This is a genomic window from Acidimicrobiia bacterium (assembly GCA_012959995.1).
Lineage (GTDB): Bacteria > Actinomycetota > Acidimicrobiia > Acidimicrobiales > MedAcidi-G1 > MedAcidi-G2B.
The window spans coordinates 7,981-65,651 of record DUCC01000020.1 but is presented as its reverse complement, the minus strand read 5'-3'; the positions used below and the strand labels follow the sequence as shown (position 1 = coordinate 65,651).

The 57,671-nt window shown below is 55.7% G+C and carries 52 protein-coding genes, 1 tRNA gene, 1 other RNA gene and 1 pseudogene (1 of these 55 running past the window's edge); 30 read left to right on the top strand and 25 right to left on the bottom strand.

Annotated features, from left to right (window positions below):
* Positions 1-1,348, bottom strand: partial view of a DNA primase gene (locus EYQ49_06095; protein HIG25446.1) — the 5' portion only. 413 nt of this gene lie to the left of the window's left edge; only the first 1,348 of its 1,761 coding nucleotides appear in the window; it begins with the start codon at positions 1,346-1,348; its stop codon lies off the left edge, out of view.
* A 147-nt stretch (positions 1,349-1,495) separates the two neighbouring features.
* Here EYQ49_06095 and EYQ49_06090 point away from each other — a divergent pair, with 147 nt between their 5' ends.
* Positions 1,496-3,769, top strand: coding sequence for an aconitate hydratase (locus EYQ49_06090; protein ID HIG25445.1), 2,274 nt, complete (start codon positions 1,496-1,498; stop codon positions 3,767-3,769).
* Here EYQ49_06090 and EYQ49_06085 read toward each other — a convergent pair.
* Positions 3,766-3,969, bottom strand: a complete 204-nt coding sequence (locus EYQ49_06085; protein ID HIG25444.1) for a hypothetical protein — start codon at positions 3,967-3,969, stop codon at positions 3,766-3,768. The genes EYQ49_06090 and EYQ49_06085 overlap by 4 nt on opposite strands.
* Before the next feature lie 376 nt (positions 3,970-4,345).
* Between EYQ49_06085 and EYQ49_06080 the strand changes: the two genes are divergently transcribed.
* Both EYQ49_06080 and EYQ49_06075 read left to right on the top strand, forming a co-directional pair.
* Positions 4,346-5,974, top strand: coding sequence for an amidohydrolase (locus EYQ49_06080; protein HIG25443.1), 1,629 nt, complete (start codon positions 4,346-4,348; stop codon positions 5,972-5,974).
* Positions 5,932-6,870, top strand: a complete 939-nt coding sequence (locus EYQ49_06075) for a GTP-binding protein (GenBank protein HIG25442.1) — start codon at positions 5,932-5,934, stop codon at positions 6,868-6,870. The genes EYQ49_06080 and EYQ49_06075 overlap by 43 nt, the downstream gene beginning before the upstream one ends.
* Here EYQ49_06075 and EYQ49_06070 read toward each other — a convergent pair.
* Entirely contained in the window at positions 6,854-7,297 is a 444-nt protein-coding gene (locus EYQ49_06070; GenBank protein ID HIG25441.1) for a ribonuclease HI, read from the bottom strand. The genes EYQ49_06075 and EYQ49_06070 overlap by 17 nt on opposite strands.
* An 84-nt stretch (positions 7,298-7,381) precedes the next feature.
* Here EYQ49_06070 and aceE point away from each other — a divergent pair, with 84 nt between their 5' ends.
* Together aceE and EYQ49_06060 are read left to right on the top strand one after the other, a co-directional pair.
* Positions 7,382-10,129, top strand: coding sequence for a pyruvate dehydrogenase (acetyl-transferring), homodimeric type (gene aceE / locus EYQ49_06065; protein HIG25440.1), 2,748 nt, complete (start codon positions 7,382-7,384; stop codon positions 10,127-10,129).
* Positions 10,126-10,710: a Fe-S cluster assembly protein HesB gene (locus EYQ49_06060; protein HIG25439.1), complete on the top strand. Its 585-nt coding sequence runs from the start codon at positions 10,126-10,128 to the stop codon at positions 10,708-10,710. The genes aceE and EYQ49_06060 overlap by 4 nt, the downstream gene beginning before the upstream one ends.
* On the opposite strand, the gene EYQ49_06055 is transcribed toward EYQ49_06060, so the two are convergent.
* The 3 genes from EYQ49_06055 to EYQ49_06045 all read right to left on the bottom strand — a co-directional run bounded on the left by EYQ49_06055 (position 10,707) and on the right by EYQ49_06045 (position 13,295).
* Complete coding sequence (locus EYQ49_06055; protein HIG25438.1) at positions 10,707-11,657, bottom strand: GDP-L-fucose synthase; 951 nt, start codon at positions 11,655-11,657, stop codon at positions 10,707-10,709. The genes EYQ49_06060 and EYQ49_06055 overlap by 4 nt on opposite strands.
* A 9-nt stretch (positions 11,658-11,666) precedes the next feature.
* A complete protein-coding gene (locus EYQ49_06050) occupies positions 11,667-12,116 on the bottom strand; it encodes a hypothetical protein (protein HIG25437.1) in 450 nt (149 codons plus the stop codon).
* Between the two features lie 63 nt (positions 12,117-12,179).
* Positions 12,180-13,295 carry an acyl-CoA dehydrogenase gene (locus EYQ49_06045; GenBank protein HIG25436.1) on the bottom strand — a complete coding sequence of 372 codons (1,116 nt, stop codon included), beginning with the start codon at positions 13,293-13,295 and terminating at the stop codon, positions 12,180-12,182.
* Positions 13,296-13,427: 132 nt separating this feature from the next.
* Between EYQ49_06045 and EYQ49_06040 the strand changes: the two genes are divergently transcribed.
* From EYQ49_06040 to EYQ49_06025, 4 genes are read left to right on the top strand one after another with little or no spacing between them, the layout of a single operon-like run.
* On the top strand, positions 13,428-14,105 hold the full coding sequence (locus EYQ49_06040; protein ID HIG25435.1) for an MBL fold metallo-hydrolase: 678 nt from the start codon (positions 13,428-13,430) through the stop codon (positions 14,103-14,105).
* 59 nt (positions 14,106-14,164) lie between these two features.
* A complete protein-coding gene (gene sufC / locus EYQ49_06035) occupies positions 14,165-14,932 on the top strand; it encodes a Fe-S cluster assembly ATPase SufC (protein ID HIG25434.1) in 768 nt (255 codons plus the stop codon).
* A complete protein-coding gene (locus tag EYQ49_06030) occupies positions 14,929-16,161 on the top strand; it encodes a cysteine desulfurase (protein ID HIG25433.1) in 1,233 nt (410 codons plus the stop codon). The genes sufC (EYQ49_06035) and EYQ49_06030 overlap by 4 nt, the downstream gene beginning before the upstream one ends.
* A 33-nt stretch (positions 16,162-16,194) precedes the next feature.
* Positions 16,195-16,656, top strand: coding sequence for an SUF system NifU family Fe-S cluster assembly protein (locus EYQ49_06025; GenBank protein ID HIG25432.1), 462 nt, complete (start codon positions 16,195-16,197; stop codon positions 16,654-16,656).
* 12 nt (positions 16,657-16,668) lie between these two features.
* Here the strand turns inward: EYQ49_06025 and sufC (EYQ49_06020) are convergent, their stop codons facing one another.
* The 4 genes from sufC (EYQ49_06020) to EYQ49_06005 all read right to left on the bottom strand — a co-directional run bounded on the left by sufC (EYQ49_06020) (position 16,669) and on the right by EYQ49_06005 (position 19,437).
* The gene (gene sufC, locus EYQ49_06020; protein HIG25431.1) at positions 16,669-17,457 is read right to left on the bottom strand and encodes a Fe-S cluster assembly ATPase SufC; all 789 of its coding nucleotides are present in this window, start codon (positions 17,455-17,457) and stop codon (positions 16,669-16,671) included.
* A gap of 4 nt (positions 17,458-17,461) precedes the next feature.
* Complete coding sequence (locus EYQ49_06015; GenBank protein HIG25430.1) at positions 17,462-17,776, bottom strand: non-heme iron oxygenase ferredoxin subunit; 315 nt, start codon at positions 17,774-17,776, stop codon at positions 17,462-17,464.
* Positions 17,773-19,026 (bottom strand): Fe-S cluster assembly protein SufD, encoded by a 1,254-nt coding sequence (sufD, locus tag EYQ49_06010; GenBank protein HIG25429.1) that lies wholly within the window; start codon positions 19,024-19,026, stop codon positions 17,773-17,775. Before sufD ends, EYQ49_06015 begins: the two co-directional genes overlap by 4 nt.
* A 144-nt stretch (positions 19,027-19,170) precedes the next feature.
* Entirely contained in the window at positions 19,171-19,437 is a 267-nt protein-coding gene (locus EYQ49_06005) for a DNA-binding protein (protein HIG25428.1), read from the bottom strand.
* A gap of 80 nt (positions 19,438-19,517) precedes the next feature.
* On the opposite strand from EYQ49_06005, the gene EYQ49_06000 reads away from it, so the two are divergent.
* Genes EYQ49_06000 through EYQ49_05990 form a run of 3 tightly spaced genes read left to right on the top strand, consistent with a single transcriptional unit; the run spans position 19,518 to position 22,138 of the window.
* Positions 19,518-19,787, top strand: coding sequence for a hypothetical protein (locus EYQ49_06000; protein HIG25427.1), 270 nt, complete (start codon positions 19,518-19,520; stop codon positions 19,785-19,787).
* Positions 19,788-19,835: 48 nt separating this feature from the next.
* Positions 19,836-21,104, top strand: a complete 1,269-nt coding sequence (locus EYQ49_05995) for a hypothetical protein (protein ID HIG25426.1) — start codon at positions 19,836-19,838, stop codon at positions 21,102-21,104.
* Positions 21,101-22,138, top strand: a complete 1,038-nt coding sequence (locus EYQ49_05990; GenBank protein HIG25425.1) for a hypothetical protein — start codon at positions 21,101-21,103, stop codon at positions 22,136-22,138. The genes EYQ49_05995 and EYQ49_05990 overlap by 4 nt, the downstream gene beginning before the upstream one ends.
* Here the strand turns inward: EYQ49_05990 and EYQ49_05985 are convergent.
* Positions 22,135-22,629: a MarR family transcriptional regulator gene (locus EYQ49_05985; protein ID HIG25424.1), complete on the bottom strand. Its 495-nt coding sequence runs from the start codon at positions 22,627-22,629 to the stop codon at positions 22,135-22,137. The two genes, EYQ49_05990 and EYQ49_05985, sit on opposite strands and share 4 nt — an antisense overlap.
* 55 nt (positions 22,630-22,684) lie before the next feature.
* On the opposite strand from EYQ49_05985, the gene EYQ49_05980 reads away from it, so the two are divergent.
* The 3 genes from EYQ49_05980 to meaB are packed head-to-tail and all read left to right on the top strand — an operon-like array spanning position 22,685 to position 25,656.
* Positions 22,685-24,313, top strand: a complete 1,629-nt coding sequence (locus EYQ49_05980; protein ID HIG25423.1) for a methylmalonyl-CoA mutase — start codon at positions 22,685-22,687, stop codon at positions 24,311-24,313.
* 9 nt (positions 24,314-24,322) lie between these two features.
* A complete protein-coding gene (locus tag EYQ49_05975; GenBank protein HIG25422.1) occupies positions 24,323-24,718 on the top strand; it encodes a methylmalonyl-CoA mutase in 396 nt (131 codons plus the stop codon).
* Complete coding sequence (gene meaB / locus EYQ49_05970) at positions 24,715-25,656, top strand: methylmalonyl Co-A mutase-associated GTPase MeaB (GenBank protein HIG25421.1); 942 nt, start codon at positions 24,715-24,717, stop codon at positions 25,654-25,656. Before EYQ49_05975 ends, meaB begins: the two co-directional genes overlap by 4 nt.
* A 6-nt stretch (positions 25,657-25,662) precedes the next feature.
* Here meaB and EYQ49_05965 read toward each other — a convergent pair whose 3' ends face one another.
* Complete coding sequence (locus EYQ49_05965) at positions 25,663-26,061, bottom strand: N-acetyltransferase (protein ID HIG25420.1); 399 nt, start codon at positions 26,059-26,061, stop codon at positions 25,663-25,665.
* Positions 26,062-26,256: 195 nt separating this feature from the next.
* On the opposite strand from EYQ49_05965, the gene EYQ49_05960 reads away from it, so the two are divergent.
* A complete protein-coding gene (locus EYQ49_05960) occupies positions 26,257-26,481 on the top strand; it encodes a biotin/lipoyl-binding protein (protein ID HIG25419.1) in 225 nt (74 codons plus the stop codon).
* A 29-nt stretch (positions 26,482-26,510) separates the two neighbouring features.
* Here the strand turns inward: EYQ49_05960 and EYQ49_05955 are convergent, their stop codons facing one another.
* The 3 genes from EYQ49_05955 to EYQ49_05945 all read right to left on the bottom strand — a co-directional run bounded on the left by EYQ49_05955 (position 26,511) and on the right by EYQ49_05945 (position 30,497).
* On the bottom strand, positions 26,511-28,118 hold the full coding sequence (locus EYQ49_05955) for a methylmalonyl-CoA carboxyltransferase (protein HIG25418.1): 1,608 nt from the start codon (positions 28,116-28,118) through the stop codon (positions 26,511-26,513).
* A gap of 65 nt (positions 28,119-28,183) precedes the next feature.
* Complete coding sequence (gene selD / locus EYQ49_05950) at positions 28,184-29,212, bottom strand: selenide, water dikinase SelD (GenBank protein ID HIG25417.1); 1,029 nt, start codon at positions 29,210-29,212, stop codon at positions 28,184-28,186.
* 76 nt (positions 29,213-29,288) lie between these two features.
* A complete protein-coding gene (locus EYQ49_05945; GenBank protein HIG25416.1) occupies positions 29,289-30,497 on the bottom strand; it encodes a cysteine desulfurase-like protein in 1,209 nt (402 codons plus the stop codon).
* 21 nt (positions 30,498-30,518) lie between these two features.
* Here EYQ49_05945 and aceK point away from each other — a divergent pair, with 21 nt between their 5' ends.
* The 5 genes from aceK (at position 30,519) to EYQ49_05920 (ending at position 36,192) form a co-directional block, all read left to right on the top strand.
* Positions 30,519-32,285, top strand: coding sequence for a bifunctional isocitrate dehydrogenase kinase/phosphatase (gene aceK, locus EYQ49_05940; GenBank protein ID HIG25415.1), 1,767 nt, complete (start codon positions 30,519-30,521; stop codon positions 32,283-32,285).
* 17 nt (positions 32,286-32,302) lie between these two features.
* The gene (gene rpe / locus EYQ49_05935; GenBank protein HIG25414.1) at positions 32,303-32,974 is read left to right on the top strand and encodes a ribulose-phosphate 3-epimerase; all 672 of its coding nucleotides are present in this window, start codon (positions 32,303-32,305) and stop codon (positions 32,972-32,974) included.
* A 50-nt stretch (positions 32,975-33,024) separates the two neighbouring features.
* Positions 33,025-33,624, top strand: coding sequence for an ATP-dependent Clp protease proteolytic subunit (locus EYQ49_05930; protein HIG25413.1), 600 nt, complete (start codon positions 33,025-33,027; stop codon positions 33,622-33,624).
* Positions 33,625-33,667: 43 nt separating this feature from the next.
* Positions 33,668-33,749, top strand: a tRNA-Leu gene (locus tag EYQ49_05925).
* A 1-nt stretch (position 33,750) separates the two neighbouring features.
* The gene (locus EYQ49_05920; GenBank protein HIG25412.1) at positions 33,751-36,192 is read left to right on the top strand and encodes an EAL domain-containing protein; all 2,442 of its coding nucleotides are present in this window, start codon (positions 33,751-33,753) and stop codon (positions 36,190-36,192) included.
* On the opposite strand, the gene rdgB is transcribed toward EYQ49_05920, so the two are convergent.
* The 4 genes from rdgB to EYQ49_05900 all read right to left on the bottom strand — a co-directional run bounded on the left by rdgB (position 36,185) and on the right by EYQ49_05900 (position 39,002).
* Positions 36,185-36,781: an RdgB/HAM1 family non-canonical purine NTP pyrophosphatase gene (gene rdgB / locus EYQ49_05915; GenBank protein HIG25411.1), complete on the bottom strand. Its 597-nt coding sequence runs from the start codon at positions 36,779-36,781 to the stop codon at positions 36,185-36,187. The two genes, EYQ49_05920 and rdgB, sit on opposite strands and share 8 nt — an antisense overlap.
* A 6-nt stretch (positions 36,782-36,787) precedes the next feature.
* Positions 36,788-37,507, bottom strand: coding sequence for a ribonuclease PH (locus EYQ49_05910; protein ID HIG25410.1), 720 nt, complete (start codon positions 37,505-37,507; stop codon positions 36,788-36,790).
* A gap of 34 nt (positions 37,508-37,541) precedes the next feature.
* Positions 37,542-38,501 carry a pyridoxal-phosphate dependent enzyme gene (locus EYQ49_05905; GenBank protein ID HIG25409.1) on the bottom strand — a complete coding sequence of 320 codons (960 nt, stop codon included), beginning with the start codon at positions 38,499-38,501 and terminating at the stop codon, positions 37,542-37,544.
* A 69-nt stretch (positions 38,502-38,570) separates the two neighbouring features.
* Complete coding sequence (locus EYQ49_05900; protein ID HIG25408.1) at positions 38,571-39,002, bottom strand: M67 family peptidase; 432 nt, start codon at positions 39,000-39,002, stop codon at positions 38,571-38,573.
* A gap of 46 nt (positions 39,003-39,048) precedes the next feature.
* On the opposite strand from EYQ49_05900, the gene smpB reads away from it, so the two are divergent.
* Positions 39,049-39,525 (top strand): SsrA-binding protein SmpB, encoded by a 477-nt coding sequence (smpB, locus tag EYQ49_05895; GenBank protein HIG25407.1) that lies wholly within the window; start codon positions 39,049-39,051, stop codon positions 39,523-39,525.
* On the opposite strand, the gene EYQ49_05890 is transcribed toward smpB, so the two are convergent.
* The gene (locus tag EYQ49_05890; protein ID HIG25406.1) at positions 39,522-42,320 is read right to left on the bottom strand and encodes a hypothetical protein; all 2,799 of its coding nucleotides are present in this window, start codon (positions 42,318-42,320) and stop codon (positions 39,522-39,524) included. The two genes, smpB and EYQ49_05890, sit on opposite strands and share 4 nt — an antisense overlap.
* A gap of 81 nt (positions 42,321-42,401) precedes the next feature.
* Entirely contained in the window at positions 42,402-46,163 is a 3,762-nt protein-coding gene (locus tag EYQ49_05885; GenBank protein ID HIG25405.1) for a hypothetical protein, read from the bottom strand.
* Between the two features lie 186 nt (positions 46,164-46,349).
* On the opposite strand from EYQ49_05885, the gene ssrA reads away from it, so the two are divergent.
* Positions 46,350-46,736, top strand: a transfer-messenger RNA (tmRNA) gene (gene ssrA / locus EYQ49_05880).
* A gap of 124 nt (positions 46,737-46,860) precedes the next feature.
* Here the strand turns inward: ssrA and EYQ49_05875 are convergent.
* Positions 46,861-46,944 (bottom strand): annotated as a pseudogene (locus EYQ49_05875) (short-chain dehydrogenase/reductase).
* 359 nt (positions 46,945-47,303) lie between these two features.
* Here EYQ49_05875 and EYQ49_05870 point away from each other — a divergent pair.
* A complete protein-coding gene (locus EYQ49_05870) occupies positions 47,304-49,232 on the top strand; it encodes a hypothetical protein (GenBank protein ID HIG25404.1) in 1,929 nt (642 codons plus the stop codon).
* Positions 49,233-49,483: 251 nt separating this feature from the next.
* Here the strand turns inward: EYQ49_05870 and EYQ49_05865 are convergent, their stop codons facing one another.
* On the bottom strand, positions 49,484-50,308 hold the full coding sequence (locus EYQ49_05865) for an SDR family oxidoreductase (GenBank protein ID HIG25403.1): 825 nt from the start codon (positions 50,306-50,308) through the stop codon (positions 49,484-49,486).
* 132 nt (positions 50,309-50,440) lie between these two features.
* On the opposite strand from EYQ49_05865, the gene EYQ49_05860 reads away from it, so the two are divergent.
* From EYQ49_05860 to EYQ49_05850, 3 genes are read left to right on the top strand one after another with little or no spacing between them, the layout of a single operon-like run.
* Positions 50,441-51,529, top strand: a complete 1,089-nt coding sequence (locus EYQ49_05860) for an S-(hydroxymethyl)mycothiol dehydrogenase (GenBank protein ID HIG25402.1) — start codon at positions 50,441-50,443, stop codon at positions 51,527-51,529.
* Between the two features lie 2 nt (positions 51,530-51,531).
* A complete protein-coding gene (locus EYQ49_05855) occupies positions 51,532-52,143 on the top strand; it encodes an MBL fold metallo-hydrolase (GenBank protein ID HIG25401.1) in 612 nt (203 codons plus the stop codon).
* Between the two features lie 59 nt (positions 52,144-52,202).
* A complete protein-coding gene (locus tag EYQ49_05850) occupies positions 52,203-53,312 on the top strand; it encodes a ketoacyl-ACP synthase III (protein ID HIG25400.1) in 1,110 nt (369 codons plus the stop codon).
* Here EYQ49_05850 and EYQ49_05845 read toward each other — a convergent pair.
* Positions 53,309-54,268 (bottom strand): NAD(P)-dependent oxidoreductase, encoded by a 960-nt coding sequence (locus EYQ49_05845; GenBank protein HIG25399.1) that lies wholly within the window; start codon positions 54,266-54,268, stop codon positions 53,309-53,311. The two genes, EYQ49_05850 and EYQ49_05845, sit on opposite strands and share 4 nt — an antisense overlap.
* Positions 54,269-54,348: 80 nt before the next feature.
* Here EYQ49_05845 and EYQ49_05840 point away from each other — a divergent pair, with 80 nt between their 5' ends.
* The 3 genes from EYQ49_05840 to EYQ49_05830 are packed head-to-tail and all read left to right on the top strand — an operon-like array spanning position 54,349 to position 57,462.
* A complete protein-coding gene (locus EYQ49_05840) occupies positions 54,349-55,359 on the top strand; it encodes a potassium channel protein (protein ID HIG25398.1) in 1,011 nt (336 codons plus the stop codon).
* 1 nt (position 55,360) lies between these two features.
* A complete protein-coding gene (locus EYQ49_05835; GenBank protein ID HIG25397.1) occupies positions 55,361-56,653 on the top strand; it encodes an O-acetylhomoserine aminocarboxypropyltransferase in 1,293 nt (430 codons plus the stop codon).
* Positions 56,654-56,658: 5 nt separating this feature from the next.
* Entirely contained in the window at positions 56,659-57,462 is an 804-nt protein-coding gene (locus tag EYQ49_05830; protein ID HIG25396.1) for an alpha/beta hydrolase, read from the top strand.
* Here EYQ49_05830 and EYQ49_05825 read toward each other — a convergent pair.
* On the bottom strand, positions 57,459-57,671 hold a 213-nt coding region (locus EYQ49_05825; GenBank protein ID HIG25395.1), incomplete at its 5' end, for an acyl-CoA dehydrogenase. The two genes, EYQ49_05830 and EYQ49_05825, sit on opposite strands and share 4 nt — an antisense overlap.

Sequence of the window (57,671 nt, the reverse complement as noted above, 5' to 3'; positions counted from 1 at the left end):
CCTGTCGCTCCGTAGTGACCTGTCGAGTTATTGCCGTCACCGGCGAATCGGCCCGCGGCGTCTTCGTTGCCGGCTTGTTTTCCATACGGCGACGCAACTGCCCCGCATCTAATCCGCATTGATCGGCAATAGAAACCAAGTACTGGTCACGCACCAACGCATTCGGATGCTCAGCCACCAACCCCACCGCTGCCTCCCCCGCTCGGGCACGCCCCTCCACCGTAGAAAGATCACCCCGAGCCAACGCTCGATCAATGCGAAAAGCCAAGAAAGGTTTCGCATGCTCAACCGCCCGCCGCAACCCCGCCGGATCATTACGTGCCATATCACCCGGATCAGAACCCTCCGGCAAATCAACCACCGCGAATTGCAAACCAAATTCTTCTTCCCACGCATACACCCTTTCGGCAGCAGCCTGGCCCGCACCGTCAGCGTCATAAGCCAACACCACCCGAGAAGCAAACAACTTGAGTTTGCGAGCATGATCCGGAGTCATGGCCGTACCGCAAGTGGCGACCGCCCGCTCTATACCTGCCAAATGAAAACCAATAACATCGGTATAGCCCTCGCACACAATAATTTCGTCGAGTTTCCCGGCTTCGGTTTTTGCCCAATTCAGCCCATACAACACCCGGCTTTTGGCGTACACCTTGGCGGCATCAGAAGTGTTCTTATATTTCGGACCCTCACCGTCGGGCAACTTACGGCCCCCGAAACCCACCGCATCCCCCCGCTCATCAAAAATTGGGAAAACAATACGTTCACGAAAAAAATCGTATTTGGTGCCCCGTTTACTCAACCCACCCAAACCAGCATCTTGCATATCATCAGCAGAAATATTTAGATGCTTAGCCAGATTATCCCAACCCTCCGGAGCCCAACCCAACGAAAACTGGCGAGCCACCTCACCGTCGTAGCCCCGCTCTCGCAAGTAATCTCGCGCCGCCCGTCCATCAGGATGGCGCAAAAGACGATCATGATAAAAATCAACAGCTTTTTGCACCGACTCCAACAACTCTTTACGACGGCCCCGCTTCTGCGTTTCGTTCTTGTCGGTGTAGCGCAAAGGAATATTGGCCCGACTGGCCAAATACTCCACCGAACCCGCAAAATCTAAGTGCTCCATCTGGCGCACAAAATCAATAACGTCGCCGCTGGTTTGGCAACCAAAACAGTAATACAAACCTTTTTCATGGTTAACCGAAAATGAAGGCGACTTCTCCCCATGAAACGGGCACAACCCCATCCACTGGCGACCATTTTTCTTCAACTGGGTGTGCTGGGTAATAAGTTGCACGATGTCGGTTTGGTCCCGCACCCTTTTTACGTCCTCGTCAACAATGCCCATAGGGGGTCAACTTAGCAGCGGACTTCGCCTTGCGCCGGAGGCGGGCGACCGGCTTTTATATTGCTACCCTTAACGACGAACGCCGCGAGCCAAAGAAGTTTCGCCGCACCGCCCTTCACCCCCTCTAAGACAAGCGAGTAGCCCCTCATGGCCGTTGAATCTTCCACCCCTATCAAATTAGTAAACCAGGTGTACGCCACCCTTGAAAAACGTTTAGCCGCAGGCCGGCAACGTTTCGGCCGATCACTCACCCTGGCCGAAAAAATACTCATCAACCACCTCGACGACCCAGCCGCCGAACTCGAACGAGGAATCTCCTACGTAGACATGCGCCCCGACCGGGTCGCCATGCAAGACGCCACCGCACAAATGGCGTGGCTGCAGTTCATGACCGCTGGCCTCGACGAAGTACAAGTCCCCACCACCACGCACTGCGATCACCTCATCCAAGCCAAAGTAGAAAGCAACGCCGACCTACTCACCGCCGTTGAAAGTAACGCCGAGGTCTACGACTTCTTACAATCCGTGTGCGCCCGCTACGGAGCCGGCTTCTGGAAACCCGGTTCCGGCATAATCCACCAAGTAGTACTCGAACAATACGCTTTCCCCGGCGGCATGATGATCGGCACCGACAGCCACACCCCTAACGCCGGCGGCCTCGGCATGGTGGCCATCGGAGTCGGCGGCGCCGACGCCGTGGATGTCATGACTGGTTTTGCTTGGAACGTCAAATGGCCCAAACTGATCGGCATCCATTTGACCGGCCAACTCAACGGTTGGGCCGCTCCCAAAGATGTCATCCTAAAAGTAGCCGACATCCTCACCGTAAAAGGCGGCACCGGCGCCATAGTCGAATACTTCGGCCCCGGCGCACGCAGCCTCTCGGCCACCGGCAAAGCCACCATTTGCAACATGGGCGCAGAAATCGGAGCCACCACCTCACTTTTTGCTTACGACGACGCCGTCGGCCGCTACCTCAGCGCCACCGGCCGCCAAGACATCGCACAAGCCGCTGATGCCGTGGCCCAACACCTTCGAGCCGACGACGAAGTTGAAGCCAACCCCGGCGACTACTTTGACGAAGTCATCGAAATTGACCTCAACACCTTGTCGCCCCACATCAACGGCCCCCACACCCCCGACTTGGCCCGTCCAGTAGCCGACCTGGGCGCCGAAGCCGAAGCCAACGGTTGGCCCCTCGAGGTAAGCGCCGGATTAATCGGTTCATGCACCAACTCTTCTTACGAAGACATCACCCGGGCCGCATCCATCGCCCGCGATGCCACCGCCAAAGGCCTCACCGCCAAAATCCCGTTGCTGATCACCCCCGGGTCTGAACAGGTGCGAGCCACCATTGAGCGAGACGGCCTACTGGCCGACTTCGAAGCGCTGGGCGCCACCGTGCTAGCCAACGCTTGCGGGCCTTGCATCGGCCAATGGGACCGCCAAGATATGGACGACGGCGTACCCAACTCCATCGTGACCAGCTACAACCGCAACTTCCCTAAACGCAACGACGGTTACGCCTCCACCCACGCTTTCGTAACCTCACCAGAAACGGTCATCGCTTTAACCCTGGCCGGGCGTTTGGACTTCGACCCAGCCACCGACACCTTGACCAACGCCGACGGCCAAGAAGTGCGCCTCACCGTTGGGGCAGGCGAAGAACTACCGGCCGACGGTTTCGACCCCGGCGCAGACACCTTTGTAGCCCCGCCCGCTGATGGTTCAGACATAAACGTGGTGGTCTCCCCCACCAGCGACCGACTGCAATTATTGACCCCATTTGCTGCCTGGGACGGACAAGACTTTACCGACATGCCGGTATTGCTTAAAGCCCAAGGCAAATGCACCACCGACCACATTTCGATGGCCGGCCCGTGGCTCACCTACCGCGGCCACTTAGAAAACATCTCCGGCAACGTCTACATGGGAGCCGTTAACGCCTTCAACGGCGAAGTAGGCACCGGCCTTGACGTAACCGACGGGCAGCACCGCACCTACCCAGAGATTGCCCGGCGCTACCACGAAGCAAACATCTCGTGGATCGCCATTGGTGACGAAAACATGGGCGAAGGGTCCTCTCGGGAACACGCCGCCATGGAACCCCGGTTCCGCGGCGCCAAAGTTGTGTTAGCTCGCTCTTTCGCTCGCATCCACGAAACCAACTTGAAAAAACAAGGCGTGCTGGCCTTAACCTTTGCTAACCCCGCTGACTACGACTTGATTGGTGAAAACGACCGGATTGGCGTAACGGGCTTAGCCGACCTCGCCCCTGGGAATCCAGTGAACATGACCATCAACCATGCCGATGGGTCAAGTAGCGACATCGAAACCAAGCACACCTTTTCTGAAGATCAGTTGGATTGGTTTCGCGCCGGCAGCGCCTTAAACCTGATCCGCCAACGAACCGCAGGCTAAACCTTGCGCAACTGGTAACCCCGGTTGCGAGCTTCGGCCAAGGTGTCGGGACCAAAGCACAAAAACGTTTCGGCCGACATCAACTCGTCGAGGACAATACTCATGACTTCTTCATCAATGACTTCATCAAGGTCATAAACCTGCTGGGTTCGTTTGTCACCCAAAAACCGTTGATGACTAAATACTGTTGGTCGATCCATAAACCGAGACTAGTGGAGCAAAGAGCCCGGGACGCGACACGGGAGCACACCGGTTTGATGCACTCCCGTTGTCTTAAATTTTAGAACTTTCTGGAGTTCCTAAATTGGCCAATAACGTCAGGGAGGACCAGAACTGACGGCCGTTTTAGGGGTGGATGGCGGGTAATCGCCAGATGGTCCAGGGCCGTCTAGCGGCCGTCCACCTCCGAAGCCCTACAAGGTTTGCTACTAATTTGGACCACCTCCTTTCCTCGGTACTCCCACCTTAATACCCCAACCCGTTCCCATCAGCCATTTAACTCAGTGACTTGGTGTCAGACACCATGTCACTGGGGCAAGTTGGGGTGGATTGGTTTTGACATCTAGAGTCACTGGTATGCCCAAAACAGTCATTTACCCAGCGGCCGCTATTTACACTATGGATCCGTCACGGCCCACCGCTCAAGCAGTGGCGGTTCGTGATGGGCGTTTTTTGGCCATCGGGTCCCTTGATGAACTCAGCGTTCTTGACGACTACACCGTTGACAACACCTTTGCCAACCACACCCTCTTACCCGGTTTCGTAGAGGCCCACAGTCATAGTTTTGCCGGCGGACTCTGGACACACACCTACTGCGGTTTCTTTGACCAAACCGATCCTCAAGGTAAAACCTGGACCGGTTGCAAAAACATTGAAGATGTACTCAAGCGACTCCGCCAGGCCGAGGCCGCTCTTGTTGATCCCAACGAGCCTCTTCTGGCTTGGGGGGTCGATCCCATTTACTTTGATGGAGAACACCTGGCCGGCAGCCACCTCGACCAAGTCTCAACCCACCGAGAAATTCTTGTCATGCATGCCAGCCTGCACATAGCCACCGTAAACAATGCTCTCATGACCGCCCAAGACATCACTCCCGACACCACCATGGAAGGCGTTCCCAAAGATGAGGCAGGATGGCCCATTGGCGAACTTCAAGAACCAGCCGCCATGTCTTTAGCCGGAAAACCCTTTCGCTCCTTTTGGGGGCGCCTCCGGGCAGAGCACGCCATACAAGGTTTTGGTCAACTCGCCAATCAAGCCGGCATCACCACCCTTACCGACCTTGGTAATCACACCTCAACTGACCCCGCCACCATTGCCCAATGGCAAAAAATCGTTAACGACCCTCGATTCCCCGCCCGAGTCACCATCTTCAATATGCTCAACCCCGCTACCGGCCCCCAAGCGGTGGCCGACACCCGCCAAAAGTCCAGCGACAAACTCCGCTTTGGGCACGTCAAAATGGTTTTAGACGGTTCCATACAGGGCTACACCGCCCGCCTCAACTGGCCCGGTTATCTAAACGACCGCCCCAACGGCCTGTGGTTGGTGCCCCCCGAACAAGTCACCGACCTGCTGCGCCCCTACCATGAAGCCGGCCTCTTAATTCATGTGCATTGCAACGGCGATCAGGCCGTCGACGTGTTCCTCAACAGCGTGGAAGAACTCCTGAGCGAAACCCCTCGCTTTGACCACCGCTACACCGTGCAACACTGCCAACTGACCACTCCGGCTCAATATAAACGAATCAAAAATCTTGGCATGTGCGCCAACGTTTTCTCCAATCACACTTGGTACTGGGGCGATCAACACGTCACCTCCACCGTGGGCCCCGACCGCGCCGCCCGCATGAACAGCGCCCGCACCGCCCTCGACCTTGGCGTGCCACTCTCCATGCACTGCGATGCCCCGGTCACCCCCTTGGGGTCGCTGCACGTAGCTTGGGCCGCCGTGAACCGCACGACCTCCAGCGGCCAAACTCTTGGCCCTAAAGAACGCATCACCATGCACGAAGCGCTCCACGCCATCACCACCGGGGCTGCCTACCAGCTCAAAATGGATCACGAAATTGGCTCTATCGCCCCGGGAAAGTTTGCCGACTTGGCTGTACTGGAAGCCGATCCCTTCGTGGAGGACCCCATGGAATTACGCAATATCGGCGTATGGGGCACCATGTTGGGCGGAAAAACTTTCCCCGCCACATAAACATGAACCAACCTCCACTACCGCTCACCGTCATTGGCGGTTATCTCGGAGCCGGAAAAACCACCCTCATAAATCAACTGTTGACCGACTCTCAAAGCGAGCGTCTCGCTTTACTCATCAACGACTTTGGCGAGGTAAATATTGACCAAAGCCTTATCGCCAGCCACGACGGTGACACCATAAGCCTGACCAACGGGTGCATTTGCTGTTCGCTGGCCGATGGATTCGCTTCGGCCCTTGACACCGTCAATCAAAATGCTCACCGTCTCGACCGAGTCATTATTGAAGTCTCCGGCGTTGGCCAACCCGCCAAAGTAGCCCTCTGGGGTCAGTCCCCTGGCTTTTATGCCGACGGAGTCGTTGTTCTGGTCAATGGGCAAAACATCATGCAGCGAGCTGAAGACCCCTACGTCGGCGAAACCGTTTTGACGCAAATCCTAGGAGCAGACCTTTTGTTGCTCACCCACACCGACCTTATGAAAGCCCCCCAAGTTGCCGAAGTAACTCAATGGTTAGCGACCAAACACCAGGCCCCAGTTTTAGAGTCTCCCGTGGCTCCGGCCATTCTCTATGGCCTACCTCCAACAGGTGCCGACACCGACCTTGCACCCGTGGACTTCCTCACCGCCTCCGTAGTCGTAAACGAACCCCTTGAGCAAAGCACGTTAGAACTGTGGGCCAAAACTCGCCCCGGTGGGGTCATCCGGGCTAAAGGCCTCGTAAAAATTTCTGACCACCCCGAAAACCAAACCGATGTGCAACTCTTTGGTCCTCGCCTGGTGCTGCGACCGCACCCCAGCGAACAAACCCTCAACACCATGGTGGCCATTGCCCGCCCCGGAACCCCACGGGCTGCTTTAGTCAAATGGTTAAACCAACTTAGCCCTGCAAATTGATTTGACGCTGGCCAGCCTCTACCGCCAAACGGTCAGCTTCATCATTCCAACGATCACCCGAATGCCCTTTAACCCATTCAAAATCCACATCACCCCGAGCCACATAAAGGTCAATCAGCGGTTTCCACAAATCTTGATTCGCCACCGGTTTTTTTTGACTATTCACCCAGCCACGCCGCTGCCATCCACGCCACCAATTGTCACGAAAACAATGCACCACATAAGTTGAGTCGCTGACAATAAGCAACGGACCATCCAAGGCCCGCAGCGCTTCCAAAGTGGCCCGCAACTCCATGCGCTGGTTGGTAGTGCCGGGGTCAAAACCTGCAGCGAAAGCACCGCCGGGGATAACCCACGCCCAACCCCCGGGCCCCGGGTTTCCTGAACATGCTCCATCGGTGTACGCCACCGTGCGGATTTCTTCCATAGCCTCCGACCCTACAAGGTGCGGCAAACCACCTCGGGTTTTTCTTTCCTCGCTAAACACGTTTGAATCTGGCATGATCAAAGAATGATCGATGGATTCACCAATCAACTCCCCGACAACGATCCAGAAGAAACCGGCGAATGGCTCGATTCTTTTGATTCTCTAGTAGATCGCTCAGGCCGACGCCGGGCCCGCTTCATGCTGGCCAAACTGATGGAACGAGCAGGAACCCTCAACGTAGGCAACGCTCCCCCCACCTGGACGCCCTACATCAACACTATTTCTGCTTCCGACCAGCCATGGTTTCCCGGCGACGAAGAGCTTGAACGCCGCATCCGCTCTTTTGTACGCTGGAATGCCGCCGCCATGGTAATCAACGCCAACAAAACAGCCGACGGCATTGGCGGGCACCTCTCAACCTTTGCTTCCTCCGCTTCGCTCTATGAAGTGGGATTCAACTGGTTTTTCCGTGGCAAAGACGACGGCCAACCCGGCGACCACGTTTACTTTCAAGGGCACGCCGCCCCCGGGGTTTATGCCCGAGCATTTTTAGAACGTCGCCTTGAGGAAGAACACCTCAATCGATTCCGCTTGGAAGTAAAAAGCGGCGGCCTCTCGAGTTACCCCCACCCTCGGCTTATGCCAGATTTTTGGGAATACCCAACGGTTTCTATGGGGCTCGGACCCATCAACTCCATTTACCATGCCCGTTTCAACAAATACATAACTGATCGGCGTCTTGACGACACCTCGGCCAGTCGGATATTTTCGTTTTTAGGCGACGGCGAATGCGACGAACCAGAAACTTTAGGCGCTATTTCTTTAGCCGGACGATCAAAACTGGGCAACCTTATTTGGATCGTCAACTGCAACCTGCAACGCCTCGACGGGCCAGTACGCGGCAACGGAAAAATCATTCAAGAACTCGAAGGCGTTTTTCGGGGCGCCGGTTGGAACGTCATCAAAGTTCTCTGGGGTTCCGTTTGGGACGGAATCATCCAAAACGACACCGACGGAGTGCTCCTCAACAAGTTCAACACCACCGTGGATGGCGAATACCAGCGCCTCGCCATTGAACCCGCCAGTTACGTTCGAGAAAACTTTTTCGGCCCCGACCCTCGCCTCGGTGAACTTGTCAGCCACCTCACCGACAAAGAAATAGAAGACCTGCCTCGCGGCGGCCACGATTATCAAAAACTTTTCGCCGCTTACAAAGCGGCCACCGAAGAAAATGATGCCCCCACCGTAATTTTGGCCAAAACCGTTAAGGGTTGGACCTTGGGCGAAGGTCTTGAAGCACGTAACGCCACCCACCAGATCAAAAAAATGACCAAAGAGCAACTATTGGCTCTTCGGGAACGTTTGCAACTGACCGAAGATATTCCCGAAGCACTCCTGGAAGGCGACCGAGCCCCTTACCTGCGGCCCAGCGAAGATAGCGACGAATACCAGTACATGATGCAACGGCGCCGGGCTTTAGGCGGCTCCATCCCGAAGCGACGCATTCGCGAACGCCGCCCCCTAACCCTGCCCGATCCATCAGTTTTTGATGGCCTCACCAAAGGATCACAGGGCCGCCCGGTCTCAACCACCATGGCCTTAACCAACTTGTTGCGTGACCTCATGCGGGACAAAGAATTTGGGCCCCGAGTAGTGCCCATCGTGCCCGACGAGGCCCGTACTTTCGGCATGGACTCGTTGTTTCGAGAGTTCGGAATTTACGCCCCCTTTGGCCAACTCTACGAACCCATCGATCACGAACTTTTACTGTCCTACCGAGAAGACACCGACGGGCAACTACTCGAAGAAGGCATCACCGAAGCCGGTTCGCTATCGAGTTTTATTGCCGCCGGCACCAGTTACGCCAACCTCGGGGTACCCATGGTCCCTTTCTTTACTTTTTATTCCATGTTTGGCTTTCAACGCGTGGGCGACCTGATTTGGTCGGCGGCCGACGCACGCACCCGAGGTTTTCTACTAGGCGCCACCGCCGGACGCACCACCTTGGCCGGCGAAGGCCTCCAACACCAGGACGGCCACAGTTTGGTGCTGGCCACCACTGTGCCCCCCTGCCAGGCCTACGACCCAGCTTTCGCCTACGAGTTAGGGGCCATCATCGACGACGGCCTGCAACGCATGTACGGCCACGCCGACCCGCTCAAAAACGAAGACATTTTCTACTACCTCACCCTCTACAACGAGCCCTACGAAATGCCGGCCCGCCCCGACAACATTGCCAAAACCGACATCGTTAACGGCATTTACCGTTGGGCCGACGGGCCAGAATGCTCCCACCAAGCAGGCATCATGTTTTCTGGTTCCGCCCACCAAGCAGCCCGAGATGCCGCCGCCGAACTGGCCACCCGATGGGACGTGAGTTGCGACCTGTGGAGCGTGACCTCTTACAAACGTTTACGCGAACAAGCCCAAGAAATAGACCGCCTAAACCGTTTACACCCCGAAGACTCCCCTCAAGAACCCCTCGTTACGCAAGTCCTCAACGACGGGCAAGGGCCCTTAGTGGCGGTCTCCGACTTTCAACAATTAGTAGCCGATCAGGTTTCTCGCTGGGTACCGCGCCCCTTTACCGTGTTAGGTACCGATGGTTTTGGCCGCAGCGACACCCGAGAAGCCCTCCGACGTTTCTTCGAAGTCGACATGGCCCACGTGGTAGTAGCCGTGCTTCATGCCCTCGCCACCGCCGGAGAAATCCCCTTAGAAACCGTCAACGAAGCTATTGCTCTTTACGGCATCGACCCGGAGTCTCCCGACCCGGGCCGCCACGACACCGTCCCAGCCACCGGGCACGGCGTAGGAAGATCCACCTCATGAACGCATTCCCCCACGGCACCCTGGCCATCACCGGCGACCCCGAAGCCGACCGTTTGCTCAACAGCAACGCTCTCGCCCTGTTGGTCGGCATGTTGTTAGACCAACAAGTCCCCATGGAATGGGCATTTCGCGGGCCCGCCACTTTGCAAGAACGCCTCACCGGTTTCGACGCCCAAGCCATTGCCGACTACGAGCCAGAAGCTTTTGTCACCCTGTGCTGCCAAAAACCTGCCATACATCGTTTTCCGGCTTCCATGGGACGGCGCATCCAAGACCTCTGCCAACACTTGGTAGACCACTACCACGGCGACCCGAGCGAACTCTGGCAAAACGTCGACGGGCAAGAACTCGCTAAGCGTTTACGGGCTCTCCCCGGTTACGGCGAAGAAAAAACCAAAATCTTTATTGCGCTGTTAGCCAAGCGTATGGGTGTCCCTACCGAAGGTTGGCAAAAATATGCCGGAGCCTTCGCAGACGAAGTGCCTCGCTCAGTTGCCGACATTGACGGCCCTGAAGCACTGGCCACGGTGCGCCAATGGAAAAAAGCCCAAAAGGCCGCTAAAAAATCTAAACAGGACTAAAGCCGAGCCGTACCCTCGGCCACCGCTTGCAAAAACCAGGCGTAAGTGTTTGCTAAACCGTCAGCCAACTCGGTTTTAGCCGTCCACCCCAGCTTGGTAAGTTTGCTCACCTCTAAAACTTTGCGTGGGGTGCCGTCGGGTTTCGTGGTGTCGTAAGTGATTTCGGCTTCGGGATGCACCAAATCTCGCACCTGCCGCGCCAAAGCCGCAATGGAACCATCAATCCCGGTGCCCACGTTGACATGACCGGCCTCGGAATAATTATCCATCAAAAATAAGCAAGCGTCGGCTAAATCGTCTACGTGTAAAAACTCTCGACAAGCCGAACCGGTTCCCCAAATCTGCACTTCGTTGACGCCGGCCTCTTTGGCTTCGTGAAAACGCCGGATAAGCGCCGGCAACACATGGCCGCCCTCCAAATCAAAATTGTCGCCCGGCCCATACAAGTTGGTGGGCATCGCCGAAATAAAGTCACAGCCGTACTGGCGGCGGTAGCTTTCGCACAGTTTGATTCCGGCAATTTTCGCCAAGGCGTAACCCTCGTTGGTGGGCTCTAACGGCCCCGATAACAAAGCCTCTTCAGCAATGGGCTGCTCGGCTAGCCGAGGGTAGATACAAGAACTCCCTAGGTAAAGCAGTTTGTCTACTTTGTTTTGGTAACTGGCGTGAACCACCGTGCCGTGAATCATCAAATTGTCGTAAAGAAAATCGGCTGGGCGGCTGCTGTTAGCGCCAATGCCTCCCACCGTGCCGGCCACCAAAAACACGTACTGCGGCTGATGCTCGGCAAACCAGGCATCCACCGCCGACTGGTCGCGTAAGTCAAGTTCTTGCCGTGAAGCGGTCAACAAGTTAGTGAACCCCTCGGCGATCAAACGGCGCATAACCGCCGAACCAACCAAACCACGGTGACCGGTAACGAACACTGGTGCGTGACGATCAAGCATGAGCCAACACTACTTCTTGCCGGCTTGATCTACGGCACCCATTTCAGCCAGGTAAACCCCTAAGAGATCCACCACCACCACCACCGAAACCGCATCCAACGGTTCTTCAAGCGCCAGAGCCTGAGCCACCACATAATCCACCGCATCATCAAGTTCTGCCACTTGACGCTCGGCGTCTTCGCTCAGCGCCTCATCGCCCAGTTCCTTACCGAAAGGCGAAGCCAGACCCGCTTGGTTAAAAGAATCAAGCCACCATCGGGTGACCAGAACTACCTCGTCACGGGTGAGCTGACCAGCTGCTTCTTCAGGCAAGCACTCGGCCACCCAATCAACGGCGTCATCAACTTCGAATACCGTGGGCACCACCGTGCCCTCTAAACGACCCACTGCCGAACCGACCGCCCAAAAAGCAACGGCCAACACCAACAGGGCACCGAGGGCGACGAAAAACCAAATCATGTACTGAGTATGGCCTCAAAAGGCCTCAACTGCTCAGTAACCGGTTGTTCAAAAACCAGTTACTTAGATGCCGATGCGTTGAGCTAAAAGCTCCCGATGGTAAGTGGGGTCACCAAACAACAACTCAGAGCTTTTGGCACGTTTGAAGTAAAGGTGCGCTGAATGTTCCCAAGTAAAACCAATACCGCCGTGGATTTGAATGTTTTCGGCCGTGGTATGAAAATAAGCCTCGGAGCAGTAAGCCTTAGCCAGCGAAGCCACCGAAGGTAACTCGTCGTTAAGTTCTGCCGCACACCAACCGGCGTAGTAAGCCGCTGATTTAGCTGATTCAACTTCGAGCAACATGTCGGCACACTTGTGTTTGATGGCCTGGAACGAACCAATAGGGCGCCCAAACTGCACACGATCTTTTGCGTACTGCACCGCGGTGTCTAAACAAATTTGTGCGCCACCGACTTGCTCGGCAGCCAAGGCCACTGCGGCCAAATCTAAGACTCGTTCCAGCACCGGCCAGCCGGCGCCTTCTGCACCGATCATGGTGGCGGAAACCCCGTCAAAGTCCAAGCGGGCTTGTTTGCGAGTCATGTCCATGGTAGCCAGCGAGGTGCGGGTCAACCCAGCAGCCTCACCATCAACCTTAAACAGTGATACTCCAGAAGCAGTGCGAGCTGCTACCAAAACCACATTGGCCAAGTGGCCATCTAATACATACATTTTGGTGCCAGAAAGTGTCCAAGCATCGCCATCAGCGGTGGCTTCCATAGTGATGCCGGCTTCGTCCCAGCGTCCGCTTTCTTCGGTGAAAGCCAAAGTGGCAATGGTTTCGCCGCTGGCAATGCCAGGCAAAATTTCTGCCGCTGCTGCTTCGTCGCCGCAATGGATCAAAGTGTTAGCGGCCAAAACAACCGTGGAGAAAAACGGAGCGCACAAAAGGGCTCGACCCATTTCTTCCATGATGACCACCAGTTCTACATAGCCAAAGCCTTGACCACCGTGTTCTTCTGGAATGATCAAGCTTTGCAAACCCAGTTGCTCAGCCATCATGGCCCAAGTGTCAGGGTCATAGCCGGCGTCGGTTTCCATCAATTCACGCACCGTAGCTTCGGCGGAATAGTTCTCTAAGAACTGGCGGACAAATTCCCGCAGTTGTTCTTGTTCTTCACTGAAGGCGAAGTTCACCTGTTGCACTCCTGTTAGATGGTTGTTACGAATTGGCCATGTGGCCGTTCCCCATGTTCTACCAGCCGGTAACCACCGCAGCCACACCGGGCGGGTAACTCATGGCAGGAAGTTTTCGGGCAAGATAGAGCCATGACAGAAACCAGTAGCCCGCTTAGCCCATGCGACCACCACGATCACCCCAACACCGGGGTGCCAGGAGTGTCGCTGCACTGGTGTGACACCCAGTCCGAGATTCACAAAATTGTGGTCGGCGACTACGCCAACAACGTTTTTGTCTTGCGCTGCCGACAAACCGGCGAATCGGTATTAATTGATGCCGCCAACGAACACGACAAACTGCTGGAACTCTGCCGAACCCTCGACGTGCGCACCGTATTAGAAACCCACGGCCACCCCGACCATATTGCCGCCGTACCTGCGGTACGCGAAGCCGGCTATCAGGTGGGGGTAACGGCCGCCGACGCAGCGTTGCTCGACGGTTACGACTATTTGTTGGAAGACGAATCGGTTATCGAAGTAGGGCGCCTGCGCCTGCACACCATCTGCACCCCCGGCCATACCCCGGGGTCTATCTGCTTTCGCTTGGAAGGGGCGCCCATTCTTTTCTCCGGCGACACCCTGTTTCCTGGCGGGCCCGGAGCCACCCACTTTGACACCGGCAACTTTGAACAAATCATCGATTCCATAGACCGCCGGTTGTTTGCTCCCCTACCCGCAGAAACCTTTGTTTTGCCGGGCCACGGCACCGACACCACCATCGGAGCCGAACAGCCCTTGTTAGACGACTGGGTAGCCCGCGGTTGGTAAGCAATGTATTTCCCCTATGGGCATAGTGGTAATCCCTTAAACCGTTTAGACTCCACACTGTGAATACCACCGCCCCCCTCTTCGAAGTCGAAAACCTGCACGCCACCACGGTGGATGGGCAACCCATTTTGAACGGGGTTGATCTGGTCGTAAACACCGGAGAAATCCACGCTTTGATGGGCCCCAACGGTTCAGGTAAATCCACCTTGGCCGCCGTGCTTTTAGGTAGCCCCGAATACGTCATCACCAAAGGCTCGCTGCGCTTTCAAGGCGACGACATCACCGAATGGTCCGCCGACACTCGAGGCCGAGCCGGCATCTTTTTAGCTTTCCAATACCCGCAAGAAGTCGCCGGCGTATCGGTCATCAATTTTTTACGCCAAGCCCTCTCCGCTCGCAAAGGCATCGACCTCTCGGTGCTAGAACTTCGCCTCGCCATCATGGAATGGATGGACCGCCTCGGCATGGACCCTTCCTTCGCCGACCGCTACCTCAACGAAGGCTTTTCCGGCGGTGAAAAAAAACGCAACGAAATCCTCCAGATGGCCATCTTGGAACCAGAACTCGCCATTTTGGATGAAACCGACTCCGGTCTCGACATTGATGCCCTACGCACCGTGGCCGACGGGGTCACCGCAGTACGCCAAGAGCGCCCCGACCTCGGCGTGGTCACCATCACCCATTACCAGCGCCTGTTGGAATACCTCCAACCAGACTTCGTGCACATCTTGATGGAAGGCCGCATTGTCAAACAAGGCGGCTTCGAACTAGCCGTCCAACTCGAAGAACAAGGCTTCGACGCTTTCCGAGTCGGAGCCACCGCATGACCTTAGATGCCGCGGCCGTCAAAGCAGACTTTCCTCTGCTCAACAATCTGATCAACGACCGGCCGGTCATCTACTTAGACTCTGGCGCTACCTCACAAAAACCTCAACAGGTACTCGACGCCCTCAACCACTACTACGAACACCTCAACGCAAACGTGCACCGCGGGGCCTACTACCTGGCCGCCGCCGCCACTGACGCCACCGAAAACGCTCGCCTGCGGGTCGCTAACTTTATTAACGCCCCCGCCGACCGAGAAATCATCTTCACCAAAAACGCTACCGAAGCCATCAACCTGGTGTCTTACACCTGGGGGCGAGCCAACCTCAACGCCGGCGACGTGGTACTCATCTCGTCGTTAGAGCACCACGCCAACATCGTGCCTTGGCAGCAACTGGCCGCCGACAAAGGCGTCGAAGTGCGCTGGATACCCCTCACCGATGACGGCCAACTTGACCTCACCGACCTTGACCGAATGCTCGAAGGCGTAAAACTGGTAGCCATTTCGGCCGCCTCAAACGTTTTGGGCACCCTCCCTCCCGTGCGCTTACTGGCCGATGCCGCCCACGCCGTGGGCGCCCTTTGTCTGGTAGACGCCAGCCAATGGGTTCCTCACCGCCCCACCGACGTTGCCGAATTCAACTGCGACTTTTTAGTCTTTACCGGCCACAAAATGTGCGGCCCAACCGGCATCGGTGTGTTGTGGGGTCGCGCAGAGTTGTTAGAAGCCATGCCGCCTTTCCTCGGCGGAGGCGAGATGATTCTCAACGTCACCCAAGAAGGTTTTACCGCCAACGAAATCCCTTGGAAGTTCGAAGCCGGCACTCCACCTATCGCCGAAATGATCGGGCTGGGCGCTGCCGTGGATTACCTAGAAAACCTGGGCATGGACAACATCGTCGCCCACGAAACCCAACTCACCGGTTACGCCCTGCGCACCCTGGGCGACCGTTTCGGCGAAGACCTAATTATTCACGGCCCGCAAGACCTCACCATTCGGGGCGGTGTGCTGTCACTTTGCTACAAAGACGTTCACCCCCACGACCTCAGCCAAGTACTTGACGAACGCGGTGTTTGCGTACGTGCCGGCCACCATTGCGCCAAGCCCCTCATGCGTTTACTGGGGGTGGGTGCTACTGCCCGCGCTTCGCTCTACCTTTATAACGACGAATCCGATGTCGACGCACTGGCCGATGCTCTCGAAGCAGCCGGACAGTTCTTCGCCTTCTAATTACCCAACCACCCGCTACCCAACGAGCACCACATGCCAGGCTTAGAAGACCTCTACCGAGAAATAATCCTCGACCACTACCGCAGCCCCCGCAACCAGGGTGAGTTAGAAACCCCACCGGCTCACATGGCCGAAGGTTTCAACCCGCTTTGTGGCGACGAAATCAAAGTGTTCTTAGCCGTGGAGAACAACACCATCACCGATATTCGCATCGGTGGCCAAGGGTGCTCCATTAGCCAGTCATCAGCATCCATGATGACCACCGCCGTTTTAGGAAAAACCGTAGAAGAAGCCCGCCAAGTGCTGCAGGCCTTCAAAGAAATGATGTCCATCCACGAACACGAACTCGACGACACCGATGCTGATGCCGCTCCCGCTCCCCAACTCGGTGACCTTGAGGCGTTGCGGGGTGTGGTGAAGTTTCCGGTTCGCATCAAATGCGCCACCTTGGGCTGGAACACCCTTGACCAAGCGCTCGTCGAAGCGACCGCTTAGCGGACGTCCAGATTAAAGAAGCGGGTCAGCGAACGGGTCCGGCAAAAGGTTTTCTTCCTCTTCTGCCTTGACCGCTGCTTCACCAAGCAAACCGACATACCCCTCGGCTTCTAGGCGTTCCACAATTTCTGGGCCGCCAGAAACCTGAATACGGCCTTGGGCCAACACGTGCACCCGGTCGGGTTCTAACACTTCGAGCAGTCGGCTGAAGTGGGTAATGGCCAACACGCCTAAGCCTTCGTTTTCGGTGGCCTCTTGAATGCGTTTAGCCACGGCCGCCAAAGCATCCACGTCCAATCCAGAGTCAATTTCATCTAACACCGCATACTGGGCGCCCAACACGCCAAGTTGCAAGGTTTCGTTGCGTTTTTTTTCGCCGCCTGAAAGGTCTACGTTGAGGGGGCGGGTCAAAAACTTTTGATCAAAACCGATGCGAGCCGCTTCATCGACCATGCGTTGTTGAATCGTTTCTTCATTACGTCCACCAGCCCGAGCCGCTTCAGTCAGCACCGATGCCAAACTCACCCCCGGCACTTCGGTGGGGTGCTGCAAGCAAAGAAACAGCCCGGCTTGCGCTCGTTCCCAAGGGGCCAAAGCTAAAAGATCCACCCCATCGAGGGTCACCGATCCGCCGGTCACCGTGTAGCCAGGGCGGCCCATCAAAACATGCGACAGCGTTGACTTGCCCGACCCATTGGGGCCCATGATGGCGTGCACCTCACCGGGGCGCACCTCAAGGTCAATGCCGGTCAAAATTTCTTTACCAGCAATTTCGGCCCGTAGACCTTTGATACAAAGCACTTGGTCAGCCATGGCTAATCACTACCTCTTGATCCTCAACAGAAACGGCGAACACTTCGATCGGTTGGGTGGCGGGCATGGTTAAGGCCTCACCGGTACGCAACGAAAACAAGCTCCCATGTTTGGGGCATTCCACTGCACATTCACCCGCTTCGATTTCTCCCCCCACCAACGAAATATCGGCATGGCTGCAAGTGTCAGACACGGCAAACAACTCGCCCCCCACTTGAACCACCAACACTGGTTGGCCGTCAACTTCTACTTGACGAGGAAGGCCATCAGCCAATTCGGAAAGTTGGCAAACCTTTACCGCAGTCATGAGGCCTCCTGGGCCGCGGCCAAGTTTTCCGTCCGGCGATCAAGTTTGGCCACGATGGCTTCTTGTAAGATTTCTGCCACCGCAGGCACTGGGGCAACTTCTGCCACTTCGGCAAAAAACCCTTCCAGCAACAAACGTTCGGCTACCGGGGTGGGCACACCACGGCTTTCCAAATAGAAGCGCTGTTCTTCATCTACCGGAGATACCGCCGAGGCATGGCTGCACATCACGTCGTTGGTTTCGATTTCTAGGTTGGGCACGCTTTCGGCCCAAGCCTCTGGCGACAACTTGATGTTGCGATTGGTTTGATATGCCTTAGTACCGGTGCCTTCGGGCCGCACTTTTATGAGCCCGGTGTAGATGGAGCGAGAGGCCCCATCGAGCGCACCCTTGAACAACAATTCGCTGGTCGTGTCAGGAGCGGCGTGGTCTTGGAAAGTACGAAAATCCATGGTTTGACTGTCTTCGCCAAAGTAAGCCGCAGTGAGACGCCCGTAGGCTCCTCGCCCCACCAAGCGGCAATCGGTACGGGTACGCACGTAGTCGCCACCCAGGCCAGCCATAAAGAGTTCTGCCGTAGCGTCTTGCCCCACGTTGATGGCTTGATGGCCGAATTGCCAAGTATCAGCAGCCATGTTTTGCACCACACAATGCTGGTACCGGGCTCCTTGCCCCACCGTTACTTCCAACACCGGAGCAACCACCGTCGCTTCGGCAGACGAGGTTTGCATTTCAACCACCGTGGCCGCTGCGTTAGCGCCGCAATGCACAATGATCCGTGGGAATACCGCCGAAGCGCTGTCCGTCAAACTGGTCACCACAATGGGCTCTGCCAAGGCAACCCCGTCGGGCACGATGATGGCTAAAGGCTCCGGGCCGAAAGCACGGTTCAGGTAGCCAAACAAATCCGCAGGGTCGCTGAGCGCAGCTCCGTAGCGTTCTTGTCCGTCGGGAAGGTCGGCCACCGGGCCTACGGTTAGGCCAGCGGCCGCTGCTTCGTCGCTCAAGGTCAGGCTGGTGATCCACCCGTTTTGCAGCACTGCTACGGCGCTGGGGTTAGTGAAACGCTGACCTCCGGGAGGCACCATGGGGGTTGGCCGTTCGGTTGCCGGAGCAATCTGATCAAGGTCGAGTTCGCCTACCCGTGAATACCGCCAGACCTCTTCATCAGGGTCGGGGCGAACCACATCAGCGAGTTGATCCACCATGGCGCGACGCATTTCGTTTAACCAGGCCGGGCCGGACAGCATTTCCGCAGCGTTCTGAGTAAAGAATTTCAGGGCAATAGCTTTCAAGAAGCGGCCAAAGGCCGGGGGCGGGTGAACAACCGTTTCGGTCGTTGGTATTTATCCTATCCGCGTAGGAGAAACTCCGGCGAAGGTTCTGGCTAGAAATCAATCAACGATTTCGTTGTCCTCGGAGGCCTCTTGATACAGGTGACGCAAGTCTCCAGGCTGGATACGAGATTGCTCGACAAACCGTTCAACGTCATCAAGCCGAAGGCGGATAACCCGACCGAAGCGAAACCCTGCGATCTGGCCCTCGTCGATAAGTCGGTACAGGGTGCGTGTGGTAATCCCCAACCGCTTGGCCGCCGCACCAGAGCTCAACCACACTGTCTCTTGTGGTGGTTGACTAGCATCAACTACTTTTTCTTCCATTTCGGTATCTTTCCATCTTTTTCGTCAATTGGCAAGTCAATGAGGGTGGCTTTTGTGGCCCACCGTGTCAAAGTGTGGTCATGACAACTTTCGACAACATTACCGAAACCGACCAAGAGGGCACCGAACGACAAGTGACCCTTGAAATAACCGCCACCAGCATTGTGCGCTCCACCGAAGACCAAACATGGGTAGGCCGCCTCGACGCCGCCAGCGTAGAGAGCCTAGACAGAGACAAAAAAATGATTGGTGCCGATTCCATCGTCGCCCATACTTCGTTTGGCGAAATCACCTGGTCTCTCAAAAAAGGCCAAGGTCTATTTAACGCACTAGAAGACGCCTGCAAATAACACACGTGTCGCCGGGCTAATCCAGAAAATCTGGACTACTTTAAACCCATGAACGGGCAGCGATACGTGCTTCTCGGTTTGGCTTCGGGAGCACCCGGTTGGATGACCAAAGTGCAACCGGTGCTTGACACGGGGCAACCAGCAGGAGAGTTTCTGCCCTGCGCCGGTATAGCCGACCTCACCAACCGTCTGGCTTCCGGCCGGCCTTTTTCTGCGCTTTTAATAGACCACCGCACCGTTGGTTTAGACCGCGAGTTGATCCAGCGCTCGCATGCTGCCCACTGCCCAGTCATCGTTGTTGGTAAAGAAACCGACGCCGGTCGATGGAAAAACCTGGGGGCCGATGAGGTAATCTCCTCGTTTTTGGCCGACGAAGACCTTCGCTTAGCGCTACAACGGCACGGCAATCTCATAAACCAAACCGACCGTTTTCGCAAGAGCGACACCCCGACGGCGCCACCGGCCATCGGCGACAAAGCCAAATGGCAAAACACCAGTTGGCGCGGTCGTCTAATCGCCGTTACCGGGCCCGGCGGTACCGGGGCTTCCTCAGTGGCTCGAGCGCTTGCCTTAGGCCTCGGCCATGACCCACGTTTCCAAAAATCCGTAGCACTAGTTGACGCCTGTCTGGAAGCCGACCAAGCTCATTTGCACGGCGTTGACCCCGACGGAAAAAATCTGCAACAAGCAGTACAAGCCCACCGCACCGGCCAACCCACCGCACAAGAACTTTTTACCCTCATGATTCAGCCCTCGGGGGCTCCCTATCGACTGTTGCCCGGCCTCCTCCGGCGCCGCGATTGGCCAGCCGCCGGAGGCTCAAGCTTGCGCGCCACCCTCATCAACATCGCTCGCCACCATTTGGTTACCGTGGTAGATGTAGACCCCTTTGTTGATTTGGCCCCCGAAGAGCAACCCACTGGCCCTTCTACCCCGGGAGAAATTGCCCGAGTGGTTATGAATCTGGCCGATTTTGTGGTGGTGGTAGGCCGTCCCAGCGAACGAGATACCATCGCCCAACAACGCACCCTCAACACTTTGGTAGCGGCCGGCGTAGACGACAAACGAATCTCTCCACTCATTTTGTACCCCGCTGGACCAAGGCCACGGTGGCGTTCTCCATTTGGTCGCAAGAAATTAACGGCCACCAACCCGACCGGAGAAATCAGTGACCCCGGCACCGACCCCAGCGGAGAAAGCGCGGCACAAATTGCCCGCCGCATCGCCGCCCAGTTAGACCGCCTTACCTCTCGGACGCAAAACGAGCCAGCCACCCCGTTGCCCCCCGGTTCTTTAGGAAATGAAAACCGAGCATGAGCATCGGCCCCACAGAACGCCAAGCCAGCAGCCCTCGCCAAGCCGACGTTCTTGAAGCCGAAGTAGTGCTCCTCAACGGCTTAAGACTGCCCGGGGTGGTGCGGGTGTTGTCTTTCGAACGCACCGGCGACCACGCCACCCTCACCTACGACGACGCCGACCATCAGACACTCAACCATCACGATTTACAAAGCGCCACCGACCTCTGCCACCTTGGCGCATCCTTAGCCCGCACCCTGGCCGAAATGCACCGCTCAGGGGTAAGCCATCAAGCGCTCAGCGCAGAAACAGTCCTCGTAGACCTTGAGGGTCGGCCGCTGATTACCAACTTTTCTTTAGCCCAGCCTTTGCCCGACGACCCCGCAGCGGCTTTTCAAGACCTCGCCGCTTTAGCCGACCTGTTGACCGAGACCGTTGGCCGCCTCCCCACTGACCCTTCAACCCAAGAACAACGCCAACGAAAAAAACTACGCCACACCTGCCGGGTAGCCAAAAACGACACAGCCACTGATCTGGCCATTGCCTTGGCCGACCTCTCGGGAGTTTTTGCTGGGCAAAAACCCGCCCACGACCCTTTTCGGTTGCGCCCCAACTTGCCGCAAAATTTAACCACGGTCTCCCGTTCCCTCCTTGGGGTAACCGCCATAGTTCTTTTGGTAGGGGCCGGATTGCTACTCGCCAACCGAACAGCAACAGAACCTTCTTCGGTTTGGGTACCCACCGACCCGACCGGCCCGCTCGTGGAGCACCAAGGAAACCAATACCAAGTAGGACTATCCGGCGATGTCGCCACCGTTGGACAATGGCTGGTCGATGGCCAATGTTCTCCAGAACCCTTGCTTGCTTTGTTGCGCCCCAGCACCGGAGAAGTATTTGTTTTTGACCAATGGGCTGGCCATGCGTTGCTCGGTACGCAAGCCAGCGCAACCATTGATGGCGCCGTTGGCTTAAAAGCCGAAACAGCCAGCGGTTGTCAACAACTCATGGCGGTCACCGACCAATCGGTGATCCCGGTGAGCCTCACCACTGGTTAGTCAAAGTCTCCCGCCGCTTGCCGGAGACCAGCGATCGCTTCAGTTACTTCCCTGGCTGCGGGCTGTTTGAGGCCGCTAACCCCAAACTGGATTTCACCTAAGACCGCCGCCGCTTTTTCAACCCGGTGACGCCCCTTAACTGTTAAAACAGCCAAAGTGGTTCGACCATCAGATGGGTGGGCAACCCGTTTTACAAAACCATCTTTGGTTAGCCGGGTCACGGTGTTCGTGACACTGGCCGGGTGGACCTGCAGTCGGTCGCCGATTTTACCTAAAGGCATTTGGCCAGTTTTTGTAAAAAACAGCAGCGCCAATACTTCGAAGCGACTGAAATTTAGCGCCAAAGGAGCAAGCACTGCGTCAATGCGCCCTACCAGCAATTGATGGGCTCGGGTAATTGACGTCGCGGCCTGCATGGCCTCGACGGCTGGCCATTGATGCTTTCGCCAGTTGGTTGCTGCCTGGGCGATGACATCTGGATTTGCTTTCATAAGGTTAGGGTAGCAAAATAGTTGAACGTCAAAGTATCTAGCCAAAGCACCTCACATGACCACACCACAACAAGACTGGGAAGAGGCCTACCAAAACCTCCCCCTGCGTCAAGAAGATTTTGAAACCATGTCCGGTGTGCCCGTTGACCCGGTCTACGGCGAGGCGCCTTTTCCTGGCCAATTTCCTTACACCCGAGGTCTCCACGCCGGCGGCTACCGCTCTCGTCTATGGACCATGCGCATGTTCGCCGGGTTCGGTACCGCCCAAGACACCAACCAACGATTCAAAGAACTCCTCGCCCACGGCGGCACCGGGCTCTCCACCGCTTTCGACATGCCCACCCTCATGGGCCGCGACTCCGACAGTTCGTGGGCCTTAGGCGAAGTCGGCCGAGCCGGGGTAGCCATCGACACCCTGGCCGATATGGAAGACCTGTTTGCCGACATTGACCTCAGCGAAGTCTCAACCTCCATGACTATCAACGGGCCAGCGGCCATCTTGTTAGCCATGTACATCGTGGTGGCCGAAAAAAACGGGGTAGCCAGCAACCAACTCGCGGGCACCATCCAAAACGACATTTTGAAGGAATACCAAGCGCAAAAAGAATACATCTACCCGCCCCGACCTTCCATGCGCATCGTCACCGACATGGTCAACTACACCACGCAGCACCTCCCCCGATGGCACCCTGTTTCTATCTCCGGTTACCACATTCGAGAAGCCGGCTCCACGGCCGCCCAAGAACTTGCCTTCACCCTGGCCAATGGTTTCGCCTACGTAGAAGCCGCCCTGGCCCAGGGGCAAGACATCAACGAGTTTGGCCGCCGCCTGAGCTTCTTCTTCAACTCCCACATTGACTTTTTTGAAGAGGTCGGCAAACTCCGAGCCGCCCGCCGCATTTGGGCACGCTGGATGCAGGATCGCTATGGCGCCACCGATCAACGAGCCATGATGTGCCGCTTCCATACCCAAACCGCCGGGGTATCGCTCACCGCCAACCAACCCGAAATCAACATTGCCCGAGTGGCATTACAAGCTTTAGCCGGCGTGCTGGGCGGCACCCAAAGCCTGCACACCGATAGTTTCGACGAAGCCCTCGCTTTACCCACCGAAAAGGCGGCGCGCATCGCCCTTCGCACCCAACAAATCATTGCCCACGAAACCGGGGCAGCCAACGTAGCCGACCCTCTCGGTGGCTCACCCTACGTGGAATGGATGACCGACGAAATGGAGCGCCAAGCCGAAGAAATCTTCACCTACCTTGACGACCTGGGCAACGGTTCAATACTTGAAGGGGTCTACGCCGGAATCGAAAACGGTTACTTCGTGGGTCAAATAGCCGACTCGGCTTACCGCTTTGAACGAGAAGTAAACGCCGGCCGACGCACCATTGTCGGAGTCAATGCCTTTACCGAAGGCAACCAAGACGACAATCCTCACCTCATGCGCATCGAAGAGGAAACCGAAACCGCTCAACGTCAACGCTTGACGAACATTAAAACCCGACGCAATGCTCAACAAGTAAACGAAGCACTGCAAAAAGTAACCGACACCGCCGCTGACCCCGCCTGCAACCTTATGCCCAGCATTCTTGATGCAGTGAGGGTTTACGCCACGGTAGAAGAAATATCTCAAGCCATGGAAAAAGAATTCGGCACCTACGTCGAACAAGCCATCGTCTAAGGAACCCTTATGGAAAACTCCACCATCCGCATCGTTTTAGCCAAACTGGGCCTCGACGGCCACGACCGCGGCATCAAAGTAGTGGCCCGCATCTTGCGCGATGCCGGCATGGAGGTCATTTACTTAGGGATTCGCCAAACTACCGACGACATCATCGCCGCCATTGAACAAGAAGATGCCGACGCTATTGGTCTCTCTATGCACAACGCCGGCCACCTCACCTTGGCCCCCGCCCTGCTGGCCGCCTTAGAAAAAGCCGGGCTTACTACCCCGGTCATTATCGGTGGGATTATCCCCGACCAAGACGTTGCTCAACTAACTACCGCCGGTGTGGCCGCCGTTTTGGGCCCCGGCGCCCCCGCCGAAGAAGTAGTGGCCGCCGTTCGCCAAGCGGTCAACCAGTGAGTGATACCCTTGACCTCCCTCAATTGGTGGCCTTAGCCAGCGAAGGAAACCGTCGTGCCGTAGGACGCTTACTCAGCGTGGTTGAACAAGGCGGTGTCTTAGCCGACACCGTTACCAGCCTCACCCACCAAAAACCATCAGCCCACGTAGTCGGTTTCACCGGTGCCCCCGGAGCAGGAAAATCTACCCTCATCGGACAACTCGTCCACCACCTCTGCCGACAAAACCAAGCCCCCGCAGTTTTGGCAGTAGACCCTTCTTCACCGCTGACCGGTGGCGCTATCTTGGGCGACCGCATACGCATGGATCACCTCAACGCAGGCCAAGCCTTTATACGTTCCGCCGCTACCCGCGGCCACCAAGGAGGCCTCGCCCTTTCAGTACCGGGCAGCATGCGGGTGTTCTCCGCTGCGGGCTACCACCCGGTGATCATAGAAACGGTCGGCGTAGGGCAAGTCGAAGTAGACGTAGCAGCGGCCGCCGACACCACGGTGGTGGTGATCAACCCCGGTTGGGGCGATGCTGTACAAGCCAACAAAGCAGGCCTACTAGAGGTTGCCGACGTTTTTGTCATCAACAAAGCCGACCGGCCCGGCGCCCAAGACACCCGCCGTGACCTTGAACTCATGTTAGAGCTCAGCCACGTCAGCGGCCAAGAAGACCCCACCGGTTACCGTCCACCAATCATCATGGCCACCGCCACCACCGGCGACGGCATAGCCGAAACCTGGACTGCCATAACCCTCCATTTGCAACACCTAAAAAACACCGGCCAACTCGAAGCACGCCGCCAAGCACGCGTCCGTTACGAAGTTTTAAGCCGCATCGAACAAAAACTCCAGGCCGCGGCAAAAAACGCACTGGCCGCCGAAACCATCACCACCAACACCTCGCCCGCAAAACTCGCCCAGCAAATCGTCAACCAACTACTGGCTTAATCGCCGTCACGTAGGGTCTGACCCCACGTGACTGCGGCAGGACCAAATGCCGTGGGGCTCTTGAGGGAAATGTGAAAGCACCCGTTCTTCAAGAAAGGTGAAACCTAAACGTTGGGCCACTGCTTGCGAGCGGTGATTGCTGGGCAAAATGCAGCTGAACAGTTCCTTTTCGCCCAGCACCTCAAAACCATAATCCTTCGCCACCTGACCGGCTTCTGTAGCAAAACCTTGACCCCACACTTCAGGATGGAGAGCCCAACCGATTTCTACCCCCGGCCAATCCTCATACTCAGGGCGATGAGTGCCCGCTCGACCAATCAAGCGGCCAGTTGCTTTTTCTTCTAACGCCCAGTTGCCGGTGCCCCGCAACTCCCACTGACCCAAAAAAATGCCAGAGACGACCAAGCCGCCGCCCGGTTAAAAGAATCCGTCAAACGCAACCAATCCCATACCTCGGGGGTGTCCATTATGGCAAAAAAAGCGTCCGTGTCGGACTCCACAAACGGCCCCAAAAGCAAGCGTTCGGTTTCTATAGTAGGGCAAGACATGCTGCAGCCTGCCCGGTGTGGCATTAACTCCCCCCATGAGGTGAACTAGCCCATGGCCAAAATAGACACCGAAACGCCGGTAACCGGAACCATCTGGAAAATCCTTACTTCAACCGGCGACTCCGTTACCCAAGGACAAACCCTACTCATTGTCGAAGCCATGAAAATGGAAATCCCCATAGAAGCCCCAGCCAGCGGAACACTGACCGAGCTAAAGGTCAACGAAGGCGACATGGTTTCCGAAGACGACATCGTTGCGGTAATCGAAACCGCTTAATTACGACCTAAGGCCGACCCGCTACTGGCCTACGGCCGATAGGGATACCTCGCCGGACCAGCGGTACGCAATGGAGCGGCCAAGTTAGCGAACTCACAAAGCAACGGGCGGGTTTCACGCGGGTCAATAATCTCCTCGACCAAAAAACCCTCAGCGGTACGAAACGGCGAACGCACCGCATTAAGACGATCGGTGATCTCCAACAACAATGCTTCCGGGTCATCCGAAGCCTCCAAATCAGAACGGTAAGCGGCTTCCACCCCGCCCTCCACCGGCAACGAGCCCCAATCCCCCGAGGGCCAAGCATAACGATATTGGAATCGATGAGCCGGCGAATGTGCAGCCCCGGCCACCCCAAAGACCTTGCGCAACAAAATCGAACACCACGGCACCGAAGCCTCATAAATAGCAGCCATAGCCCGCGCCCCATGACGAATGGTGGCCGCTTGCTCCGATTCCGTGCCAATCAAAAAGCCCGGATTATCTACCAGATGCACCACCGGCAAATGAAAAGTCTCGGCTAAATCCACAAAGCGAACGACCTTTTGCGCCGCATCAGCAGTCCAACTGCCGCCATAGTGAAAAGAATCCCCAGCCAACACCGCCACCGGCCAACCATCCAAACGAGCAAAACCGGTCACCGCCGAGCGGCCAAAGTTTTTTCCCATCTCAAAAAAAGTGCCCTGATCAACCACCGAGTTAATAACCGTACGCACCTGATACACCTTGCGCCGGTCCCGAGGCACCACACTCAACAACGCCTCGTCGGTGCGGTCCGGGTCGTCGGCAACTTCGCCACGAGCCGGCAAATCATACACCGAAGAAGGCAGATAAGACAAAAACTGGCGAGCCCGCTCAAAAGCCTCTTCTTCGCTAGCCACCTCATCATCAATCGCTCCACTGCGGGTTTGCAGGCGGCTTCCCCCCAGGCTTTCTTTATCAACCTGTTCGCCCCCCAAACGGTTAACCACCGGCGGGCCAGCCACAAACATTTGCGACAACCCTTTCACCATGACCGAATAATGGCTGGTCACCATGCGGGCTGCCCCTAAACCAGCCACCGGACCTAAAGCCAGCGCCACCACCGGCACCGTAGAAAGGTTCGTTACGGCGTGTTCCCAACCCGGCACGTAAGGCACATAAGTGCGGGCTCCCCCGCCATAGCCACCAGTTGTTTCCCGTTTCTTCTTTGGATCGGAGTCCAAACTCTTGACCGACCCACCGCCGCCTGTGCCGTCTATGAGGCGAACGATAGGCAAACGAAGCTCGCCGGCCATTTGCTCAGCCGCTATCTGCTTAGCGGGGATTGACGCATCGGCTGCTCCGCCCCGCACCGTGAAATCGTCGCCCGCCACCACCACGGGGCGCTTATCAATTCGCCCTCGACCAAAAATAAAGTTCGCCGGTTGCAAATCAACCAGTTGGGCGTCGGCGTCATACGTAGGCCGTCCAGCAATTTTGCCGATCTCATGAAACGAACCCTCATCCAGTAACAAGTCGATGCGTTGACGCACATCTTTTTTGCCCCGGTCATGCTGGCGGGCAACTTTTTCTTGGCCGCCCATTTGCTCAGCCAAAGCCTCGCGAGCCCGCAGTTCTTCAAGCTCTGGCGCCCATTCCCCTGGTTGGTCACTCATCTGGTTCGCTCCTCGTTGCTTCTAGTGTCGCACCGACCAAGGCCGACCCAAGCATTGAGCAAGAACTAGCGCAAAGCAATCTGGCCGAGGCCTTCAACAACCGTTCCGATAACCGCCGCCTGATGACCCGATTCTTCCAAATCACTCATGGTCTCGGAAACCGCAGCATCTTCAACCCCAAAGAGCAGCCCGCCAGAAGTCTGCGCATCGGCCAGCAAAAGCACCTCAAGGTCAGAAAAACCGCCCCGGTCCAGGCGTTCTTCTACCCAAGCCAAATTACGGCGGCTCCCCCCGGGCATGGTGCCCGCTTCGGCCAGCGCTCGAGTACCGCCCAACATGGGCACAGCGGCCACTTCGATTTCGGCCGAAACCTGCGACTCCTGGACCGCCCGTCCTAAATGACCCAACAAACCAAACCCCGTAATATCAGTGGCCCCGGTGGCACCGGCCGCCAAAGCCACCGTGGCAGCATCCGCATTCAAACGCACCATGGAAGCCATGGCAGCATCCACCACCTCAGGGGGCGCCGTACCGGCTTTGATGGCCGTTGTGATAACTCCGATACCCAACGGTTTGCTCAAAATCAATTTTTGCCCAACTTTAAAACCAGCATTGGTTAACAGGTGATCCGGGTGTGCCTCCCCCACCACGGCTAAACCAAACTTCGGTTCCGGGTCATCAACGGTGTGTCCGCCAGCAATAACAAAGCCGGCCTGTTGCGCAATGTCTTGAGCACCCAACAAAACTTCAGCCAACAAATCGTTAGAAAGTTCTTCGGTGTTCCAGCACACCAGGTTCAAAGCTAACAATGGACGGCCACCCATGGCGTAAACATCAGACACCGCATTAGCGGCCGCTACTTGGCCCCAAAGGCGCGCTTCATCGACCACCGGGGTAATGAAATCTGCAGTAACCACCAGGGAGCGTTCGTCATCAAGACGCCACACCGCAGCATCATCACCAGTGGCCGCACCCACTAAAAGGTTCGGGTTGTCTATCGGGGTTAATTGACGCACCACGTGCGCCAGCTCACCAGGAGCAAGCTTGCAGCCTCAACCAGCGCCGTGACTGTATTGGGTTAGTCGTCTTGTCATTGCTCACCTCCTGTCCCTTAAGACCCTAAACTACTTTGCCCGCCCGATAATGACCCTCGCTCCAACGGGGTTTTGGTTAAAGGCTTGCTACCGCAGACAAAAGCCGGTCAACATCTTGATCGGTGATGTAAGCGGTAACCCCGGCACGCACCGCACCCTCTTCGTGGTGCAAGCCCAAGGGTTCCATCGCACCCACCGCATAGTTGTGTCCGTCCCATACCGCCACCTGGGCCCTCGCTAAATGCTCAGCGACCGAAAGTGGTGCTTGGCCTTCCACCATCAACATCAAAGTAGGCGCCCGCTCCGCGAGATCATCAGGGCCGGTGGAACCCAAAACCCGCACCCCCGGCAGGTCGTATAAACCACCCACCAATCGAGCGAAAACCTGGTTTTCATGCGCAGCAATATTGTCCATGCCGGTAGTCAACAAAAACTGGGCTGCTGCATTAATGCCGGCCAGCGTTTCGTACGAAGGGGTGCCGTGCTGCCAACGCCCGCCACCAGTCTCAGGAGCCGGGCGCACCTTGTAAGCCGGCAACACATCACGTAATTCTGGGCTTAGCCATAACACCCCAGCATGCGGGCCATACCACTTATAAGGCGAAGTGGCGTAAGCATCACAACCAATGGCCCCTACATCGGTCACCCGGTGCGGGGTCCTATGCACACCATCTACGGCCACCAAGGCCCCTGCGGCATGAGCCAAATCCGTAATGGCCGCAATGTCGGGCATGGTGCCAATGGCGTTAGACCCGCCGGTCACCGCCACCCAACGAGTGCGGTCGGTCAACAAATCACCCACTGCTTGAGGCGCCAACCGCCCAGTGGCACCATCAAATTCAGCCATACGCACCACCGCCCCGGCATCCGCAGCGGCCAGCAACCACGGCGCCACGTTGGCATCGTGGTCCAAAGTAGTGCAAATAATCTCATCGCCCGGGCGCAACGTGGCCCCAATAGCCCGTGTAAGCGACATTAAGTTTGAGGTAGTGCTGGGCCCAAAAATCATGCCCTCCGCATCAGCCCCTAAAAGTTGGGCCATGGTAGCGCTCACCTCATCAACCAAATCGTCACAAGCTTGTGCCGCCGGAAACGACCCATGGGTGTTGGCGTTGTTGCCGCTCCGTTGCCAATCGGCCATGGCTTCGATAGATGAATCAACCATTTGGGTGCCGGCCGGGCCATCAAAGCGAGCCCAACCGTTAGACAAACCAGGGAACCGAGTTTTAGGTACGTTAAGTGTGTTCATGTTGAGTAACGCTAGTACCCGCCTAGCGTTAACCATGTTCCCCACGAGGAGATAAAAATGAATGAGCAGCTCCTCGATAACCCCGAGGCCATCGAAACCTGGATCTCCGATGCTGTTTTCGACGGCTACGTCCGTTACATAACCGAGTTTCAAGAAATCACCCACCGAGCAGGCAAGCACTTTCAACAACAGGAATGGGCCCAGCAAGACCAAGACGCCGTCCAAAGGCTCGCCTTGCACACCGCTCAAGTTCAAACAACAGTGGGCCTTATAACCAAAACATTGCGGCCTTTGCCCGACCAGCGCGGAACATGGCGGGCCGTCCGTTTGCGTTATCGTCGCCGCATCGCCCAACGCTCCGACTTGGACCTTTCAGAAACCTTTTTCAACTCAGTGACTCGCCGAGTGTTTACTACCATCGGTATTGACAACGACGTAGAGCTTCGGTGGTTTGGGGCCTCCACCCTGCCGCGCAGCAAAGGCGATGCCAGCCCCATCACCACTTGGACGCGCACCCGTGACTCGGCGGCCATGATGCGGTCAATCCTGAACTCCTACGGCTTTGACGCCCCCTGGGCAGATCTCGATGCCGATGCACGAAGGGTCGCCGCCCGCTTGGATGCCTTTTTGCTCGACGCTTGGGACAACCTTGACCTCGACGGCATCGACATGTTGCAACCAGTTTTCTACCGCAACAAAGGCGCCTACCTGGTGGGCCGCTTGCGCTACATGAATCGAGTCACCCCCATCGTTATTCCCATTGTTCAAAGCGACCAAGGCCTTCTGGTCGACACCGTTTTGCTGACCGAATCGCAAGCCAGTCGTCTCTTCAGCTTCACCCGGTCTTACTTTTTTGTGGAATGGCCCAAACCATCTGAATTGGTCGGTTTTGTCAAAACCATGTTGCCTTTGAAATCTATTTCAGAGATTTACACCGCTTTAGGTTTTAACCAACACGGCAAAACCAGTTTGTACCGAGCGCTTTACCGAAATTTACAAAACTCCAACGACAAGTTTGTCCGAGCTCGTGGCACACCCGGCATGGTCATGACAGTGTTTACATTGGTTTCTTTCAACGTGGTTTTTAAAGTCATCAAAGACCATTTTGATCCACCAAAAAACACTACGCGTCAGGCCATTCGAGACTGCTACCAACTGGTCTACCACCACGACCGGGTAGGCCGAATGGTCGATGCCCAAGAGTTCGAGAACCTTTCTTTTGACGCCGATCGCTTTGACCCCGAACTTTTAGAAGAACTACTAAGCGAAGCCAGCCAAACGGTTCGACTTGAGGGCGACCAGGTAGTGGTTTCGCATCTCTACACCGAGCGTCAGGTTTACCCGCTAAACCTTTACCTTCAAGAAATGTCTACCGACCGAGCCGAAGCAGCGGCCTTGGACTGGGGTGCGGCTATCAAAGACTTGGCGGCGGCCAATATTTGGCCCGGCGACCTTTTTACAAAAAACTTTGGCGTAACCCGCCACGGCAACGTGGTGTTCTACGACTACGACGAAATCGAGTTGCTAGAAGATTGCCGCTTTCGTACTTTGCCGCAAAGCCAAAGTTACGAAGATGAAATGCGTTCTCAACCCTGGTTCGCTATAGAACCGGGTGACGTTTTTCCCGAACAGTTCCCCACCTTCATGTCTTTTCCCTCTCGGGTGGCTCCCGAAATTTGGGAACGATTCCAAACCGTTCACGGTGAACTTTTTACCCCCGAATTTTGGTCGGGGCTTCAAGAGCGACTAGCGCAAAAAGATCTTCCAGAGTTTTATCCTTACCCCGAGCGATTACGTTTTCGACGCTCAGGCCAACCCACTTAACGGCTAGGATCCTGAACATGAACCGATCTGTAGCGATTGCCCCCTCAATTTTGCCTGCCGACTTTTCTCGCTTGGGCGAAGAATGTTTGAAACTTCAAGAAGCAGGTGCTGACCGCATCCATTGGGACGTCATGGACGGGGTTTTTGTCCCCAACTTGTCTCTTGGCCCCGATGTCATTGCTGCTATCCGACCTCACCTCACCATTGACTTTGAAGCTCACCTCATGGTGGTAAACCCCGATCAACTCATTCACCGCTACGTCGAAGCGGGTTGTTCAACCATCACGGTCCACGCCGAAGCCTGCACCCACTTGCACCGCACACTGTCACTTATCGCCGATCTGGGAGCCACCCCGGCAGTCGCTTTAAACCCTCACACCCCCGCTGAGGTCATCACCAATGTGCGTGACCTGTTGGGTTTAGTGCTCGTCATGACGGTAAACCCCGGGTTCGGCGGGCAAGCCTACATTGCCCCCATGGAAGCAAAAATGACCCAAGTAGCAGAAATGCTTGAAGGCTACGACTGCGACCTCCAAGTTGATGGCGGCATAAGCCCCACCACCATCGCTGCAGCAGCGGCCGCCGGAGCCAACGTGTTTGTTTCGGGCAGCGCACTGTTTAACCACCCCGACGGGCTGACCGGGGGCACCAAGGATTTACGCCAACGGGCCGAAGATGCGCAAAGTTAAGACCACTTTTTACCCCCAACCTTGGCCCAACGCACGGTAACCTGCCTGCCATGACCGATTCTTTTTCTTCACCAACCGCCAACGCCGATCTTTCTGAAGGTGGACGCTTCGACGTATTTAGTCGTTTGCTAAAAGACCGCATTGTGGTTTTGGGCACCGACGTCAACGACGAGGTGGCCAACAACATCAGCGCTCAAATGCTTTTCCTTGAGGCACAAGACGCCGAAAAAACAATTTGGCTCTACATCAACTCCCCTGGTGGGTCGGTAACCGCCGGTATGGCAATTTACGACACCATGCAGTTTGTAGGCCCCGAGGTCGGCACTATCTGCATGGGCTTAGGCGCTTCCATGGGGCAATTCCTTCTCTGCGCCGGCGCACCGGGCAAACGCTATGCCCTCCCCCACGCTCGCATCATGATGCATCAGCCTTTGGGCGGGGTACGAGGTCAAGCCTCCGATATTGCTATCCAAGCCGAGCAAATGGCTTACACCAAAAAAATGTTGCAAGAACGCATCGCTGAACACACCGGTCAAACCTATGAAACCATCGAAGCGGACAGTGAACGCGATCGTTGGTTTACCGCTGAAGAAGCCCGCGACTACGGCATCATTGATCAGGTCATTGCCCGTCGCGGGGAGATGCAATAAATCGACTATGCCTTGGGCTTCATCATGCCGAGGCTTTAAGTCTGCGGACGTGGCGAAATTGGCATACGCACTGGCTTTAGGTGCCAGCGCCGCAAGGCATGGGGGTTCGAGTCCCCCCGTCCGCACGTGAACCAACAAGAAAACACCGGGCCGGGTTCTTTGAAACCGCTGCACGACCTAGTAGCGGCCGCCCCAACGGGCATGGCGCTGCTTGATAACGCACAGGACTGTGTAGCGGTAAACGATCACTGGTCGTTGCTTACTGGTCAAGATCCTGAAGAGACTTTGGGCTCAGGCTGGGTTGACCACATTGATCCCGAGGGCCGTGACGAATTTTTAGCGCAGTTGGCGCAACAAACGGCTGCGCAACAAAGTTTTCGGGGGCGCCTGCGTTTACGAAACCGTAACGGCGACCCCTGCTGGATAGATCTTTCGGTAACCCCCGTTGAAGGCGGGGCCTTGCTTACTTTTATCGATGTCACGAGCCAACTCGACGAAGCTCATCGGGCGCAGGAACTCACCAGGGTGTTGGAGGCCAGCCCCGATTTGGTGGCTATCTTGGATCCGCTCGGTCGTACCGTTCGGTGGGCCAACAAAGCGCTCGAAGACCTCGCCCCGGACATTGTTGGTTCTCGGCTTTTAGACCTTCTGGATGGCTGGTCGCAAGCTCAGTTTGCGGCAACGGCGTTGCCGGCGGTACGTTCGCACGACACTTGGCGAGGCGAGTTTCATCTGACCGCTAAACGGGTTGGGAGCAATGCTTTGGTTCCCGTTTCGGCTTTGCTGGTGGCGCATCGAACAGTCACTAACCAAATTGATGCCATCTCTTTGGTGGCGCGAGACCTCAGTGCGTTGCATGCGGCACAACAAAGGGTCGAAGCGTCAGAGGTTCGTTTGGCTGCCCTGGTTGAACACGCTTCAGATTTAGTTGCGGTAGTCGGCAGCGATGGGAACATCATTTACGCCAGCCCCGCCGTGGGGCGCGTCTTAGGGCGTGATGTTTTGGGTCTCGAAGGTTTACCGGTAGTTGACTTGGTGCACCCCGATGATCAGCTCGATTTAATCGCCCAAGCACCGGAGGTCATCGCTACCCCCGGCATGTCTCCGGCCTTTGACGCACGCATTTCTCACCAAGATGGGAGTTGGCTACACATGGAGATCGTGGCCACCAATTTGTTAGAGAACCCGGCGGTGGCTGGCGTGGTAGTAAACGCTCGAGACATCACCGAACGAGTTGAGGTAACCGCCCAACTCGAAGAGCGGGCCTTCCATGATGAACTGACGGGTTTACCCAATCGGGCTTTGTTGCTGGAACGTTTACGCGATGCCCTGCACCGGGCTTCACGCCATGACCGCATGGTAGGGATTCTTTTTCTTGACCTTGACCATTTCAAAGTGATAAACGATTCGTTGGGCCACGGTTCGGGCGACGAGTTGCTGCGGGAGGTAGCCCGGCGCTTAGCTTTGACGGTGCGTCCCGGCGACACGGTGGCCCGCTTGGGGGGCGATGAGTTTGTGGTGATTATTTCTGACATGGCTCGCACTACCGATGCTTTGGTAGCCGCCGAACGGGTACGACGCTCCCTCGGGATACCGATGACCTTGGGCAGCGAATCTGCTGTAGTTAGCACCAGCATTGGTATTGCTTTGGCCCACGGCCAGGAATCCCCCGACGATTTGTTGCGAGACGCCGACATTGCCTTGTACCGGGCTAAAGACAAAGGCCGCGACCGGGCCGAAGTCTTTGATGATCATCTCCGTGATCAAGCGGTGCGTCGCCGTAGCGTCGAACAAGAACTTCGCCAAGCTTTAGCCGATGGCCGCGTGGAAGCTTATTTTCAGCCGGTGATCCGTATAGCCGACATGACGGTGGTGGGAGCCGAGGCTTTGGCACGTATTCGTGCCGAAAACGGCGACCTGTTGCTCCCCGATCAGTTCATCGACATTGCCGAAGACACCGGACTAATTGCTGACTTAGGTTCCCAAGTACTAAACCAAGCGTTGCAATCTTTAGCGTCTTGGAACAAAAAAGTAGCCGAGCCATTGAGCGTGGCCGTAAACGTGTCGGCGCGCCAATTGGCTGACCCGGATTTTCCCAAAATGGTCGGCACTACGCTCTTATCTAATCATCTTGACCCGGCGTTGGTGGCTTTGGAGTTCACCGAGAGCGCTTTGATTGCCGCTAACCCGGTAACGGAAGCCATTTTGGAAGAACTCCAAGCCTTAGGGGTGCGCACCGGTCTTGACGATTTTGGTACCGGGTTTTCTTCTTTGGCTTACCTTAAGCGTTTCCCCATTGATTTTTTGAAGATCGATCGCTCGTTTATGACTGGCCTCGGCACCGACGATGACGATTCGGCCATCATTACCGGCACCATTGCCTTGGCCCATAGTTTGGGTTTACAAGTAGTGGCCGAAGGGGTGGAGACCGAAACCCAGTTGCATCATTTGCGGCAACTGCAATGCGATCATGCCCAAGGGTTTCACTTTTCTGAGCCGGTTACCGATGCAGAGTTTGAACGTTTTTTAGGGAAGTCGTTTAATCCCTCTGAGGTTTCGCCTAACTAGATTTTAGTGCATCGAGTTGTCGGGCGAATGACCGTAAGGATCGCCCTCGATGAGAAAGCGCATGTTTTTCGTCTCCCATTTCGGCGAACGAACGTCCATCGCCTTCGACGGGTACAAACAACGGGTCGTAACCAAACCCTTGCTGTCCTTGTTCTTGTTGGGCGATACGGCCTTCGACTGTGCCGGTGGCCGTTATTTCGGTGCCGTCGGGGAAGCACAAAAGAACCACCGTTTGAAAGCGGGCGGTGCGGCGCTCGGGTGCTACTCCCGTAAGTTCTTTTAATAGTTTGTCTACGTTGTCTTGGTAGGTCGCTTGTTCTCCGGCGTAACGAGCCGACCACACACCGGGGGCTCCACCTAAGGCGTCAACGAACAAACCGGTGTCGTCGGCCAGCGCCGGCAAGCCGGTGGCGTGGGTAATGGCCTGGGCTTTTAGCCGTGCGTTGCCTTCTAGGGTGTCTTGGTCTTCTTCTACCTCGGGCACATTTTTAGGCCGAGGCAGAAGGTCCACTATCCCCTCAAGAACTAGAGCCATTTCGGCCACTTTGTCGGGGTTGGCGCTGGCTACCACCAACTGCAAAAGACTCACCGAGTTTTAGCTTCGAGGTGCTGGTGGTTGCGCCAATACCGCTCGCTGGGCTTCCACGATGGTGGTGATGCCCGAAGCAGCCATGTCTACTAACCCGTCGAGTTGTTCCCGGTTGAAGGTTGCTCCTTCGGCGGTTCCTTGGACTTCTACAAAGTGGCCTGAACCGTTCATGACTACGTTGAAGTCCACTTCGGCGGCGGCGTCTTCGATGTAAGGAAGGTCGAGTCGTACTTCGCCTTCGATGATGCCCACCGAGATGGCTGCCAGTTCTTCGTTAAGTGGGTTGGCTGCTATTTCTCCGGATGCCACCAAACGGGTGAAGGCATCGTGCAGGGCAACGTAGCCGCCACAGATTGATGCGGTACGGGTGCCACCGTCGGCTTGAAGAACATCACAATCGACGGTTACTTCTCGTTCGCCCAAGGCATCAAGGTCAACTACGGCCCGTAAAGAACGGCCGATTAAGCGCTGAATTTCTTGGCTCCGGCCCGAGGTTTTACGACGTACCCGTTCGGGGCTTGAGCCGGGCAGCATGGCGTATTCGGCGGTTACCCAGCCTTGGCCGGTGTTGCGTAGCCAGGGCGGCACTCGGTCGTTTACCGAAGCGGTACATAAAACCCGGGTGCGGCCGAAAGAAACCAAGCAGGACCCTAAAGCCATTTCGGTGAAGTCTCGTTCGAAGGTCAAGGGACGTAGTTCGTTGTTTTGTCGGCCGTCGGGTCGCACTGGTTCTCCTCGCCGGGCAGGCCCGGGCTGGTTATTAGAAGTAGATGGTGTTGTCGGCTTGAGCGGCGGCCTGATCAAGGTCGTCGGTCCAAGTACCGGTGGAAAGATACTTCCATCCGCCGTCACTTACCACGATGACTACGGTGGCACTTTCTCCGTTGGGCAGGTCTTCTGCTACTTTGATGGCACCCGCTACGGCGGCCCCGGCAGAAATGCCAGCAAAAATGCCGCATTCGCTGGCCAGTCGGCGCGTGCCCATGATTGACTCTCGGGGACGCACTATTCGTTTGCCGTCCAAAATGTCGTCGCCTCCCCATTTTTCGTAAATCGGCGGAATGTACCCGTCGTCAAGACTGCGCAGGCCTTGCACCAACTCCCCTGCTGGGGGTTCTACCGCCAAAACTTTTACCTCGGGTCGCTGCTCCTTGAGGTAGCTCCCCACCCCCATGAGGGTGCCGCTGGTACCGAGGCCGGCCACGAAGTGGGTGAGGTCGGGCACGTCGGCCAATATTTCTGGGCCGGTGGTGGCGTAATGGGTTTGCGGGTTGGCGTGGTTGGCGTATTGGTAAAGAAACACCCACGATGGGTTTTGTTCGGCGAGGTGTTGCGCCATTCGCACCGCACCATTGGACCCTTCTTCGCCCGGCGAGTCAATAATTTCGGCACCAAAGACTTTGAGCATTTGTCGTCGCTCTACAGAAACATTTTCGGGAAGCACCACCTTGAGGTGGTACCCACGGAGGCGAGAAATCATAGCCAAAGCAATGCCGGTGTTACCCGAAGAAGGCTCAATAATGGTGCAGCCTGGGGTGAGGGTTCCGTCTTTTTCCGCTTCGTCCACCATGGCCTTTGCTATGCGGTCTTTAACTGACCCGGCAGGGTTTTGGCTTTCTAGTTTGGCAAAAATACGTACAAGCGGGTTCGGGCTAAGACATGAAACGTCCACCATGGGGGTGTTGCCTATGAGTTCCAGTACTGAGGAATAAACCGCCATTGCGGGTTGCTGCCTTTCGAACGAGGAATTCCTCGCTTGAGGTTAAATACGACTAGTTAAGTCGGGATTCTAACCGTGGTCCACCACAACCGACACCTCAGTGATCAGGCCGTCCAAAATGCGGTAAGCCCGCAACACCGCTTCAGGGTGCTTAAGCGACACAATGACGAATATCCACGCCCCAAAAGGATCGAACCGACCGGCATCCGCCACATCAGTGGGCGACGGATAGGCCGTGGTGTGGGTATGGCTATGCATGACCCCTACCAGCGTGCGCTGATCAGCATCCACTTGGGCTTCTACCTCAAGCATTTCGTTGCCATCCAGCACATAAATCTCACGCGAAGCAGCCGCGTTAGTCATCGGAAAAAACTGATCCACCATCAAACCATCACCGGGGCCGGCAAAAAGGCCGCAGGCTTCATGAGGCAACCCAGCCAATGCGTGGGCGATCATGGATTGATGGGCATCTGCAGTAAGCACCAAAAGGTCATCGTTCATACCCCAGAGGCTAATCCTCTGACCTCCGGGGCAGTACCCTTAAAGCATGGCGCAAGAAAATGATCGGATTATCGCTTCGAACCGTTTAGCGCGCCGCAACTACGAACTCTTTGACACTTGGGAAGCAGGGCTAGTTCTGCAAGGCAGCGAAGTTAAATCTTTACGTGAAGCCAAAGTCCAAATCTCAGAAGCTTTTGGCCGAGCCGAAGGAGGCCAACTCTGGCTGGTGGGTTTACACATTTCCCCTTACCGCAATAGCGGCAACGAAGCTTTTGGCCACGACCCCGACCGCCAAAAAAAGCTTTTGTTGCATCGCCGGGAGATTTCTCGCATAACCGACCGCCTGGACCGTGACGGTCTGACCTTGGTGCCCCTGTCGCTTTATTTTAAAAACGGCCGAGCCAAGATTGAGGTGGCTTTAGCCCGAGGCCGAGCCACCTACGACAAGCGTCATGCCTTAGCTAAACGCGATGCCGAGCGGGAAGCCCAGCGAGCCATGGGTCGCCAAAGACGCGGCCTTTAACTACTGCGGGCCATGGCCAGCAGAATCAAAAAGACCACGACCGAAGTAGCGAATTTCTGGGTCTGCGCCCCGGTGAGGCCGGTGGCCGCCGCTACTGCCTCTAAAGCCCCCTGGGTGCCGTCCAAAGAAAAGAAGTGGCTTTGCACCACGTTGTTTCCGCTTATATCCGGTGGGGAGCCTGTCGACCAATCTGGTTGATCAGAACCCGCCAAGGCCATCAAAAAAGCCAGCACTCCCACGGAAAGTGTTTGCAACTGGGACGGGGACTGACCCAGGTAGTCGGCGGCTTGAACGACCCCCAGTAGTTCGTCATCGAAGTAGCCGGTCAAGACAAGGTATTCGTCTTGTGGCGTGGAGGGGAAACCCGAACTGGCATCAAAAGTCGGCGGGAGAGTCGTGGTGGTCGTCGTCACCGGCGGCCCACCAGCGATGGTAAACACGCTGTCCGAAGTGTCCGAAGCCAAATCGTTCCCTACCGAAACCATCAAATTTGAGGCATTCACCGCCTCGGGCACGGTCCACTCAACCGTCCCCACGTTTACGTCAAGACCGGAAGCAACCAACGTATTCGTGCCAAAAAAGTCTAACTCTGTACAAAAAAGAGAACCAGTATCCAAGTCGGCCGAATCAGTAACGGACAAAACCCAATCCCCTACAGTGTCCAAACCAGCAAAAGCCGAAAGCGCTTCGGCCGGCTGGAACTTGCCGACAAATGGAGCCGACCCCGACCCTACGGCAACTTCTCCACCATCAGAAAACACGGTAAGCGACCCCGAACAACTCTGTGCCCCGCTGCCGAAGTTGTCTCCCCAACCACCAACGTAGTTCGCCAAAACCACCGTAGTTCCGTTGGGATGAGCAAGCGTTATATACAAATCCCCGTCGTAGGTGTGGTCAAGGCGTAACCCCACTTCCAAAGTGGCGATGCTGGCTGAATAAGGCACGTTGATCGTCATGGTGGTCGTTTGCTGGTCAATGATGGGCAAACCGGCGGCCGCCGCATACTCCATAGAACCAGAAATTTGGCTAATCACCGAGACATCCACGTTGCCCACCGGGCCCACTGAAGTCCAATTGATGGCTACCGCTTCACCAACAGCAAAGTCTTCACCCCCGTTGGGGCTACTCACGGTGACCGTACGCACAATGGCGATCACCGTCAAAGTAGTGATAACCAGGGTAGTGAACCCACCGGTGGTCACCTCGGCACGAATACGCATGCTGCCCGGGGTATCGGCCGAATAAACCAACGTATCTCCCGTGCCTAAAGCAGTACCGTCCAGACTCCAATTGACTTGGGTTGACACATCAACGCTGCTTTGGTCGGCGGCTACTGCGGTAAAAGTAACCGTCGCACCTTCAGTGACCGAAGTTTCCGTGGCCGTCACGCTCAACGAAGGCCCCGCTCCCGAAGCCGCGGTGACCGCCGCGGCCGCATTAATTACTCCGCCCGAAACCGCCACCGTGGTTAACCGTGGATCAACGGTGGCCGTATCAATGAGAAATTGTTTAATGCTGGCATAGGTGATGCTGGAGTCCACCGCGCGCATGAGCGCCGCCACCCCGGCCACATGAGGGGCAGCCATAGAAGTGCCGCTAAAGGTGGCGTACCCGCCGCCCACCACCGAAGACAAAATACCCGAGCCAGGCGCCACCACATCTACCGAAGTGGCTCCATAGTTGCTAAAGCTAGAGAGCGCACCATCGCTTTGGTTAGAAGCCACGGTCAACACATTGGCCTGGCTATAAGAAGCAGGATAAGTGGGGTTGGCATCATTGTCGTTAGCTTCGTTGCCGGCGGCTGCCACAAAAAGGTGGTTGGCTACTTCTGCGGTATCCAACATGGTTGACATGGCTGCTTCAGCACCACCACCGCCCCACGAATTATTAGAAATTTGCGCCCCATTGTTCACTGCATAAGTTAAAGCCAACACTGCATCTGACACGAACCCCGAACCTTTATCGTCAAGAAACTTCAAGGCCATTATTTTTGTGTCGGGGGCCACCCCCACCACACCGACCGTGTCGGCCACCGCAGCGATGGTGCCCGCCACATGCGTGCCGTGGTTGTTGTCATCGTTGGGGTCACCATCGTCGTTGACAAAGTCGTAGCCATGGATGTCGTCGACGTAGCCGTTGCCATCATCGTCGAGGCCGTTACCGGCTATTTCACCCAAGTTCACCCACAGGTTGGCCAATAAGTCTGGGTGGTCAAGATCAACCCCAGTGTCGATAATGGCCACCACCACCGACGGGTCGCCGAGCGTTTGCGCCCAAGCGCCCGGGGCATCGATGCCGTAAGTACCGTTGAGGCCCCAGAGTTGGTCTAAGTCGGGGTCGCTCGGCAACACGGTGGCTTGCATTACTTCATCGAAACCTACCCATTCGACTCCCGCTGTCTCCTGCAAAACAGCTAGCGAATCATCAAGGTTCCGTAAAGTTTCCACCAAATAAGTTGCGGTGCCATCCAGCGGTTCGCCCACTAAAAAACCGTCCACCAATAGTAGCGCTTGTTCTCTGTCGAAGGCGCTAGCCGAGTCGGCAAAACGCACCAAAAGCCCAAAGGGGTTACGAGAAATAGTCGGATCAGAAAAAAGTTCAGCCTTAGCCATGGTGGTGGCGGCTTGCCCATCTACCCACCCTTTCGCCTCAATTTCAGCGCCGGCCGTTGACCAGGCGATCTCTTCTGGCGGCAAAGGCATAGAAGGCTCCGTGGCCGCTACCGGTACCACATTTACTACGGCAGCAACAAGAAAAACAAGAAAAGCCCGCTGGCTCTTTGCTCCTTTCCCCATGTTTGTTCCTTTGCCGTAGCACTGCTATCAGAGGTCTAAAGCATCAGGGTAGCGGGTCGAGTTGTCAACCTAAAGGTGTAGTCAGCCTTCTTGGAGTTGTGACAACATTATGAGAAAGATCAGCACCGAGGTAGCGAATTTTTGGGTTTGCGCTCCGTTCAGATTGGTAGCGGCCGCCACGTTTTCTAAAGAGTTTTGCGTTCCGTCAGCGTCGAAGTAATGGCTTTGCACGACATGGCCGCCATTAACATCAGGCGGACTGCCAATGGACCATATGGGCTGGTCGGGGCCAGAAAGCGCCATAAGGAAGGCAATCACTCCTACCGACATGGTTTGTAATTGTTCTGGGGTCTGCTCAAGGTAAGCGGCCGCATCGAGCAACCCTGACCATTCATCTTCGTAATAACCGCTGTTGGCCACATATTCATTGACCGGACTGGTTGGGAAATTGTCACTGGCATCAAAAATAGGGGCCAGCGTGGTGGTCGTAGGCGGGGACGTGGTGGTCGTAGGCGGGGTTGTCGTGGTGGTTGTGGTTGTGGTCGTGGGCGGTGGGGGGTCAGCAAGGGCGAAGGATGCATCCGAAAGGTCGGTGCCACCTCCGCTGGCTACCTCAAGGAGGTAATTTCCGTTCGCCACCGAACCATCAATAGCCCAGGGGTAAAGAGAGTTCACTCCAATGGCCAAGCTTTGCCCTTGAGTAGCGGCCGAAAGGGTCACGCAGTGGAGCGCCCCTTCGTCCCAGAGGAAACTGTCGGTAATTTCTAATTGCCAAGTACCGCGCATAGAGAGCCCGTCAAAAGCCGACAAAAGATTTTCTGGTTGATGCCGGCCCTCGAAAGGGGCTGAGCCGGCGACAATCAGCGCAGCGGCATCGTCATCAAAAATAGTGAAGTTGCCCGAACAATCAGTAGCCCCGCTACCAAAGTTGTTTCCTGAACCGCCTTCGCCATTGACCAAAGTGATGCCCATCCCGCCGGGGTGGCGTAAGACGATTTGAAGATCATTGGTGTAGGTATGGTCAAGGCGTATCCCGACCTCAAGATCAGAAATTATCCCATCGGTGGGAACTTCTATGGCCACCGAGAGAGTGGAGTAATCATTAATTTCGCCGCTGTTGCTTCCCGCAAACTCTTCTTGGGCTTCGGTTACCGGATGCAATGTTAAATCGGCTGCGGTCGATGCACCAGTGCTGGTCCAGACCACTTGGACGGTATCGCCTGGTTGATAAGATTCGCCGCCGTTAGGGGCAACCACGTTCACCACAGCCACCGGAGGCTCCGTCGTCGTGGTCGTAGTTGACGTCGTAGTAGTAGCCGGAGGCTCCGTCGTCGTGGTCGTAGTTGACGTCGTAGTAGTAGCCGGAGGCTCCGTCGTCGTGGTCGTAGTTGACGTCGTAGTAGTAGCCGGAGGCTCCGTCGTCGTAGTAGTAGCCGGAGGCTCCGTCGTCGTGGTCGTAGTCGGCGGCACGCTGGTCACGCTAAAGAAATCATCTGAGGAGTCTGCTGCCAAACTGTTGCCGACTGTGGCCAACAATTCCATGCCTCCCAAAGACTCTGGGACTGTCCAAGCAGTTGTTCCGTCGGCAACATCGACCCCGGTAGCTACCACCGTGCTGGTGCCCCCAAAATCAAGTTCGGCGCAAAAGAACGTACCGGTGTCTAGCCCCGCTGAATCGGTAATGGCCAGCGTCCATTGCCCCCCAGCATCTAAGCCGGCAAAAGTTGAGAGCGCCTGATAAGGCACATATGAACCCTCAAAAGGCGCCGAACCAGACGAAATGCTGGTGGATGCGCTATCGGAAAACACGGTGAGCGAGCCCGAACAATCCTGCGAGCCCGTACCGTAATTATTGCCCCAACCACCGGCATAGTTGGCCAAAACAACTGAAGGCCCCGTGGGGTGGGTTAAAACAATTTTCAAGTCACCGTCGTAGGTGTGGTCAAGCCGTAGGCCCACGATCATGCTGGCAATGTCCACCGAACCTGGCACGCTGATCGACACCGAAGTGGTTTGGTGGTCAACAATGGGCAACCCGGTGCTTCCGGCGTATTCAACCTGACCCGAGCTTTGATCAGAAACAGAGATATCTACGTTTCCTACCGGCCCTACCGAAGTCCAATTAATGGGCACCACATCACCCACGGCGTAGGTCTCTCCCCCGTTGGGGTTGACCACGGTGACTGAGCGCTCAATTTCTGCCACATAAAGTGTGCTGGTGTGCGAAGTAGACATCCCATTGGCTGCTGCTTCGGCTCGGATACGCATGGTGCCTACCGTGTCGGCGACATAAGACAACACCGCTCCTGTTCCCAATGAAGCACCATCAATGCTCCAAGTGGTTTGACTCGAAATATCTGTGCCGTTTTGGTCAACAGCAGTGGCCGTGTAGGTCACTACATCGCCTTCAGTGACCGAGGTAGCCGAAGCCACGATGCTTAAACCAGGGCCGCCACCGGCTGCTGCCGTCACTGCGTCAGCGGCATTGACTACCCCGCCCGAAACGGCGTAGCCATCGAGGCGGGAATCCGCCGTAGAGGTATCAATCAATATTTGTTTGATGTCGGCAAAAGAAATGTTTGGGTTCACCGCTCGCATCAAAGCCGCCACGCCAGCCACATGGGGGGTAGCCATTGAGGTACCGCTAAAGGTGGCGTAGCCGCCTCCCACTACCGAAGACAAAATGCCCGAGCCAGGCGCCACCACATCTACCGAGGTAGCGCCATAACTGGTAAAACTTGATGGCGCTCCATCGCTTTGGTTGGCGGCGACCGCTAACACATTGTTTTGGCTATACGAAGCCGGATACGAAGGGCTACTGTCGTTGTTGTTCGACGAGTTGCCGGCGGCCGCCACAAACAAATGGTTGGCCGTTGCGGCGATGTCCAACATGGAAGACATGGAAGAGCTTGATCCGCCCCCGCCCCAAGAGTTGTTAGAAATTTGTGCTCCATTGTTAACGGCGTAGGTCAAAGCGGTGACCGCATTTGAGGTGTAGCCCGAGCCGTTGGCATCTAAGAACTTCAAGGCCATAACTTGAGTATTTGGCGCTACACCCACCACACCTACATTGTCGGAAACCGCAGCAATGGTGCCGGCCACATGCGTGCCGTGATTGTTGTCATCGTTGGGGTCGCCATCGTTGTTAACAAAGTCCCAGCCGTGAAGATCATCGATATAACCGTTGCCATCGTCGTCAAGGCCGTTGCCGGCGATTTCACCCGAGTTGGTCCAAATGTTGGCGGCCAGGTCGGGGTGATCTAAGTCAACCCCGGTGTCGATAATGGCCACCACTACCGAAGGGTCGCCGAGCGTTTGCGCCCATGCACCCGGAGCATCAATGCCGTACGTGCCGTTCATGCCCCACAATTGGTCAAGGTCAGGGTCCGACGGCAACACGGTGGCTTGCACCACATCGTCAAAGCCCACCCAAGCCACACCGGGCATGCTGCGCAACAATTCGGCTGCCTCATCAAGATCAGAAAGGGTTTCCACCAGGTACAAAGACTGGCCATCAAGCGCCCCACCCACCACGGTGCCCCCCACAGTTAGCAGCGTTTGATCTACATCAACCACGCTGGCCGTCTGAGCAAAACGCACCAACAACCCAAACGGATTGCGGGTCATTGTCGGGTCGTTTAAAAGTTTTTCTTTAGCCAGGTCAGTAGCGGCTGCTCCCGGTTGGTAGCCCGCTTCAGACAGTTCAGCGCCTTGCGCAGAAAGGGCAAGTTCAACCACTGGGGTGTCGGGCTCTACTTCTTGAGCAGCCACCGGCACCGCACTTACCGTTGCCAAAACCATGAGGGTCAAAAAGACACTCAAACCTCTTCGCTTTCCCCGCATTTTTCTCCCAAGTGGATGTCTCCGCTGCTCCGCTTTGAGCCAGCACCGATAACCATAAACGAAACAATTGATTTTTTGTACGCGCCCCCTAAAACATTGATGATGGCACTGTCACAGCGAACCGGTACCCTTAATCCTCGGGTCTTTGACAACTTCAGCAGATTTCACGTATTGACTCGTTTTCACGGGGCTGATCGGTTTCGACGCCGGCTGCAGTGGACGTTTCGTGCGACCAGAGTTGCTCAGACTCTTAAAACAGGGCACCAAAAGAGACGCCACTACGGACGATCTCGCTCTCGCCGCCTAACTAGTTAGGTAGCAGAGAGTCACTGCGACCGGTGACGGCACGCGGGGTCGGTCCAGCGCAACCCGGCAACAGAAGCGTTGGAGACAGCAGGGACAGACCGCTGACGGCGAGAAAGACCGCTGACCTTAGGGAAAGACCTAGCGGCTGGGCTTTCGGGCCCGACTGACCCGGCGGGATGGCTGCCGCAAGCCAAAATCTCGGGAACGGTCGTAACGCGTACGGTCACCTTTCGACGGACGGGGGTTCGATTCCCCCCAGCTCCACCAACTTGACTTCTGCACGCCGCCTTAGTGCAGCAACACAATTTACTTAGTCGTGCCAGTTCAGAGAGGTACGAATGGTGGCTTCAAAATCTTCGAAACTCATGGACGATTTAAGCTCATCGATCAACACCGCATCGTCACCTACCAAAGTACGAAACGGAGTGGATGGGTCAGTAGCGGCCCGCACAATGGCCTCCGCAACATCTTGCGGGTCGGCGGGCTCTCCTTGACCACCCATCCCGTGGGAAGCTTCCCGAAAAGCCAAAGCCCGCTGCTCTTGCGGCGAACCCTCCCAACAATCTGGGCATATTTTGTTTTCCCCAAAACTTAAAGTCATTGGAGTGCCCACTGCTGTGTTTACCGACTCCGACCGTATGGGTATTGTCGTGATGCTAAAATAGTTGTGCCCATTGATGCTTCAAGGCAAAGATAACCAGGGGGAACAAGCACCAAAAAGACAGGGCCTGCTTTCTTCGGGTACCCATTTTTCAAGTTGAACCACCAAAGGTTCCCTCAGGGTAAATAACATCCCAACATCCTTTATTATCTTAGTTAAGGTAGCCAGCACACATGTCTAAAAGTGTCTCTACTGCTCCCGCTTCTCGCATCTCTGCTTTGGATGGAATACGCGGGTTGGCTGTTTTAGCCGTTGTCGTTTACCATGCGTGGCCTTCAGTTTTGCCAGGTGGCTGGATTGGTGTTTCGGTATTTTTTACTCTTTCTGGGTTTTTGATTACTCAGATTGTGGAGAGAGATCATGTACTGACCCGGTCTTCTCTGGCAAGTTTTTGGGGTCGTAGAGCGCGACGATTGCTGCCAGCGGCGTTTGCAACGATTGCCGCGACGGTGTCGGTTGTTGCTGTTGTTGATCAAGACATTCTTCGAAGCACCGCTGAAGAGGGTTTGGCTGCAATTTTTTATGTGCATAATTGGTGGTCAATATCTGAAACTGGAGGATATTGGGAGATTTTCAATTCTGATTCTCGACCTTTCGCTCATCTTTGGAGTCTCTCTATAGAGGAACAGGTGTACCTGTTTTGGCCGTTATTGATTGTCTTAGTCGGACTCCGTCGAGCATTAGCGGTCGCGGCTGTTGTTGTAGTTCTCGGTTTAGCCATTTGGTGGGGAGATGCAGATGCCTATTTTGCGACGCCATTTCGTTTTGCTGAAGTTTTTGCTGGGGCAGTGCTTGCGTATGTAGTGAAAAAATATTCACGATTTAGAGTTCCAGGTTTTTTAGCTCTAATCGCAGCTGCTGGTCTCCTTTGGGGTGTTTTTGTTCTTGGGGAGTCAGATCCTTTTGTAGTAAAAGGTGGCCTTTTGCTTGTTGGTGTAGCTGCCATGGTCGTTACGGGTTACAGTCTCGGCGAAACAAAACCTAATGTTTTGGTTGGTAGCGCTCCACTAGCGTGGCTGGGGCAAAGAAGTTACGCTATTTATCTATTTCATTGGCCGTTTTTAGAGTTACTTGGTGTTTCGCCATTTGTTGCGGTTGCTTTGACACTTATCTCTGCAGAGATATCTCACCACGTTTTGGAATGGCCTATCCGTTCAGCGAAAAGAATTAAGCGGCCTCTTTTTACTCTTGGTTTAGTTTCAGTTGTCAGCGCAATAGTGCTCGTGGCAGTGATCGTTATCGGGCCGCGTCCAACTTCTCAACAACAAATCGCTGATACTGTCGCTGCTGCTCTTACCACATCCACAACCACAACCACAACCACAACCACATCCCCTTTAGTGATCCCTTTGGAACAGGAAACACCAGTTACTTCAACGACTTTAAAATTTGAACCACCAACAACTTCTCTTCCGGAACAAGAAAAAATACATGTCAAGACGAATCCTAAAGTCGTAGTAATAGGCGACTCTGTCGCTCAAAATCTTGGCCCAACTCTTGATGGTTGGATCAAAATGGTGGGTGGAGAAATCGGAGAACACGGACTTGCTTTGTGTGGGCCGCTATTGAACGAGGAGTGGCATGAGTTTTTAACGATCACAATAGAACTCGAAGATGGTGAAACTACATTCGGCCCTTTCGAACAACCCTGCAGACCGCTAGTCACCTCCGATTACAATTTAGTTTTAGTTTTTGATCATGGAGCAGTATTCGAGGATCACACAGATATCCGTACAGGTGAAAAACTAACTTTTCCAGAAAACATTGGATTGATTCGGGAATCCTATATGGACCTTGTTGAACAGACGAGAGCAGCGAACGCCCCATTGGTGTTTTTCACTCCTCCTCAACGTGAAAAGAGGCCATGGTGCATAGATTGGCCGAGTCGTGAAAATATAAATATCTATAACTTGCTGGTATTCGAAATAGCAGAATCAGAAGAGCATGTACATGTTCTTGACACAGGACCAACTGTTGAAAACAACCCAGATCGGTATCCACGACCAGATTGTCTTCATTTTGAGGCTCTTGATGCTGAAGGCGGTGCCGTAAATTTTGTTACTGACCTCGTGGCTCCCGAAATCATTTTTGATATTCCATAGGGGTTACCACTATTCGTGTTCATACGCCTGCCATCACCGCTTATTTAGATGTCTGCGCTATGACGCTCTCCACTGGCTTACAACTAACGAGCGAGCAGAATAAGGCACCAACCCTGACCACCGACTGACACAACCTTGCAAAGAAGGAAAGTGTGTGTCGGGTTGCCAGACCTTCATCAATCAGCAACCAAGTCGCCCCACTAGAACAACGAGGGTTTCCCCCATCTCCACCACTTATGATTTGCAACTACTTAGTCGTGCCAATTCAAGGCAGTGCGAATGGTGGCCTCAAACTCTTCGAAACTCATTGATGACTTCAACTCATCAATCATTTTTGCGTCGTCTCCTACCAAAGTACGAAACGGCATAGACGGATCAATGGCCGCCTGGGCAATAGCATCAGCCACCAATTGTGGGTCCGGCGGTTCTCCCGAACCACCCAAACTGCTTGAAGCCGCTCGAAAGGCCAGCGAACGCTGCTGCTGTGCTGAACCTTCCCAACAATCCGGACGCACCTTGTTGTTTTTAAAATCGGTAGCAAAACGCCCCGGTTCAATTAAATGCACTCGAATACCCAGTTGACTAACCTCAAAATTAAGCGACTCACTGAGCGCCTCTAAAGCAAACTTCGACGCCGAATAGGCACCGGTATAAGGCGAGCCCACCCGGCCGGCGATGCTACTTACGTTTATCACCACGCCGCTCCGCCGCTCTTTCCAAATCGGCAGCACAGCCCGCATAGTGCGCAACGGGCCCATCACATTCGTTTCAAACTGCTGTTGCATCAACGCATCATCAAGTTGCTCAATCGCTGCTTCAACTTCAAAACCAGCGTTGTTTATCAACACATCAATGCTCCCGGGGTCGGCTAAACAACGCTCCACCGAAGCCAAGTCGTTGACATCAAGTTCCACAACCTCAACCGCCAACCCTTCTTCCTCAGCGATGCGCTGCAACTCGCCGCCTCTCGCCACGTTCCTCATAGAGGCCACCACCTGGTGACCTCGCCGAGCCAAGGTGAGAGCGGACAGAAACCCAAAACCGCTGTTGCTACCTGTAATAAGAATTTTTGCCATAACAAAACCCTAGTTGCCGAGGCCAACCAATTATCAAGTGAGCGGTTTTCCCCTTTGTTTTCTCCGGCCGGCGCCCGCACACTACGGTGTAGCAAGCATCCCCCAGCCAAAACTTCATCGAAAGAGTCACCCATGCCGCATTCCGTTAAAGCCGTTGTTGCCCTCGCTAAAGGACAACCGGTCAGCATCGAAACCATCGAAGTCCCCGACCCCGGGCCAGGCGAAGTACTCATTGATGTCAAAGCCTGCGGGGTGTGCCACACCGACCTGCACTACCGAGAAGGCGCCATCAACGACGAGTTCCCTTTTCTGTTGGGCCACGAAGCGGCGGGGTTCGTCGAAGAAATCGGTGAGGGCGTCACCAACGTGGCCCCCGGAGATTTTGTTATTTTAAACTGGCGCGCCGTTTGCGGGCAATGCCGCTCCTGTGAACGCGGACGCCCCTGGCTTTGCTTCAATACAGCCAACGCCACCCAAAAAATGACCCTCAATGGTCAAGAACTCTCCCCCGCCTTAGGCATCGGTGCTTTCGCCGAAAAAACGTTAGTGGCCGCTGGTCAAGCCACCAAAGTAAACCCAGCGGCCCGCCCAGAAGTGGCCGGCCTCATCGGCTGCGGCATCATGGCTGGGCTGGGCGCTGCCATGAATACCGGCCAAGTCGGGCGCGGCGACTCGGTAGCGGTCTTTGGTTGCGGCGGAGTAGGCGATGCGGCCATCGCCGGCGCCCACCTAGCGGGCGCCCACACCATCATCGCCGTAGATCTTGACGACCGAAAACTTGAACTCGCTAAAGAATTTGGCGCCACTCACACCATTAACTCCAGCAACCAAGACCCCGTCGAAGCCATTCGGGCCCTAACCGGCGGCAACGGCGTAGACGTAGCTATCGAAGCAGTGGGGCTTCCCGTGACCTACGAACAAGCCTTCTATGCCCGCGACCTGGCCGGCACGGTCGTTTTGGTAGGTGTCCCCAACCCCGAAATGAAAATCGAACTCCCCCTCATTGAAGTCTTTGGCCGGGGCGGCACCTTAAAATCTTCTTGGTACGGCGACTGCTTACCCAGTAGAGATTTTCCCATGCTGGTTGACCTTTACCTCCAAGGTCGCCTTGATCTTGACCGTTTTGTCTCGGAAACCATTGCCTTAGAAGACGTCGAAGAAGCCTTCCACGCTATGGAACGAGGCGAAGTACTGCGTTCTGTTGTGGTCATGGACAAATAGTTATGGGCCTCCACATAGACCACGTCGTAACCAGTGGCATTTTTTCACTAGACGGCCAAGACTTTGACGTAGATAACAACATTTGGCTCATCGGCAACGATGAAGAGGTCGTAGTCATTGACGCTGCGCACGACCATCGGCCCATAGTTGAAGCCATCGGCGGGCGACGCACCCTCGGAGTGCTCTGCACCCACGGCCACAACGACCACATAAACGCCGCCGTGGAGTTAGCCGAAGCCACCAGCGCCCCCATTTGGCTTCACCCTGACGACGCCATGTTATGGGACGTCGTCCACCCCGACCGCCGCATTGATGACCCGTTGCAACAAGGTCTAAAAATTTCTCTCGGCGACGACGAACTAGAAATACTTCATACTCCCGGACATTCCCCCGGTGGTTGCTGCATTCACGTACCAACTTTGCAAACCCTTTTCTCGGGCGACACTTTATTTAATGGTGGTCCTGGTGCTACCGGACGATCGTTTTCTAGTTTGGATCTGCTCGTCGAAAGCATCCAAACGAAACTCTTTGTACTGCACCCCCAAACGACCGTTCATACCGGGCACGGTGACTCCACCAGCATCGGAGTTGAAAGAGTAAACCTGCAGGGTTAACCTCTTGCCCTCATAATCTGCTAAAAAAGAGCCATCACTTTCCTGGAGGGAACCTCAACGTGTCGCCAAAAGCAGTCATAACCGGATGGGGCAAATGTGTTCCCCCCGTAGAGCTCACCAATCAGGACCTCGAAAAGGTCATGGACACCAATGACCAATGGATCTTTGAACGCACCGGTATCAAAAGCCGCCGCATCTCACACGTCGAAGGCACCGACCTTGCTGAGTTAGCGGCTCGGCGAGCGCTGGCTTGCGCCGGACTGCAGCCCGAAGAACTCGACCTCATTGTGGTGGCCTCTACCACCCCGGAGCTTTTATGCCCCAGCGTGGCCGCCATGATCCAAGATCGCCTGGGCGCCGTCAACGCCGGCACTTTCGACCTCAACGCTGCTTGCAGCGGGTTTGTTTACGCCACGGCCAACATCACCGGGATGATCGAATCTGGTTTCGTTAAAAAAGTTTTGGTCATCGGAGCCGAAAAACTTCACATCGCCATGGACTATCGCGACCGCTCCACGGCCATCTTGTTTGGCGATGGCGCCGGTGCCGCCGTCTACGAAGCAACCGAAGGCGACGCCGGAGTGTTAGCGGTGGACCTCGGGGCTGACGGAAGCATGGGTTACACTATGGTGTTTCCTTCGTTAGGTACACGCGGTGAACCTTATGAGGCCCGCCCCATTGAGGACGTCCGCCTCTATTTCGAAGGCCAACCCATTTTCAAGATGGCCGTAAAAGGCATGGCTGCTTCAACAGAAAAAACCCTAGAACGTGCCGGCCTTACCGTAGATGATGTGGACTTGGTAATTCCTCATCAAGCCAACGCACGGATCATTGACGCCGCCACTCGCCGTATGGGGATCCCCCCTGAAAAAGTATTTACCAACATAGAGAACTTAGGGAACACCGCCGCGGCTTCTATCCCCATGGCTATTTCAGATGCCGCAGCGGCCGGGCGCCTCCACCCCGGCGACATTGTGGCTTTCCCTGCTTTTGGTGGAGGCATTACTTGGGGCACGCTGATCATGCGCTGGGGACAACGCACCGAACCGGTGGGCACCCACCAAGGCGAACTTCCACCCACCGACGCCACGGTGTTTGACCTTTTAGAAAACAATTTGCGCTTTTTTGCTCCCCTGCACGGTCGAGACTCGGCCGACCCGATTATCTAAAAGTGATCCGGTAAGCGAATTTCAACGCCCGGCGCTTCAGGCTGGTCGTCAATCATCTGTGCTGGGAACCCCGGTGCTCTCACTTCGACCCCCGCGGCTTCTTCTAAACGACGCACAATATTTGGCGACCATTCATCGTCCCCGTAACGCTTTCGCCCATCTTCAAAAATCTGTACCAAAAGTGGAGAGAGTTCTAGCGGCACCTCATATTTTTGCGCTATCTGATCAAAAAGCCCAATGTCTTTAGCCACTAACCCCATAGTAAAATTAATGTCACGACTTCCATTCAAAATGACCTGACTTTCTGTTTCGTGGACAAAAGAATTACCCGAAGAAATCCGAATCGCCTCATAGGCCACATTGAGGTTTAGCCCGGCGGCCGCAGAAGTAGCCAATGCTTCGCTAAGGCTCACCAAATTAGCGGTCGCCAAAAAGTTGGTCATAACCTTCAACACAGAGGCACTTCCCAATACTCCGGTATGCAGAACCTGTCGACCCATGGCCACCAATACCGGCAGAGCCTGTTCGAAAGCCGCACGTTCTCCTCCCGCCAAAATAGCGATGTTTCCGGTAGCGGCCCGGTGGCAGCCCCCCGAGACTGGGCAATCCAAAGCTGACGCCCCTAAATCTTCGACCAACGCTCCCAGGCGCTGCACTTCGGTTTGGTCGGTCGTGGACATCTCAAGCCAGAGTTTCCCTTGGCCCAGGCCAGACAAAACCCCCTCGGCGCCTTCCATAACCTCGGCACAAATGGCCGGGGAAGGCAGACAAGTAATAACCACCTGACATTGCTGTGCTACCTCTCTGGGAGAGTCCGCCCAAAGGGCGCCAGCCTGCAAAAGCGGCTGTGCCGCGGCAAGGTTTAGGTCTCGCACCACAACGTCAAACCCATTGCGGACCAGACTCCCTGCAAGTTTGGCTCCCACATTTCCTAAACCAATAAATCCCACTTGCATACGACCCCCTTTTTGGTTAATTTCTGTGCACCATAGTGCGTGTCTCGCCGGGCCAAGAACTCTCGGCGTATCCTGCAACCATGATCTATAGGTTTCGCCCCGCACCCCGAGGACGGGTAGGTAATGCTGCTGGCTTGTTGGTGGCCGTAATTGCTGCCGGCTCAGCGGGCTACGTCTTATTGGGGCTCAGTACCATTGATGCGGTTTACCAAACCATCACCACTATCTCCACCGTTGGGTTTCGTGAAATAACCGTCGGTGAACCCAGCAACACTTGGAAAATATTTACCTCGGTGTTGATTCTTTCCGGCACCGGAACCATGCTCTATGGAGCAACCGCAGTCATTGAAAGCGTTGTCGAAGGCCGCATCAGCGGCCAGTACCGGAGGTACCGCATGCAAAAAAATATTGATGCCATGGAAGGCCACCTCATCGTGTGCGGCATGGGTCGTGTGGGTCGAGCCATCACTTCTTTCGTTCAGTCGGTAGGCCAAGAAGTAGTATCTATTGACCTTGATGAAGGCCGCCTCATAACTCATGGAGGCTCCTACGTTTCTGGTGACGCCACCAGCGATGACGTATTGCGCCTGGCTGGCATAGACAGAGCCACCACCTTGGTCATTGCTTTAGGGTCCAGCGTTGACAACCTCTACGTCACCCTGAGCGCCCGTGACCTCAACCCTGCTCTCTTTATTGTGTCTCGAGCTGACGAGTCAGAAAGCATCGCCAAACTGCATCAGGTGGGCGCCGACCGGGTGGTCAACCCTTACGAAATCGGCGGTTACCGCATGGCCAGTTTAGCTACCCAGCCCACGGTGGCTGACTTTATTGATGTGGTGGTTCATGACGGAACATTCGAAGCCGGCATGCGTGAAATCAACATTCCCGATGACTGCGTGCTGGCCGGTAAAACCCTTGACAGCCTTGATCTGCGGAAATCCACCGGAGCCATCGTGCTCACCGTCCGTGACTCTTCTGGGCAGTTCCACACCGACGATCTTGGGGGGCGACCCTTTGAAGCGGGTGACATTTTAGTCGCCATAGGCTCAGCGGTAAGTTTGGACCAACTCGAAGAACTCGTAGGTTGCTGACATGGTTGACCCAGATTTTCTTGGTTTCGACACCCGGGCACTACACGCTGGCCAACAGCCCGACCCCACCACCGGGTCGCGAGCCGTGCCCATCCATCAGACCACTTCTTACGTTTTTGATTCCGTCGATCATGCAGCCGGACTCTTCAACCTAGAAGTAAGCGGCCACCTTTATAGCCGACTCTCCAACCCCACCGTTTCGGTCTTGGAAGAACGCATTGCTTCGCTGGAAGGCGGCGTGGGCGCCGTATGCACGGCCAGTGGCCAAGCGGCCCTCCACCTCGCCGTAGCCACCCTGCTTAGCGCCGGAGACCACATTGTGTCCAGCCGAAACATCTACGGCGGTAGTCACAACATGATGAACCTGACCTTGCCGCGTTTTGGCATTACCACCACTTTTGTCGACCCCCGAGACCCCAAAGCTTTTGCCGACGCCATACGCCCAGAAACCCGCCTGGTCTTCGCTGAAACCCTTGGTAACCCCGGCATAGAGGTACTTGACATCGCAGCCATCGCCGAAGTAGCCCACGGCGCTGGTTTGCCGCTTTGCGTGGATTCCACTTTTGCCACCCCGTACCTGGTGCGGCCCATTGAACACGGGGCCGACATTGTCATGCATTCGGTAACCAAATTTTTAGGCGGCCACGGAGTAGCCATTGGGGGAGCAATTGTTGACGGGGGCCGTTTCGATTGGGAAGCCAGCGGAAAGTTCCCTACTTTGACCGAACCCTACGACGGGTACCACGGCATAACTTTTGCCGAAGAATTTGGGCCACAGGCACTCTCTATGCGGGCCCGGGCCGAAGGCCTGCGTGACTTTGGTGCTTGCATGAGCCCAGCCAACGCTTTTTACCTTTTGCAAGGCATAGAAACCCTTCCGTTGCGTATGGCCCGCCACGTAGAGAACACCCGACAAGTGCTTGACCTACTTGATGCTCACCCGGCGGTGGAATGGATCAAACACCCCGAACACCCCAGCCACCCCGACTTTGAGTTGGCCAAACTCCTCTACCCCAAGGGAGCCGGGGCCATCTTAAGTTTCGGAGTTAAAGGCGGGCGAGCGGCCGGACGCAAGTTCATCGAAGGTGTGTCGTTGGCCTCACATCTGGCCAACATCGGAGACGCCAAGACCTTGGTTATCCACCCCGGGTCAACCACCCACCAACAAATGAGCGATGCCGACCTTGAAGCCGCGGGGATAAGCGACAACTTGATTCGCCTTTCCGTAGGCCTAGAAGATGTCACCGATATTTGTGCCGATCTGAACCAAGCCTTAAAAGCCTCCCAACGGTAAGCCTGATGATCCTGAACGTAAACAATCAGACCATTCATGCTGCTACCGGGGCCGTGCCTTTAGCTAACCGCAGCGAGCCATTAGTGGTTCTTGTCCACGGTGCCGGCATGGACCGGACGGTTTGGTCGCACCAAACCCGTTTCTTAGCCCATCACGGTTTTCGAGCCTTAGCGGTGGACCTCCCCGGGCACGGCCGTTCTGATGGTCCTCCCCTTACCAGTATTGAAGACCTTGCCCTTTGGGTGGCTGCGCTGGCCGAATACTTTGACCAACCGCTTCACCTCGTAGGTCACTCTATGGGTGCCTTAATTGCGCTTCACGCTGCTGGCCACCATCAAGAATCCGTAGCCTCCCTTGGCCTGCTTGGAGTAGCAGTCGCTATGCCGGTGCATCCCGAACTCTTAGCCGCTGCCCAAGACAATGACCCAAAGGCGGCTGCTTTGATGGCCTCGTGGGGCCTCGGGTCGCTTCAACACGTCGGGGAAAACCCCACCCCCGGGCTTTCTATGGTGGGTGGCGTTCAAGCACTCATTGAATCCAGCCCACCAGGGGTGCTGGCCACTGATCTCGCCGCCTGTTCGGTTTACGACCAAGCAGTCATGGCAGCCGAAAACACGCAATGCCCGGTGACCATGTTTTTAGGGAGTGGCGACAAGATGACCCCGCGTCGAGCCGCCCAACCACTTATTGACTCGTTTGTTACTAACCCGGCAGTCAACGAAATAGCCGACTGCGGACACATGATGATGATGGAAAAACCCAACGAAATCCGTCAAGGCTTGCTTGCGCACCTCGGCAAAGCTCTTTAGTTCTGCGCTAATTCCCTAAACGGCGTGCCTTTGGCGGGGCCTGGTTCTTTTGGCAAGCCCAACACTCGCTCACCAATAATGTTGCGCTGGATTTCGTCGGTTCCGCCGTAGATAGAAGGCGCAGGAGAGAACAAGGTGGCTTCTTGCACTAAGCCGCCGGTGCGACAGTCGCTGCTGGCCAGCATGCCGTCGGCGCCAATAATCATGTT

Excerpts from the sequence above, each read along its gene's own strand:
- EYQ49_06025 (HIG25432.1), top strand. The coding sequence starts at position 16,195 with ATGCCAGGCTTAGAAGACCTCTACCGAGAAATAATCCTCGACCACTAC.
- EYQ49_05955 (HIG25418.1), bottom strand. The coding sequence starts at position 28,118 with ATGAGTGACCAACCAGGGGAATGGGCGCCAGAGCTTGAAGAACTGCGG.
- EYQ49_06075 (HIG25442.1), top strand. The coding sequence starts at position 5,932 with ATGGGGCACCATGTTGGGCGGAAAAACTTTCCCCGCCACATAAACATG.
- EYQ49_05975 (HIG25422.1), top strand. The coding sequence starts at position 24,323 with ATGGAAAACTCCACCATCCGCATCGTTTTAGCCAAACTGGGCCTCGAC.
- EYQ49_06055 (HIG25438.1), bottom strand. The coding sequence starts at position 11,657 with ATGCTTGATCGTCACGCACCAGTGTTCGTTACCGGTCACCGTGGTTTG.
- EYQ49_06000 (HIG25427.1), top strand. The coding sequence starts at position 19,518 with ATGACAACTTTCGACAACATTACCGAAACCGACCAAGAGGGCACCGAA.
- EYQ49_06080 (HIG25443.1), top strand. The coding sequence starts at position 4,346 with ATGCCCAAAACAGTCATTTACCCAGCGGCCGCTATTTACACTATGGAT.
- EYQ49_06070 (HIG25441.1), bottom strand. The coding sequence starts at position 7,297 with ATGGAAGAAATCCGCACGGTGGCGTACACCGATGGAGCATGTTCAGGA.
- EYQ49_05870 (HIG25404.1), top strand. The coding sequence starts at position 47,304 with ATGTCTAAAAGTGTCTCTACTGCTCCCGCTTCTCGCATCTCTGCTTTG.
- rpe (HIG25414.1), top strand. The coding sequence starts at position 32,303 with ATGAACCGATCTGTAGCGATTGCCCCCTCAATTTTGCCTGCCGACTTT.
- EYQ49_05990 (HIG25425.1), top strand. The coding sequence starts at position 21,101 with ATGAGCATCGGCCCCACAGAACGCCAAGCCAGCAGCCCTCGCCAAGCC.
- EYQ49_05865 (HIG25403.1), bottom strand. The coding sequence starts at position 50,308 with ATGGCAAAAATTCTTATTACAGGTAGCAACAGCGGTTTTGGGTTTCTG.
- EYQ49_06015 (HIG25430.1), bottom strand. The coding sequence starts at position 17,776 with ATGACTGCGGTAAAGGTTTGCCAACTTTCCGAATTGGCTGATGGCCTT.
- EYQ49_05905 (HIG25409.1), bottom strand. The coding sequence starts at position 38,501 with ATGGCGGTTTATTCCTCAGTACTGGAACTCATAGGCAACACCCCCATG.
- EYQ49_05840 (HIG25398.1), top strand. The coding sequence starts at position 54,349 with ATGATCTATAGGTTTCGCCCCGCACCCCGAGGACGGGTAGGTAATGCT.
- EYQ49_05885 (HIG25405.1), bottom strand. The coding sequence starts at position 46,163 with ATGCGGGGAAAGCGAAGAGGTTTGAGTGTCTTTTTGACCCTCATGGTT.
- EYQ49_06030 (HIG25433.1), top strand. The coding sequence starts at position 14,929 with ATGACCTTAGATGCCGCGGCCGTCAAAGCAGACTTTCCTCTGCTCAAC.
- EYQ49_05985 (HIG25424.1), bottom strand. The coding sequence starts at position 22,629 with ATGAAAGCAAATCCAGATGTCATCGCCCAGGCAGCAACCAACTGGCGA.
- sufD (HIG25429.1), bottom strand. The coding sequence starts at position 19,026 with ATGCTGTCCGGCCCGGCCTGGTTAAACGAAATGCGTCGCGCCATGGTG.
- EYQ49_05890 (HIG25406.1), bottom strand. The coding sequence starts at position 42,320 with ATGGGGAAAGGAGCAAAGAGCCAGCGGGCTTTTCTTGTTTTTCTTGTT.
- EYQ49_05900 (HIG25408.1), bottom strand. The coding sequence starts at position 39,002 with ATGAACGATGACCTTTTGGTGCTTACTGCAGATGCCCATCAATCCATG.
- EYQ49_05830 (HIG25396.1), top strand. The coding sequence starts at position 56,659 with ATGATCCTGAACGTAAACAATCAGACCATTCATGCTGCTACCGGGGCC.
- EYQ49_05845 (HIG25399.1), bottom strand. The coding sequence starts at position 54,268 with ATGCAAGTGGGATTTATTGGTTTAGGAAATGTGGGAGCCAAACTTGCA.
- aceE (HIG25440.1), top strand. The coding sequence starts at position 7,382 with ATGATCGATGGATTCACCAATCAACTCCCCGACAACGATCCAGAAGAA.
- EYQ49_05835 (HIG25397.1), top strand. The coding sequence starts at position 55,361 with ATGGTTGACCCAGATTTTCTTGGTTTCGACACCCGGGCACTACACGCT.
- EYQ49_05860 (HIG25402.1), top strand. The coding sequence starts at position 50,441 with ATGCCGCATTCCGTTAAAGCCGTTGTTGCCCTCGCTAAAGGACAACCG.
- smpB (HIG25407.1), top strand. The coding sequence starts at position 39,049 with ATGGCGCAAGAAAATGATCGGATTATCGCTTCGAACCGTTTAGCGCGC.
- EYQ49_06090 (HIG25445.1), top strand. The coding sequence starts at position 1,496 with ATGGCCGTTGAATCTTCCACCCCTATCAAATTAGTAAACCAGGTGTAC.
- aceK (HIG25415.1), top strand. The coding sequence starts at position 30,519 with ATGAATGAGCAGCTCCTCGATAACCCCGAGGCCATCGAAACCTGGATC.
- EYQ49_05945 (HIG25416.1), bottom strand. The coding sequence starts at position 30,497 with ATGGTTAACGCTAGGCGGGTACTAGCGTTACTCAACATGAACACACTT.
- EYQ49_05930 (HIG25413.1), top strand. The coding sequence starts at position 33,025 with ATGACCGATTCTTTTTCTTCACCAACCGCCAACGCCGATCTTTCTGAA.
- EYQ49_05855 (HIG25401.1), top strand. The coding sequence starts at position 51,532 with ATGGGCCTCCACATAGACCACGTCGTAACCAGTGGCATTTTTTCACTA.
- EYQ49_06085 (HIG25444.1), bottom strand. The coding sequence starts at position 3,969 with ATGGATCGACCAACAGTATTTAGTCATCAACGGTTTTTGGGTGACAAA.
- EYQ49_05980 (HIG25423.1), top strand. The coding sequence starts at position 22,685 with ATGACCACACCACAACAAGACTGGGAAGAGGCCTACCAAAACCTCCCC.
- EYQ49_05995 (HIG25426.1), top strand. The coding sequence starts at position 19,836 with ATGAACGGGCAGCGATACGTGCTTCTCGGTTTGGCTTCGGGAGCACCC.
- EYQ49_06060 (HIG25439.1), top strand. The coding sequence starts at position 10,126 with ATGAACGCATTCCCCCACGGCACCCTGGCCATCACCGGCGACCCCGAA.
- EYQ49_05960 (HIG25419.1), top strand. The coding sequence starts at position 26,257 with ATGGCCAAAATAGACACCGAAACGCCGGTAACCGGAACCATCTGGAAA.
- EYQ49_06040 (HIG25435.1), top strand. The coding sequence starts at position 13,428 with ATGACAGAAACCAGTAGCCCGCTTAGCCCATGCGACCACCACGATCAC.
- EYQ49_06005 (HIG25428.1), bottom strand. The coding sequence starts at position 19,437 with ATGGAAGAAAAAGTAGTTGATGCTAGTCAACCACCACAAGAGACAGTG.
- EYQ49_06050 (HIG25437.1), bottom strand. The coding sequence starts at position 12,116 with ATGATTTGGTTTTTCGTCGCCCTCGGTGCCCTGTTGGTGTTGGCCGTT.